This window comes from Burkholderia sp. Ac-20379 (assembly GCF_017104645.1).
Lineage (GTDB): Bacteria > Pseudomonadota > Gammaproteobacteria > Burkholderiales > Burkholderiaceae > Burkholderia.
In genome coordinates this window covers 1-51,502 of the sequence record NZ_JAAGPF010000011.1, presented here as the reverse complement: position 1 = coordinate 51,502, position 51,502 = coordinate 1, and the positions used below count along the sequence as shown (strand labels likewise).

At 66.9% G+C, this 51,502-nt stretch carries 53 protein-coding genes, 5 tRNA genes and 1 pseudogene; 36 read left to right on the top strand and 23 right to left on the bottom strand.

The features are described 5' to 3' along the window. From hfq to G3N92_RS02870, 5 genes are all read right to left on the bottom strand, one after another. A partial coding sequence (gene hfq, locus G3N92_RS02890) for an RNA chaperone Hfq (protein ID WP_206125924.1) occupies window positions 1-283 on the bottom strand: 283 nt, incomplete at its 3' end. A 346-nt stretch (window positions 284-629) separates the two neighbouring features. After that, window positions 630-1,478 (bottom strand): DUF1571 domain-containing protein, encoded by an 849-nt coding sequence (locus G3N92_RS02885; RefSeq protein WP_241014538.1) that lies wholly within the window; start codon window positions 1,476-1,478, stop codon window positions 630-632. 117 nt (window positions 1,479-1,595) lie between these two features. Further along, complete coding sequence (locus tag G3N92_RS02880) at window positions 1,596-3,350, bottom strand: AMP-binding protein (RefSeq protein WP_206125922.1); 1,755 nt, start codon at window positions 3,348-3,350, stop codon at window positions 1,596-1,598. 105 nt (window positions 3,351-3,455) lie between these two features. Further along, a complete protein-coding gene (locus G3N92_RS02875) occupies window positions 3,456-4,253 on the bottom strand; it encodes a TetR/AcrR family transcriptional regulator (RefSeq protein WP_206125928.1) in 798 nt (265 codons plus the stop codon). Between the two features lie 213 nt (window positions 4,254-4,466). Further along, the gene (locus tag G3N92_RS02870; protein WP_206125921.1) at window positions 4,467-5,687 is read right to left on the bottom strand and encodes an MFS transporter; all 1,221 of its coding nucleotides are present in this window, start codon (window positions 5,685-5,687) and stop codon (window positions 4,467-4,469) included. Between the two features lie 340 nt (window positions 5,688-6,027). Here G3N92_RS02870 and G3N92_RS02865 point away from each other — a divergent pair, with 340 nt between their 5' ends. Next, window positions 6,028-6,654: a ParB-like protein gene (locus tag G3N92_RS02865; protein ID WP_206125920.1), complete on the top strand. Its 627-nt coding sequence runs from the start codon at window positions 6,028-6,030 to the stop codon at window positions 6,652-6,654. A 1-nt stretch (window position 6,655) separates the two neighbouring features. Then, window positions 6,656-8,401 carry a SulP family inorganic anion transporter gene (locus G3N92_RS02860; protein WP_206125919.1) on the top strand — a complete coding sequence of 582 codons (1,746 nt, stop codon included), beginning with the start codon at window positions 6,656-6,658 and terminating at the stop codon, window positions 8,399-8,401. A 78-nt stretch (window positions 8,402-8,479) separates the two neighbouring features. Here the strand turns inward: G3N92_RS02860 and G3N92_RS02855 are convergent. Continuing rightward, a tRNA-Leu gene (locus G3N92_RS02855) sits at window positions 8,480-8,566 on the bottom strand. Between the two features lie 200 nt (window positions 8,567-8,766). Then, a tRNA-Leu gene (locus tag G3N92_RS02850) sits at window positions 8,767-8,853 on the bottom strand. Window positions 8,854-9,005: 152 nt separating this feature from the next. Here G3N92_RS02850 and G3N92_RS02845 point away from each other — a divergent pair. Together G3N92_RS02845 and G3N92_RS02840 are read left to right on the top strand one after the other, a co-directional pair. Beyond that, entirely contained in the window at window positions 9,006-10,073 is a 1,068-nt protein-coding gene (locus G3N92_RS02845) for a nitronate monooxygenase (protein ID WP_206125918.1), read from the top strand. Window positions 10,074-10,233: 160 nt separating this feature from the next. Then, window positions 10,234-10,605, top strand: a complete 372-nt coding sequence (locus tag G3N92_RS02840; RefSeq protein WP_206125917.1) for a hypothetical protein — start codon at window positions 10,234-10,236, stop codon at window positions 10,603-10,605. Between the two features lie 67 nt (window positions 10,606-10,672). Here G3N92_RS02840 and G3N92_RS02835 read toward each other — a convergent pair. Next, window positions 10,673-10,759 (bottom strand) — tRNA-Leu (locus G3N92_RS02835). Window positions 10,760-10,982: 223 nt separating this feature from the next. Between G3N92_RS02835 and rnr the strand changes: the two genes are divergently transcribed. The 6 genes from rnr to G3N92_RS02805 all read left to right on the top strand — a co-directional run bounded on the left by rnr (window position 10,983) and on the right by G3N92_RS02805 (window position 18,285). Continuing rightward, a complete protein-coding gene (rnr, locus tag G3N92_RS02830; RefSeq protein ID WP_206125916.1) occupies window positions 10,983-13,454 on the top strand; it encodes a ribonuclease R in 2,472 nt (823 codons plus the stop codon). Window positions 13,455-13,609: 155 nt separating this feature from the next. Beyond that, window positions 13,610-14,359 carry a 23S rRNA (guanosine(2251)-2'-O)-methyltransferase RlmB gene (rlmB, locus tag G3N92_RS02825; RefSeq protein WP_206125915.1) on the top strand — a complete coding sequence of 250 codons (750 nt, stop codon included), beginning with the start codon at window positions 13,610-13,612 and terminating at the stop codon, window positions 14,357-14,359. 5 nt (window positions 14,360-14,364) lie between these two features. Further along, window positions 14,365-15,288, top strand: a complete 924-nt coding sequence (locus G3N92_RS02820; protein ID WP_206125914.1) for an N-acetylmuramoyl-L-alanine amidase — start codon at window positions 14,365-14,367, stop codon at window positions 15,286-15,288. A 137-nt stretch (window positions 15,289-15,425) separates the two neighbouring features. Beyond that, window positions 15,426-16,121 carry a ribose-5-phosphate isomerase RpiA gene (gene rpiA / locus G3N92_RS02815; RefSeq protein ID WP_206125913.1) on the top strand — a complete coding sequence of 232 codons (696 nt, stop codon included), beginning with the start codon at window positions 15,426-15,428 and terminating at the stop codon, window positions 16,119-16,121. 341 nt (window positions 16,122-16,462) lie between these two features. Beyond that, entirely contained in the window at window positions 16,463-17,176 is a 714-nt protein-coding gene (locus G3N92_RS02810) for a FadR/GntR family transcriptional regulator (RefSeq protein ID WP_206125912.1), read from the top strand. Between the two features lie 119 nt (window positions 17,177-17,295). Then, window positions 17,296-18,285 (top strand): Gfo/Idh/MocA family oxidoreductase, encoded by a 990-nt coding sequence (locus G3N92_RS02805; RefSeq protein ID WP_206125911.1) that lies wholly within the window; start codon window positions 17,296-17,298, stop codon window positions 18,283-18,285. A 103-nt stretch (window positions 18,286-18,388) separates the two neighbouring features. Here G3N92_RS02805 and G3N92_RS02800 read toward each other — a convergent pair whose 3' ends face one another. From G3N92_RS02800 to G3N92_RS02770, 7 genes are all read right to left on the bottom strand, one after another. Further along, on the bottom strand, window positions 18,389-19,048 hold the full coding sequence (locus tag G3N92_RS02800) for an amino acid ABC transporter permease (protein ID WP_206125910.1): 660 nt from the start codon (window positions 19,046-19,048) through the stop codon (window positions 18,389-18,391). A 122-nt stretch (window positions 19,049-19,170) separates the two neighbouring features. Next, window positions 19,171-19,965: a cystine ABC transporter substrate-binding protein gene (locus G3N92_RS02795; protein WP_206125909.1), complete on the bottom strand. Its 795-nt coding sequence runs from the start codon at window positions 19,963-19,965 to the stop codon at window positions 19,171-19,173. 111 nt (window positions 19,966-20,076) lie between these two features. Then, window positions 20,077-21,105, bottom strand: coding sequence for a quinone-dependent dihydroorotate dehydrogenase (locus G3N92_RS02790; RefSeq protein ID WP_206125908.1), 1,029 nt, complete (start codon window positions 21,103-21,105; stop codon window positions 20,077-20,079). A 139-nt stretch (window positions 21,106-21,244) separates the two neighbouring features. After that, window positions 21,245-22,096, bottom strand: a complete 852-nt coding sequence (locus tag G3N92_RS02785) for an arginyltransferase (RefSeq protein ID WP_206125907.1) — start codon at window positions 22,094-22,096, stop codon at window positions 21,245-21,247. A 299-nt stretch (window positions 22,097-22,395) separates the two neighbouring features. Further along, window positions 22,396-23,139, bottom strand: a complete 744-nt coding sequence (gene aat / locus G3N92_RS02780; RefSeq protein WP_206125906.1) for a leucyl/phenylalanyl-tRNA--protein transferase — start codon at window positions 23,137-23,139, stop codon at window positions 22,396-22,398. A gap of 10 nt (window positions 23,140-23,149) precedes the next feature. After that, window positions 23,150-23,695, bottom strand: a complete 546-nt coding sequence (locus G3N92_RS02775) for an NUDIX hydrolase (RefSeq protein ID WP_206125905.1) — start codon at window positions 23,693-23,695, stop codon at window positions 23,150-23,152. 227 nt (window positions 23,696-23,922) lie between these two features. Continuing rightward, a tRNA-Met gene (locus G3N92_RS02770) sits at window positions 23,923-23,999 on the bottom strand. Window positions 24,000-24,148: 149 nt separating this feature from the next. Between G3N92_RS02770 and G3N92_RS02765 the strand changes: the two genes are divergently transcribed. Then, window positions 24,149-24,646, top strand: coding sequence for a heme-degrading domain-containing protein (locus G3N92_RS02765; protein ID WP_206125904.1), 498 nt, complete (start codon window positions 24,149-24,151; stop codon window positions 24,644-24,646). A gap of 6 nt (window positions 24,647-24,652) precedes the next feature. Next, entirely contained in the window at window positions 24,653-24,991 is a 339-nt protein-coding gene (locus G3N92_RS02760; RefSeq protein WP_206125903.1) for a multidrug efflux SMR transporter, read from the top strand. Window positions 24,992-25,044: 53 nt separating this feature from the next. Here the strand turns inward: G3N92_RS02760 and G3N92_RS02755 are convergent, their stop codons facing one another. Further along, the gene (locus G3N92_RS02755) at window positions 25,045-25,485 is read right to left on the bottom strand and encodes a hypothetical protein (RefSeq protein WP_206125902.1); all 441 of its coding nucleotides are present in this window, start codon (window positions 25,483-25,485) and stop codon (window positions 25,045-25,047) included. 358 nt (window positions 25,486-25,843) lie between these two features. On the opposite strand from G3N92_RS02755, the gene ssuD reads away from it, so the two are divergent. From ssuD to G3N92_RS02705, 10 genes are all read left to right on the top strand, one after another. Further along, on the top strand, window positions 25,844-27,001 hold the full coding sequence (gene ssuD / locus G3N92_RS02750) for an FMNH2-dependent alkanesulfonate monooxygenase (RefSeq protein ID WP_206125901.1): 1,158 nt from the start codon (window positions 25,844-25,846) through the stop codon (window positions 26,999-27,001). Window positions 27,002-27,017: 16 nt separating this feature from the next. Continuing rightward, window positions 27,018-27,833, top strand: coding sequence for an aliphatic sulfonate ABC transporter permease SsuC (gene ssuC, locus G3N92_RS02745; protein ID WP_206125900.1), 816 nt, complete (start codon window positions 27,018-27,020; stop codon window positions 27,831-27,833). After that, window positions 27,830-28,807 (top strand): ATP-binding cassette domain-containing protein, encoded by a 978-nt coding sequence (locus G3N92_RS02740; RefSeq protein WP_206125899.1) that lies wholly within the window; start codon window positions 27,830-27,832, stop codon window positions 28,805-28,807. Before ssuC ends, G3N92_RS02740 begins: the two co-directional genes overlap by 4 nt. Before the next feature lie 45 nt (window positions 28,808-28,852). Continuing rightward, entirely contained in the window at window positions 28,853-29,068 is a 216-nt protein-coding gene (locus G3N92_RS02735; RefSeq protein ID WP_013697841.1) for a molybdopterin-binding protein, read from the top strand. A 144-nt stretch (window positions 29,069-29,212) separates the two neighbouring features. Next, window positions 29,213-29,410 carry a hypothetical protein gene (locus tag G3N92_RS02730; protein ID WP_206125898.1) on the top strand — a complete coding sequence of 66 codons (198 nt, stop codon included), beginning with the start codon at window positions 29,213-29,215 and terminating at the stop codon, window positions 29,408-29,410. A gap of 38 nt (window positions 29,411-29,448) precedes the next feature. Further along, the gene (locus tag G3N92_RS02725; protein ID WP_206125927.1) at window positions 29,449-29,709 is read left to right on the top strand and encodes a hypothetical protein; all 261 of its coding nucleotides are present in this window, start codon (window positions 29,449-29,451) and stop codon (window positions 29,707-29,709) included. A 298-nt stretch (window positions 29,710-30,007) separates the two neighbouring features. Continuing rightward, complete coding sequence (gene dusA / locus G3N92_RS02720; RefSeq protein WP_206125926.1) at window positions 30,008-30,997, top strand: tRNA dihydrouridine(20/20a) synthase DusA; 990 nt, start codon at window positions 30,008-30,010, stop codon at window positions 30,995-30,997. Window positions 30,998-31,091: 94 nt separating this feature from the next. Further along, a tRNA-His gene (locus G3N92_RS02715) sits at window positions 31,092-31,167 on the top strand. Between the two features lie 127 nt (window positions 31,168-31,294). Further along, entirely contained in the window at window positions 31,295-31,567 is a 273-nt protein-coding gene (locus G3N92_RS02710) for a hypothetical protein (RefSeq protein WP_206125897.1), read from the top strand. A gap of 533 nt (window positions 31,568-32,100) precedes the next feature. Continuing rightward, window positions 32,101-32,301 (top strand): hypothetical protein, encoded by a 201-nt coding sequence (locus tag G3N92_RS02705; protein WP_206125896.1) that lies wholly within the window; start codon window positions 32,101-32,103, stop codon window positions 32,299-32,301. A 254-nt stretch (window positions 32,302-32,555) separates the two neighbouring features. On the opposite strand, the gene G3N92_RS02700 is transcribed toward G3N92_RS02705, so the two are convergent. Further along, window positions 32,556-33,530: an AraC family transcriptional regulator gene (locus G3N92_RS02700; RefSeq protein WP_206125895.1), complete on the bottom strand. Its 975-nt coding sequence runs from the start codon at window positions 33,528-33,530 to the stop codon at window positions 32,556-32,558. A gap of 93 nt (window positions 33,531-33,623) precedes the next feature. On the opposite strand from G3N92_RS02700, the gene G3N92_RS02695 reads away from it, so the two are divergent. Further along, on the top strand, window positions 33,624-34,457 hold the full coding sequence (locus G3N92_RS02695) for an oxidoreductase (RefSeq protein ID WP_206125894.1): 834 nt from the start codon (window positions 33,624-33,626) through the stop codon (window positions 34,455-34,457). 487 nt (window positions 34,458-34,944) lie between these two features. Here G3N92_RS02695 and G3N92_RS02690 read toward each other — a convergent pair whose 3' ends face one another. Continuing rightward, a complete protein-coding gene (locus G3N92_RS02690) occupies window positions 34,945-35,421 on the bottom strand; it encodes a helix-turn-helix domain-containing protein (RefSeq protein ID WP_206125893.1) in 477 nt (158 codons plus the stop codon). 166 nt (window positions 35,422-35,587) lie between these two features. On the opposite strand from G3N92_RS02690, the gene G3N92_RS02685 reads away from it, so the two are divergent. From G3N92_RS02685 to G3N92_RS02670, 4 genes are all read left to right on the top strand, one after another. Next, window positions 35,588-36,025: a PaaI family thioesterase gene (locus G3N92_RS02685; protein ID WP_206125892.1), complete on the top strand. Its 438-nt coding sequence runs from the start codon at window positions 35,588-35,590 to the stop codon at window positions 36,023-36,025. Window positions 36,026-36,145: 120 nt separating this feature from the next. After that, window positions 36,146-37,033 (top strand): neutral zinc metallopeptidase, encoded by an 888-nt coding sequence (locus G3N92_RS02680; RefSeq protein WP_206125891.1) that lies wholly within the window; start codon window positions 36,146-36,148, stop codon window positions 37,031-37,033. 224 nt (window positions 37,034-37,257) lie between these two features. Beyond that, window positions 37,258-38,325 carry a permease gene (locus tag G3N92_RS02675; protein WP_206125890.1) on the top strand — a complete coding sequence of 356 codons (1,068 nt, stop codon included), beginning with the start codon at window positions 37,258-37,260 and terminating at the stop codon, window positions 38,323-38,325. Window positions 38,326-38,405: 80 nt separating this feature from the next. Then, on the top strand, window positions 38,406-38,828 hold the full coding sequence (locus G3N92_RS02670) for a hypothetical protein (protein WP_206125889.1): 423 nt from the start codon (window positions 38,406-38,408) through the stop codon (window positions 38,826-38,828). A gap of 134 nt (window positions 38,829-38,962) precedes the next feature. On the opposite strand, the gene G3N92_RS02665 is transcribed toward G3N92_RS02670, so the two are convergent. Both G3N92_RS02665 and nodI read right to left on the bottom strand, forming a co-directional pair. Then, entirely contained in the window at window positions 38,963-39,796 is an 834-nt protein-coding gene (locus G3N92_RS02665; RefSeq protein WP_206125888.1) for an ABC transporter permease, read from the bottom strand. Between the two features lie 7 nt (window positions 39,797-39,803). After that, window positions 39,804-40,718, bottom strand: a complete 915-nt coding sequence (gene nodI / locus G3N92_RS02660; protein WP_206125887.1) for a nodulation factor ABC transporter ATP-binding protein NodI — start codon at window positions 40,716-40,718, stop codon at window positions 39,804-39,806. 218 nt (window positions 40,719-40,936) lie between these two features. On the opposite strand from nodI, the gene G3N92_RS02655 reads away from it, so the two are divergent. After that, window positions 40,937-41,434, top strand: coding sequence for a universal stress protein (locus tag G3N92_RS02655; RefSeq protein WP_206125925.1), 498 nt, complete (start codon window positions 40,937-40,939; stop codon window positions 41,432-41,434). Between the two features lie 94 nt (window positions 41,435-41,528). Here G3N92_RS02655 and G3N92_RS02650 read toward each other — a convergent pair whose 3' ends face one another. The 3 genes from G3N92_RS02650 to lexA are packed head-to-tail and all read right to left on the bottom strand — an operon-like array spanning window position 41,529 to window position 43,230. Next, a complete protein-coding gene (locus G3N92_RS02650) occupies window positions 41,529-42,176 on the bottom strand; it encodes a DUF2939 domain-containing protein (protein WP_206125886.1) in 648 nt (215 codons plus the stop codon). Window positions 42,177-42,216: 40 nt separating this feature from the next. Next, the gene (locus tag G3N92_RS02645) at window positions 42,217-42,540 is read right to left on the bottom strand and encodes a hypothetical protein (protein ID WP_206125885.1); all 324 of its coding nucleotides are present in this window, start codon (window positions 42,538-42,540) and stop codon (window positions 42,217-42,219) included. A gap of 42 nt (window positions 42,541-42,582) precedes the next feature. Continuing rightward, window positions 42,583-43,230 carry a transcriptional repressor LexA gene (gene lexA / locus G3N92_RS02640; protein WP_206125884.1) on the bottom strand — a complete coding sequence of 216 codons (648 nt, stop codon included), beginning with the start codon at window positions 43,228-43,230 and terminating at the stop codon, window positions 42,583-42,585. Between the two features lie 14 nt (window positions 43,231-43,244). Between lexA and G3N92_RS35450 the strand changes: the two are divergent. The 8 genes and pseudogenes from G3N92_RS35450 to G3N92_RS02605 all read left to right on the top strand — a co-directional run. Then, window positions 43,245-43,313, top strand: a pseudogene (locus G3N92_RS35450) (sodium:proton symporter); the annotation flags it as partial. A gap of 188 nt (window positions 43,314-43,501) precedes the next feature. Beyond that, window positions 43,502-44,536, top strand: a complete 1,035-nt coding sequence (locus G3N92_RS02635; RefSeq protein ID WP_206125883.1) for a sulfate ABC transporter substrate-binding protein — start codon at window positions 43,502-43,504, stop codon at window positions 44,534-44,536. 184 nt (window positions 44,537-44,720) lie between these two features. Continuing rightward, on the top strand, window positions 44,721-45,614 hold the full coding sequence (cysT, locus tag G3N92_RS02630) for a sulfate ABC transporter permease subunit CysT (protein ID WP_206125882.1): 894 nt from the start codon (window positions 44,721-44,723) through the stop codon (window positions 45,612-45,614). Next, window positions 45,611-46,534, top strand: coding sequence for a sulfate ABC transporter permease subunit CysW (gene cysW, locus G3N92_RS02625; protein ID WP_206125881.1), 924 nt, complete (start codon window positions 45,611-45,613; stop codon window positions 46,532-46,534). Before cysT ends, cysW begins: the two co-directional genes overlap by 4 nt. Window positions 46,535-46,547: 13 nt before the next feature. Further along, window positions 46,548-47,609: a sulfate ABC transporter ATP-binding protein gene (locus G3N92_RS02620; protein ID WP_206125880.1), complete on the top strand. Its 1,062-nt coding sequence runs from the start codon at window positions 46,548-46,550 to the stop codon at window positions 47,607-47,609. A gap of 94 nt (window positions 47,610-47,703) precedes the next feature. Continuing rightward, window positions 47,704-48,633: a CysB family HTH-type transcriptional regulator gene (locus tag G3N92_RS02615; protein ID WP_206125879.1), complete on the top strand. Its 930-nt coding sequence runs from the start codon at window positions 47,704-47,706 to the stop codon at window positions 48,631-48,633. 381 nt (window positions 48,634-49,014) lie between these two features. Further along, complete coding sequence (locus G3N92_RS02610; protein WP_206125878.1) at window positions 49,015-49,971, top strand: sugar ABC transporter substrate-binding protein; 957 nt, start codon at window positions 49,015-49,017, stop codon at window positions 49,969-49,971. Window positions 49,972-49,980: 9 nt separating this feature from the next. After that, a partial coding sequence (locus G3N92_RS02605; protein WP_206125877.1) for a sugar ABC transporter ATP-binding protein occupies window positions 49,981-51,502 on the top strand: 1,522 nt, incomplete at its 3' end.

Sequence of the window (51,502 nt, the reverse complement as noted above, 5' to 3'; positions counted from 1 at the left end):
GGCCGCCGCCGTGGCCGCCACCACCGCCGCCGGTGCGGGGGCCGCCGCGACCGCCGCCGCCGGGGCGCGAACCGCCCATGTCGAGCTGGATCGTCGAGATCGCGCGTTTGTAGATGCCTTGCAAACCGACGGGCGTGCGCAGCATCACCAGGTACTGGTCGAACGACTCGATGCAGCCCGTCAGGCGAATGCCGTTGACGAGATAAATTTCTACGCGCTTGCGTTCTTTGCGCGCTGCGTTGATGAAGTCGTTTTGCGGATGGGATTCTGCAGGATTGGCCATTGAGAAGCGGCTTGAGCCGGCGTCAGATGAGGGTTTTGCTTGGATGCACCGCGCTATCTGGCGAAGCGCTTGAGCGGGATTCTACCCTGTTCAATTGAGATACGTGCGGGCGCGTTTGTGTCTAACCGTTACCCACTATAGACCTTGCGCTCGTCAAGTGCGATTTGGCCGAACGGCTGCGGCATACCGCTCGGGCAGGATAATGGCGGGGCGTGCGATGGTGGGATGGGATCGCGAGACGGCCCGACGGGCGGGATATTGGCCGTTTTGGCAGGGTGGGCGCGTCCAACTGTCGCGCCCTGCGGCCCGGGCCGCAGGCGCGCAAGGGCTATGCCACGGGCCGGGCTCAGTACTTGTAGTCGGGATTCTTCGGGTCGAACGCGCTGTCGTCGAAGTTTTTCGGCGCGATTTTCTCGAAAACGATCCTCTCGAAGAGCGTTCCGTCGTTGTCGTAGGATTCGACGGTGCGGAAATAGGGATGACGCAGATCGAGGCCGAGCGTCTCCTTCTTCGCGTAGAACTGCGGCCGGCCGGTTGGCGTCTCGTAAGTCAGCGCGACCACGCGCACGCCGTCGATCGTCTTCGCCTCCACGCGGGTCGGTCGGCTCACGCCGGCCGCCTCGTATTTCCTGCCCTCGCTCAGATACAGCCCCGTGATGTATTCCGTGCCGAGATCGCGGATCGTGTGATTCGACTGCGCGCGCGCCAGCGTGCCCGTCAGCGACGTCCATAATGGAATCTTGCCGAACAGCCCGCCCAGGTGGCCGTACATCTCGTCCTTGCGCTTGGTTTCGTCGTAGATCGCCTCCTGGCCCGAATGCGCGCCGTCGGGCAGCCACTTCGCGTAGATCCGCAGCGGCTCGCGTGTCATCTTGACGATCATGTGATCGGGCTTGCTCGCCCACGAACTGCCGATCCGCTCCTGGCGCGTCATCGTGAATTCGTACGACGGATAGCCGTTCGGGCCGGCGGCGATATAGGCCGGCACCGTCATCGGGTCGAGCGCCGTGAACAGCGCGGTGAGCGTGGCGTCGTCGAGCTTGTCGAGCGCGCCGTCGCGGGCCGCCGTTTTCAGCCACGCGGCCTGCTGCGCCACGGGCTGCTGGACGACCCGCGCCAGTTCGGGTGGCAGTGCGGCGGCGGCGGCGGGCGCCGCCTCCGATGCGGTTTGCGCGCCGGCCGGCACGGTGGCCATCGCGAAGGCGGCGGCAAGGGCAACGGACAACACGCAGGGCAGTGCGGCGCGGCGAATGCGGCGCAGGGGCGGGCTCGACGGCATGCGAATCTCCTCTGGTGGATGCGGGGCGCCGGCTCAGGGCTGCGCGGTCTGCTTGCGCTTCGCGAGTTCCTCGTCGCGCAGCGCGCGGCGCAGGATCTTGCCGACGTTGGTTTGCGGCAGTGCGTCGCGGAACTCGATCGCCTTCGGCATCTTGTAGCCGGTCAGGTTCTTGCGGCAGTGCGCGAGCACCTCGTCGACGGTCAGCGACGCATCGCGGCGCACCACGAACGCCTTGATCCGCTCGCCGTGCGAGGCGTCCGGCACGCCGATCGCCGCGGCCTCGCTGATGCCCGGATGCATCACCAGCACTTCCTCGATCTCGTTCGGATAGACGTTGAAGCCCGACACCAGAATCATGTCCTTCTTGCGATCGATGAGCCGCACGAAGCCGCGCTCGTCCATCACGCCGATGTCGCCCGTCGCGAGCCAGCCGTCGGCATCGAGCACCTTGGCCGTTTCGTCGGGGCGCTGCCAGTAGCCGCGCATCACCTGCGGGCCGCGCACGCACAGTTCGCCGGCCTCGCCGATGCCGGCCCAGGTACCGTCCTCGAGACGCATGCGCACCAGCGTCGACGGCGCCGGAATGCCGATCGAGCCGCTGAAATCGTGCATGTCGTTCAGATCGACCGGGTTCATCGTCACGATCGGCGAGCATTCGGTCAGCCCATAGCCCTCGACGATCGGGCAGCCCGTCACCTCCTTGAAGCGATCGGCCACGGCGCGCTGCATCGCCATCCCGCCGGCCATCGCGAGCTTGAGTTGCGAAAAATCGCGCGCGCGGAACTCGGCGTTGTCGAGGAAGGCGTTGTACAGCGTGTTGATGCCGGTGATGCCGGTGAAGGTTTCCTTGCGCAGGATCTTCATCATCATGGTGGTGTCGCGCGGGTTCGCGATCAGGATGTTGCGCCCGCCGAGGCCCATGAAGATCAGCGCGTTCACCGTCAGCGAATAGATGTGATACAGCGGCAGCGGCGTCAGCACGGTTTCGATGTCGCCCGACACCTGGTCGGCGATCCAGGCCTTCGCCTGCAGCAGGTTCGCGATCAGGTTGCCGTGCGTGAGCATCGCGCCCTTCGCGACGCCGGTGGTGCCGCCCGTGTATTGCAGGAACGCGAGATCCTCGCGCGTGAGCGGCACCGGCCTGGACGGCGCGGCGGCCCCTTTCGCGAGCGCCGCGCGCAGCCGCACCGCCTGCGGCAGGCGATAGGCCGGCACCAGCTTCTTGACGCGCTTGAGCACGAAATTGACGAGCCTGCCCTTGGTGTTGAAGCCGTCGCCGAGCAGGTCGCCGAGCGCGGTCACCACCACGTTGCGCACGCGCGTTTCGGGCAGCGCCTCTTCGAGCGTGTGCGCGAAGTTCTCGAACACGACGATCGTTTCCGCGCCGCTGTCCTTGAGCTGATGCGCGAGTTCGCGCGCCGTGTAGAGCGGATTGACGTTGACGACGATCGCGCCGGCCTTCAGTACCCCGAACAACGTGACCGGATACTGAAACGAGTTCGGCAGCATGATCGCGACGCGGTCGCCGGGCTTCACGCCGAGATCGCGCTGCAGGTAGGCGGCGAACGCGTCGGCCTTGCGTGCGAGCGCCGCGTAGGTCAGGCGCGAACCGGCGCTGATGTAGGCGACGCGATCGGCGAAACGCGTGGTGCATTCGTCGAAGTAATCGACGAGCGAGGCGTATTGCGTGAGGTCGATCTCGTGCGGCACGCCGCGCGGATACGAAGGAAACCAGATGCCGTCGGTGTTCGGCGCCGGCGTGCCGAGGTGGGCCGCAAGGGCGTTCATCGCATGTCTCCAGAGTCGTTGTAATCGGTATCGGCCGGGCAGCCGCCGGCCCGCGCGGGGTCGCGCGTGCTGCTGATGAAACGGAGCGGCGCGCGGCGCCGCGCGTCAGCGCGGGTGCCGCGCGTGAAGCTGGGAGCCGGCCGAGGCGCCGAACGGCCCCGCGGACAATTCGCCGCCGCCCGGGCCGAGGCTCATGCCGCGCTGCGCGTCGTCGAGCACCGCCGCGAAAATCGACATCTGCGACGCATCGGGCATCGGCGCCTTCAGCGCCGCGACGATCAGCGACGACAGCCGCGCGATCATCTGCACGTCGTTCATCGTGCGGCCCTGCGAGAAATCGTCGAGCAGGCTGTCGGTTTCGGCGCCGGCGAGCGCGCCGGACAGCGCGCCGATCGCGTAGTGCAGCCGCCAGCCGAGTTCGCTGCGCGGCAGTTGCGGCAGCGCGCGCTGGAATGCGTCGAAGAAGCGGCCCGCGACGCTCGCGTAGTGCGCGGCCAGGAAGTTGCGCACGAACGTCGACGGGTCGGTGTAGGCGCGGCCGATCAGCCGCAGGAACGCGCGGCCGCCGCGCTGCGGATCGCGCGACGCCTGCAGGGCCGGAATGAACATCGCGCCGAGCACGTGTTCGCAGGTGATCGCGGCGCCGAGCTGGGCCTCGAAGCGATCGAGAATGCGCAGCCGTTCGTCGTTGAGCTGATCGAGCCGGCGCGACAGCATCGCGTGGATCAGGGCTTCCTTGCTGCCGAAGTGATAATTGACCGCCGCGAGATTGACCGCGGCGCGCGATGTGATCTGACGCATCGACATCGCTTCGAAACCATGTTCGACGAACAGATCCTCTGCCGCGTCGAGTATGCGCGCCTTCGTGCCGCCGGCTTGCCGGCTGGCCTGACGAACCGCCATGTACGCCTCCCTTGATCGCTGTTTCGCATTACGAACGAACGATTCAAATCTCCAATTGAAACAAGCGTTTTTTCGTAACGATAAAAAGCGCGGAGGGATGTCGGCAAGCGTTGTGTGTGGGCAGATTCCTCTAGAGGCGATGTGCGGGTGCAGCATCGCCGCGCGGGAAGCGCGGTGCGTCGCGCTTCCCGCGATGATGCGCTGCGGGTGGAGCTAGTGGCTTGCCGCGGCCTGGGCGGCGCTCTGCGTCATGTCGATGCCGCGCCGTTCGCGGCTGAACAGGATCAGCACGGCGATCACCACGGCCACGATGCCGCCCACCAGCGCCAGCGCGTGGCCGTAGTTGTTGCCGTTGTCGATCGCGATCTGCGCCTGCATCGCGGCGTTGCCCGACGCGAGCAGGTTGCCGAGCTGATAGATGAAGCCGGGGAACGTCGCGCGAATTTCGTCGGGCGAGATTTCGTTCAGATGCACGGGGATCACGCCCCACGCGCCCTGTACCGAGATCTGCATCAGGAACGCGCCGGCCGCGAGCGCGAGCGGGCCGCTCGAGAACGCCCACAGCGGCAGCACCGGCAGCGCGATCAGCGCGGCGATGAAGATCGCGCGGCGGCGGCCGATCTTTTCGGAGATCGAACCGAACGCGAGGCCGCCGACGATCGCGCCGATGTTCAGCACGATCGTGATCCACGACACCGTGTGCGGATCGAAGTGATGCTGTTCGCGCAGGAACGTCGGGTAGAGATCCTGCGTGCCGTGCGAGAAGAAGTTGAACGCCGTCATCAGCACCACGGCGTACACCGACAGCTTCCAGTTCTGCTTGAGCGTGGCCACGAGGCTCGGGCGCGGGCGCTTCTCCATCTGCTTCCAGGCCGGCGATTCCGGCACCTGCGCGCGCACGTAGACGACCAGCAGCGCCGGCAGCACGCCGATCATGAACATGCCGCGCCAGCCGATGTACTGGTAGAACAGGCCGAACACGATCGAGGCCAGCAGATAGCCGCTCGGGTAGCCGGCCTGCAGCAGCCCGGACACGATGCCGCGCGATTTCGCCGGCACGGTTTCCATCGTCAGCGCGGAGCCGACGCCCCATTCGCCGCCCATCGCGATGCCGAACAGGGCGCGCAGCACGATCAGGGCCATCAGGCTCGGCGCGAAGCCGGAGGCCAGTTCGAGAAACGAATAACAGGCGATATTGATCATCAGCGTCGGACGGCGGCCGAAGCGATCGGCGATCCGGCCGAAAATCAGTGCGCCGAGCGGGCGCATGGCGAGCGTCAGCGTGATGGCGACAGCGACAGCCGGGATTTTCGTATTGAATTCCGCCGCGATATCTTTCAATACGAATACCATCAGAAAGAAATCGAATGCGTCGAGAGTCCAGCCGAGATATGCGGCGATCGTTACGTTTCTTTGTTCCCGGGTCCAACTCATGGGGCAGGCCTCCTTGGTCGTCAGCGCCATGGCTGTCGCGGCCGCCCGGCTGGCGCGGCGCGCGGACGGCTATTCAGTGTACGCTGGGGAATTGCGATCGCGTTCCGTTTTATTCCGCGCTACGGATTAATCCCTAGATAAATGAACGACTGAAATCCGAAGATCGCGGAATTGGAATGCTGAATGAAAGAAACGTATTGAAATCGAATGGATGTGATTTCGGTATTTGCAATGATTATTCGAAATTTCCGGATGGCGATTCACGATTGCTCACAATGCCGCGCGCACAAACGGCGCGTGCGGCGGTATCGTGGCGAGAATTCGTTATTGGAGACCGATCATGGCGCTGGGTACCGACGTTCATCTGATTCCCGCCAAACTCGACGCGCTGAAGCCGACCCAGATGACCGTCGGGTTTCGCGAGGTCGAGGCGAAGCGCAAGCACTGGCAGTCGCTCGGCAAGAAGGCGCGGCGCGACTCGCTCGAGCTGCACTGGTTCCCGGCCGTGCTCGGGCCGGGCAACGCGCTGTACATCGTAGATCACCATCACCTGGGCCGCGCGCTGCTCGAGGAGGACGTGCGCGACGTGAAGGCGATGCTGCTGAAGGATCTGTCCTGGCTCGACGACACGATCTTCTGGCGGATGATGGAGCACAACCAGTGGGTGCATCCGTTCGGCCCCGATGGCGCGCGTCATGGCTACGACCGCCTGCCGGGCGTGCTGACCGGGCTCAGCGACGATCCGTATCGCAGCCTCGCCGGCGAATTGCGCACGGCAGGCGGCTATGCGAAGGACATCACGCCGTTCAGCGAATTCCTGTGGGCCGACTATCTGCGCCCGAAGATCCCGGTGCAGCGGATCCGCAAGCATTTCGCGAAGGCGCTCGACGAAGCGCTCAAGCATGCGCACGCGCAGGACGCGCGCTATCTGCCGGGCTGGTCCGGCGTGTACACGCCGCGGGCCTGAGATGAGCGACGAGCGTCAGGTACCGTCGTCCCGGCCCGAGGCCGCGGCGAACCTTCCGGCCAATACGCCGTCGCCTGCGGTGCCCGAGGCGGCGCCGGGCGATGCGTCGCATTTCGCCTCGCTCGGCGCGCCGGCCATGCCGCGCGGCGAGCGGAGCTGGCGCGATGCGCTGGCCGGGCTGTCGATCGCCGGGCTGCTGATTCCGGAGGCGGTGGCGTATGCCGGGCTCGCGAATCTGCCGCCGCAGGCCGGGTTGATCGCGTTGCTGGTGGGGCTGGTGGTGTACGCGGCGCTCGGCAGCAGCCGGTTCGCGATCGTGTCGTCCACGTCGTCGTCGGCCGCGGTGCTGGCGGCCACCGTGTTGTCCGAAACCGGCGTGGCGCCGGCCGCGCAACTGGCGCTGGCTGCCGCGATGGTCGCCGCCACCGGCGTGCTGTTCCTGATCGCCGGCGCGGCCCGGCTCGGCGGCATGTCGGATTTCATCGCGCGGCCCGTGCTGCGCGGCTTCACGTTCGGCCTGGCGCTGACGATCGTCATCAAACAGTTGCCGAAGATCCTCGTCGTGCCCGTGCATCACAGCGATACGCCGCATGTCTTCATCGATCTGCTGCGCGGCTTGCCGCATGCGAATTTCGCCAGCGTGGTGCTCGGGGCGGTGGCACTGGTCGTGTTGTTCGCGCTCGGCAGCCGTTCGCGCGCGCCGGCCACGCTGATCGTGATCGTGCTGGGCATCGCGGCCGGCTACGGAATCGATTGGTCGGCGCACGGTATCGCCGTGGTCGGCCGCATCGATCTCGCGAACGTGACGTTCGGCCTGCCCGTGCTCGATCGCGCCGCATGGAGTCAAACGGTTGAGTTGGGCGTCGCGCTGATGCTGATCCTGTACGCCGAGTCGTACGGCTCGATCCGCAGCTTCGCGCTCAAGCACGGCGACACCGTGTCGCCGAATCGCGATCTCATGGCGCTGGGTTGCGCGAACCTGATCTCGGGGTTGTTGCACGGCATGCCGGTTGGCGCCGGCTATTCGGCCAGCTCCGCCAACGAGGCGGCCGGTGCGCAAAGCCGGCTGGCGGGCGCCTGCGCGGCCGTCGTGATCGGGCTGATCGTCTGGCTGCTGCTGCCGCAACTGGCGCGCACGCCCGAGCCGGTGCTGGCCGCGATCGTGATCTTCGCGGTCAGCCACTCGCTGCACCCGGCCGTGTTCCGGCCATATTGGCGCTGGCATCGCGATCGCCTGCTCGTGATCGCGGCGATTCTCGCGGTGCTCGTGCTCGGCGTGCTGAACGGTTTGCTTGCGTCGATTGCCGCGAGCCTGCTGCTGACCGTGCGCCGCCTGTCCGAGCCGAAGCTCAGCGAGTTGGGGCGCCTGCGCGACAGCCGCGATTTCGTCGACGTGGCGATCCACCCGGACGCCACGCGCGTGCCGGGCATGCTGATCGTGCGGCCGGAGGGGCTGTTGTTCTTCGCGAATGCCGAGCGCGTGCTGGGGCGGGTTCGTCAGCTTGCCGTTGCCTCGGGTGCGAAGGTGGTGGTGTTGAGTCTGGAGGAATCGCCGAATCTGGACGGCACGGCCATCGAGGCGTTGAAGACGTTCGCCGCCGAATGCGATGCGCGCGGCTGGCGGCTCATGCTGGTGCGATTGAAGCCGGACGTGCTGACCGTGTTGCGGCGAGCATGCGACGACGGTTTGCGGGAAGCGGCGCTTTCGGAGCTGAGCGTGGACGATGCAGTGGCCCGGCTCGGGTGAGCGGGGCGTTGCGTGGGCCGGATGAAGTTGGCCCGGAAATGAAAAAAGCCGGCACGAGGCCGGCTTTTTTAAAACTTGTGGTGCCCAGGAGAGGACTCGAACCTCCACGATGTTGCCACCGCTAGGACCTGAACCTAGTGCGTCTACCAATTCCGCCACCTGGGCACAAGTTGCTTCTGCATCAAGCAAGACCGCAATTATAAAGGGTCCGGCCACCCTGTCAACTCTTTTTTCGGGACAGAACTCATTGCTGTCATCGAATCATGCTTCACGCTGTTGCAGCCATCGGCGAGGAGGAGAGGACATGCTGCGCCATCCCGACGACGATGAAAAAAGCCGGCGCGAGGCCGGCTTTTCAAAACTTGTGGTGCCCAGGAGAGGACTCGAACCTCCACGATGTTGCCACCGCTAGGACCTGAACCTAGTGCGTCTACCAATTCCGCCACCTGGGCACAAGCTGCTTCTGCATCAAGCAAGAACGTAATTATAGCGTGCCAGAGCAGCGTGTCAACAGTTTTGTGCTGCGGGTTGGGGTGCGCGCTGCGGTACGATGGCGCGCAGGCTGTTCGCGCCATTGATCGCACACCGAATGGAGGACCGAATCATGAGCAACGCCCCGGCGCAGGATCGCCGCATTCTCGACCTGTTCGGCATTGCGCTGCCGATCGTCCAGGCGCCGATGGCGGGCGCGACCACGCCCGAGATGGTGATCGCCGTGAGCGAGGCGGGCGGGCTCGGTTCGCTACCGTGCGCGATGCTGTCGGTCGAGCAGACGACGGCGGCGCTGGAGCAGATTCGCGGCGCCACGCGCAAGCCGATCAACGTCAATTTCTTCGTGCATGCGGATCCTGCGCCGGACCCGGCCGGGAAGGCTGCCTGGCGGGCGGCGCTCGCGCGTTACTACGTCGAGCTCGGGCTCGATCCGGCCGCGCCGGCGCCGTCGTCGAATCGCGCGCCGTTCAATGCGGCTTACTGCGAGGTGGTCGAGACATATCGCCCGGAAGTCGTCAGCTTCCATTTCGGGCTGCCCGAACCGGGGCTGCTCGATCGCGTGAAGCGCACCGGCGCGCGCGTGATCGCATCGGCCACCACCGTCAAGGAGGCGCGCTGGCTGGCCGAGCGCGGCGTGGATGCGGTGATCGCGATGGGCTACGAGGCGGGCGGCCATCGCGGCAATTTCCTGTCGAGCGAGATGAGCACGCAGGTGGGCACGCTGGCGCTGGTGCCGCAGATCGTCGACGCCGTGCCGGTGCCCGTGATTGCGGCCGGCGGCATTGCGGACCCGCGCGGCGTGCGGGCCGCGTTCGCGCTCGGCGCCTCGGCGGCGCAGGTCGGCACGGCCTATCTGCTGACGCCCGAGGCCAAGGTCAGCGCGTTCCACCGCGATGCGCTGCGCACGGCCGGCGAGGACGAAACGGCGCTGACCAACCTGTTCACGGGGCGCCCGGCGCGCGGCATCGTCAACCGGTTGATGCGCGAGATGGGGCCGTTGTCCGAGCTGGCGCCGGCGTTTCCGACCGCGGGCGGCGCGCTGATGCCGTTGCGCGCCGTGACGGAAAAAACCGGATGCGCCGATTTCAGCAATATGTGGGCGGGGCAGGCGGCGCGGCTGGCGCGCGATATGTCGTCGGCGGCGCTGACGCGTTATCTTGCGGGTTTGGCGCATGCATGAGCGTGCATGGGGCTGCGGCGAAGCGAACGCGGCCCCGTCATGCCGGGGCGACCCGGTGGCCGGGTTGACGGTCGGCATGTGCGTCACGTAAGTTTCGATGACGGTTCATCGAAGCGTCGGTCGCGCCGCCGTGTGCCCGGCGCCCTCTCCGGGAGCTTTCATGGAACAGGCTGTTGAGCGCCGTCCGTTCAGGATCGCGAGGCGGGTTGCCGCCGTTGCCGCGACGGTCGCCGCCGTGGTGATCGCGATGCAGCTCGCGTCGAATTTCTCGGATCGTCACCAATTGGCAGCCGGTGCGTGCCAGCCTGGCTCGGTCGATTCGCAGCGTCAGGTGCTGGTCAATTACTTCAAGTCGAGCGGGGACGTGGACAAGACGTTCGAACTGTTGCCCGGCGCGATCTGGGACGAGCACAGCCAGATCTGGACGATCCTGCTGCGGCACACGGACAACGACGGCATGCGTGCAACCTATGTGGCGCGCATCACATGCGACGGGCATGCGGACTTGTCGGTGCTGAACGGGGAGAGTTGAGACGCGATGGGGCGATGCGCGCGGAAATGAAAAAAGCCGGCACGAGGCCGGCTTTTTTTAAAACTTGTGGTGCCCAGGAGAGGACTCGAACCTCCACGATGTTGCCACCGCTAGGACCTGAACCTAGTGCGTCTACCAATTCCGCCACCTGGGCACAAGCTGCTTCTGCATCAAGCAAGACCGCAATCATAGCAGGTCGATGCATCGTGTCAACAGCTTTTTGCATCGACGCGCGCGACGGCCGGCACATGGCCGATGCGCGGCGCGTTGCGATTAATTGGTGCCGTGTCGGGTGATAGAATGGCCCGCAACCTGGCGTCCGATCGTTCGAACCGGACAGGTAAGTCCACGCAACGAGAACAACCATCGACAAGCCCTTGAGCAAGTATCCGTATCCCATTCCGAGCCGTGAAGAAATTCTCGGCGTGCTGCGCACGAGCGATGCGCCGCTGGTCGCGAACGACATCGCCGAGGCGCTGTCGATCAAGCGCCAGGAGCGCGAGGGCTTCTTCCGGCGCGTCGCCGCCATGGAACGCGACGGCCAGATCCGGCTCGACAAGCACGGGCATTACCAACTCACCCATCCGTCGAATTTCGTGGCCGGCCGTGTGCAGGGCCATCGCGACGGCTATGGCTTCCTGATTCGCGACGACGGCCAGGACGATCTGTTCCTGCCGAGCGGCGAGATGCAGAAGGTCATGCACGGCGATCGCGTGCTGGCGCGCATCGTCGGTTACGACCGCCGCGGCCGCCCGGAAGGGCACGTGGTGGAAGTCACCGATCGCGCCAACAAGCGCGTGATCGGCCGTCTGCTGAACGAGAACGGCGCATTGATCGTCGCGCCCGAAGACAAGCGCATCGGCCACGACATCCTGATCACGCAGAACACCAAGAAGGCCAAGGTCGGCCAGGTGGTGGTGGTCGAGCTGACCGATTTCCCGAGCCGCCATTCCCAGCCGCTCGGTCGCGTGACCGAAGTGCTCGGCGATATCGACGATCCGGGCATGGAAATCGAGATCGCGGTGCGCAAGTACGGCGTGCCGCACGAATTCAGCCCGGCCGCGATGGCGGCCGCTGCGGCGCTGCCCGACAAGGTGCGTCCGATCGACCTGCGTTATCGCGTGGATCTGCGCGACGTGCCGCTCGTCACGATCGACGGTGAGGATGCGCGCGACTTCGACGACGCGGTGTACTGCGAGCCGATGAAGGTCGGCCGCGGCGACGGCTACCGCCTGATCGTCGCGATCGCCGACGTCTCCCATTACGTGAAGCCGGGCGAAGCGCTCGACGTCGATGCGCTTCAGCGCAGCACGTCGGTGTACTTCCCGCGCCGCGTGATTCCGATGCTGCCCGAGAAGCTGTCGAACGGCCTGTGTTCGCTGAACCCGGCGGTCGATCGCTGCACGCTGGTGTGCGACATGGTCGTCACGGCGCGCGGCGAGGTGAAGGGCTATCAGTTCTACCCGGCCGTGATCCACTCGGCGGCGCGCCTGACCTACACCGAGGTCGCGGCCGTGCTCGGCAACACCAAGGGGCCGGAGGCGGCGCGCCGCGCCGATCTGCTGCCGCATCTGCAGGATCTGTACGGCGTGTTCAAGGCGCTGTTCGCGGCGCGCCAGAAGCGCGGCGCGATCGATTTCGACACCACCGAGACCTACATCGTCTGCAATGCGCAGGGCAAGATCGAACAGATCCTGCCGCGTCAGCGCAACGACGCGCACAAGCTGATCGAGGAATGCATGCTGGCCGCGAACGTCTGCGCGGCCGATTTCATGAAGCGCCACAAGCAGCCGGGCCTGTACCGCATTCACGCGGGCCCGACGCCGGAGAAGCTCGAGAACCTGCGCTCGTTCCTGCGCGGCATGGGCCTCACGCTCGGCGGCGGCGAGAAACCGCACGCGAGCGATTACGCGGCGCTGATGGCGAAGATCCGCGAGCGGCCCGATGCGCAGATGCTGCAGCCGATGCTGCTGCGCTCGATGCAGCAGGCCGTCTACAGCCCCGACAACATCGGTCACTTCGGTCTGGCCTACGATGCCTACGCGCACTTCACGAGCCCGATCCGCCGTTATCCCGATCTGCTCACGCACCGCGCGATCTACGCGATCCTGTCGGGCCAGAAGTACCTGCCGAAGGCGCCGGACAGCGTCACGCTGAACACCGCCATCTCGCCGCGCGCCCGCGCGATGCAGAAGGAAGACGACACCGCCCGCAATCGCACGCGCAACCACGACGCGATCTGGGAAGAACTCGGCCTGCACTGCTCGGCGAACGAGCGGCGCGCCGACGAAGCCTCGCGCGACGTCGAAGCCTGGCTCAAGTGCTATTTCATGCGCGACAAGCTCGGCGAGGAATACGGCGGCATGGTCAACGGCGTGACGCCGTTCGGCATCTTCGTGCAGCTCGACACGCTGTTCATCGAAGGTCTCGTGCACGTGACCGAGCTCGGCTCGGATTACTTCCAGTACGACGAGATCAAGAACGAACTGCGCGGCGAGCGCACCGGCATTCGCTATCGCCTGTCGGATCGCGTGCGCGTGCAGGTCAGCCGCGTCGATCTCGATGCGCGCAAGATCGACTTCCGTCTGGTGCGCGACACGCCGGTGAAAACCGTGCGTGGGGCCGGCCCTGCGCCGGCCGGCGAGCGAGGCGGCGCACGCGTGCGTGCCATGCCGGGCATCACGAGCGACGACGATGCACCGCCGCCGTCGCGCCGTCAGAAGTCGGAGGCCGCAGCATCGGCGCCGGCCGCGAAGGAAGCGCATGGCCCGCGTGCCGCCGCCAAGAAGAAGGGCGGCGCACCGGCCAAATCGGCCGCCAAGAAGGCGCGCCCGCGCAAGAAATATTGATGCCGCGGCCGGCGTCGCAAGGCGCCGGCCCGTGCGTTCGATGCATTGAAGACGCCGCGTTGTCAGGCCGCCAGGCCCGTCACGCGGCGCTTGCGTTTTACCATTCCCGCGATGCGCACCGCGCGCCTCGCGTTTAGACGAAGGTTGGTCCAGTCATGTCACGTTTGAAGGTTCTCTACGGTTTTCACGCCGTCACCGCGCGCCTGCGCCACGACGCGTCGACGGTCGCCGAGGTGTTGTACGACCAGACCCGGCGCGATCGCCGGATGATCGATTTCCTGGCGAGCGCGAAAGAGGCCGGCGTGCGGCTGATCGCGGCCGACGAAACGCGCTTGTGGGGCCTCGCGCATACCGAGCGCCATCAGGGCGTGGTCGCGCGCGTCGAGGATCTGCCGCTCGCGCAGAACCTGGCCGAACTGCTCGACGGCATCCAGGGCCCGGCGCTGCTGCTGGTGCTCGACGGCGTGACCGATCCGCACAATCTCGGCGCGTGCCTGCGCGTGGCCGATGCGGCCGGCGCGCACGCCATCATCGCGCCGCGCGATCGCGCGGTGGGCCTGAACGCCACGGCGGCCAAGGTCGCCAGCGGCGCGGCCGATACCGTGCCGTACATCACTGTGACGAACCTCGCCCGCGCGCTGCGCGAGCTGAAGGACGCCGGCGTGTGGGTGATCGGCACCTCCGACGACGCCACGGCCAGCCTCTACGAAACCAAGCTGGAAGGCCCGGTCGCGCTGGTGATGGGCGCCGAAGGCGAGGGCATGCGCCGCCTCACGCGCGACACCTGCGACGACGTGATGAACATCCCGATGGCCGGCAGCGTCGAAAGCCTGAACGTGTCGGTGGCGAGCGGCGTGGTGCTGTACGAAGCCGTGCGCCAGCGTCGCGCGGCAGTGGCGAAGTAAGCGCGATGGGCGCGCGCGTGGCGCACCGTTGGGCCGGGATTGCGCGATGGGCGCGGCCCGCGCGTGCGCTCGCGCTCGGCGGCGCGGTCGCGCTGCTGGCCGCCTGCGCGTCGCCCACGCTCGTCGAGCGCGGCACCTACGTGGCCGATACGAGCCATCCCGCGCAGGGCGCCGATTCGCGCGTGCGTTTTCTCGTGATGCACTACACCGAATCGGACGACCGGCGCGCGCTGTTCGTGCTGACCCACAACGAGGTCAGCGCGCATTACCTGATCCCGAGCCAGCCGGCGCGCCGCAACGGCGAGCCGGTCGTGCTGCAGCTCGTGCCCGAAAGCCAGCGCGCCTGGCACGCGGGCGTCAGCGACTGGCAGGGCACCACCGAGCTCAACGCCGCGTCGATCGGCATCGAGATTGTCAATGCCGGGCCGCTCGATGCACCCGCCGACCGCACCTGGCAGCCGTACGCGCCCGATCAGGTCGAGGCGGTCGTGAAGCTCGCGAAGGACATCGTCACGCGTTACGGCATTCCGCCGACGCGCGTGGTCGGCCACAGCGATATCGCGCCGCAGCGCAAGATCGATCCGGGCCCGGCGTTCCCGTGGCTTGCGTTGTACCGCGCCGGCATCGGCGCGTGGCCCGACGACGCAACGGTCGCCGCGCGCCTCGCGGGCCGGGCACCCGGCGATCCGGCCGATGTGCGCGGGCTGCAACTGAAGCTCGCGCGCTACGGCTACGACGTGGCCACCGACGGCGTGCTCGACGCGCGCACGCGACGCGTGTTCGCGGCGTTCCAGATGCATTTCCGGCCGGCCGATTATTCGGGCAACCCGGATGCGCAGACGGATGCGATCGCGCAGGCCCTGCTCGACAAGTATTTCCCGGCCGCCGCACCTTCGGCCGCGCCGGTATCGGTACCCGAAGCGCCCTGATTCCGGCACGGCCGCACCCTGCCGGTGCACCGTCCGCCGATTGTCGCGCCGATGCCTCGCATGCCCCCGAAAATCGACGCCGTGCCGGACGACTCCGGTAGACTCGCGGGTTTCGCAATCAGCGCTTCAACCTCACCATGACCCAAGACGAACTCAAACGCCTCGTCGGCCAGGCGGCCGCCGATTACGTGCTCGCCAACGTGCCGGAAGGCGCCGTGATCGGCGTCGGCACCGGCTCGACCGCGAACTGCTTCATCGACGCACTGGCGGCGATCAAGGGCCGTTATCGCGGCGCGGTGTCCAGCTCGATCGCGACCACCCAGCGGCTCGAATCGCACGGCATTCGCGTGTTCGACCTGAACGAGATCGAAGGCCTGCAGGTGTACGTCGACGGCGCGGACGAGATCGATGCGAGCGGCGCGATGATCAAGGGCGGCGGCGGCGCGCTGACGCGCGAGAAGATCGTCGCGTCGGTGTCGGGCACGTTCGTGTGCATCGCCGACGCCAGCAAGCGCGTGGCCACGCTCGGCGCGTTCCCGCTGCCGGTGGAAGTGGTGCCGATGGCGCGCACCGCGATCGGCCGTCAACTGACGGCGCTCGGCGGCGTGCCGGTGCTGCGCGTCGCGAAGGACGGCTCGCCGTACCTGACCGACAACGGCAACGAGATCCTCGACGTCAAGGGTTTGTCGATCACCGACCCGCGCGGGCTTGAAGCCACCATCAATGGCTGGCCCGGCGTGGTCACGGTCGGCCTGTTCGCGCAACGCGGCGCCGATCTCTGCCTGCTGGGCGGTGCGACCGGCGTGGAGTCGATCGATTACCGCGCGCATTAAATAGGGATTTAAAACATTAAGGCCAATCGCAATTCAAAAAACCAACGAATTGCATCGGCCTTAATCGCCGCAAACGTTTTTCGTTCCAGACACATCGTCCGACGCGCTTTTCCAGGCCTGTCGGGCTTTTTTTTGCGATACGATGCGTTAAAGAAATAGTAAGAGGGAATACCCTCTCAGGTGTTTTCCAGATAGCGTTGCGACCGCGAACTCAGCAACGTATCGAACATAAGAACAATCGTTTCGCGAGTCGTTTTCAATCGAGAGAGCTGTAAAAGGGGCCAGGCCGGACTGCGGGGGCAGCACGCCAACACAGATATGTAGTAACGGGGAGGTCTCCTATGGAACAAGCAAAAGACAAAGACAGGTCGCTCGTCAGCAAGGTCATGGACGGGTTGGTGACGGGTATCGTGGAAGACAAATACGGCGGCATCCTGCCGCCGCAGGACGTGCTTTCCAAGGATTTCGACGTCAGCCGGACCGTGATGCGCGAAGCACTCTCGATGCTGCTCGCACGCGACATGCTCGACGTGCGGCCGAAGGTCGGCACGCGGGTGCGGCCGATGCGCGACTGGCGCATGATCGACGAGGACGTCGTGAACTGGCGCTTCCGCGCCAAGCCCGATCCGCAATTCATGCGCGACGTGCTCGAATTCCGCATGCTGATCGAGCCGCGTGCGGCCGGGCAGGCGGCCGAGCGCGCGAACGGCGCGGACATCGCCGGCATCCGCGAGGCGTTCGAGGCGTTCCGGTCGCTCGAACCGGGCGAGGCGGGCTACGACGAAGCCGACGAACGCCTCCATGCGCGGATCGTCCAGGCGAGCGGCAATCAGTTCTTCCAGCAGATGAGCGCGATCATCAGCGGCGCGCTGCGGCTCGTGCGCGAGCAGACGGCCGGCCGCGAAGGCGCGCCCGAGCGGCTGATCGAACTGCACGAGCGCGTCGTCGAGGCGATCGAGCAGCGCAACGGGCACGCCGCCGAAGCGGCCGCACGCGAGCTGATCGATCTGACCGACGAAGCGTCGAGCACGGCGCCGGAGCGCGCGGCGGGCTGATTCCGGTGTTCCCGACTCGGGCGCGCGAGGGACGACGGCGATGCGCCGGCGGCGGGCCGTTATCATGACAGTCCGCCGCCGGTTCGCCCGGCGTTGATTTCCCGTCGACTCCGCTCCCGATGAACGCTCCTTCCTCTTTTCCGATTCGTTTCGGCATCGTCGGTGCCGGCGCGATCGCGCGCCGCTTCGCGCAATCGCTGCCGCACGTCGCCGATGCGGCGCTGGCGCATGTCTGGGCGCGCCGCGCCGAGGCCGCCGCCGCATTCTGCGCGGCGCACGGCGGCACGCCGATCGACAGCTTCGAGGCGCTGTGCGCGTCGGACGTCGACGCCATCTACATCGCCACGCTCAACGACAGCCACGCGCAATACGCCTGCGCCGCGCTCGCCGCCGGCAAGGCCGTGCTGTGCGAGAAACCGGCCACCGTCAACGCGCGCGAACTGGACACGGTGCTGGCCGCCGCGAAGGCTGCCGGCCGGCTGTTCATGGAGGCGATGAAGCCGCCGTTCTATCCGCTCTACCGGCGCCTGCGCGAACATCTGGCGCAGGATCCGGTCGGCCCGATCCGGCTCGTGCGGGCCGGCGGCGCGTTCTCGACGGTGCCGGCCGATCACACCAGCTTCAGCTTCGAGACCGCCGGCGGCGCGTTGCTCGATATCGGCATCTACGAGATGTTCCTGGCGGTGGACTGGCTCGGCGCGCCGCTCGACGTGCAGACGCTCGGCCGTGTCGGCGCGACCGGCGTGGACACCTTCGCGAGCCTGAACAGCCGCCACGAACACGGCATCGCGCAACTGTTCTGCGGGCTCGATGTGATGGGGCGCGGCGATGCGCTGCTCGGCGCCGAGGGCGGCACCGTGACGATTCACGAGAACTGGTGGAATCCGCAGAAGGCGACGATCCGCTATTCGGACGGGCGCGTCGTCGAGCTCGACGCACCGTTTTCGGGCGGCGGCCTCAACTACGAAACGGCACACTTCTGCGCGTTGCTGCGCGACGGGCTGACCGAAAGCCCGGTGCTCACGCATGCGCACTCGCGCGGCATGATCGCGATGACCGATGCCGCGCGCGCGGCGCTCGGCGTGCGCTTCGCGGCGGACGAACGCTGAAGGCGGGGCGGCGGCAAAATGAAACGGGCGCGCAAGTCGCGCGCCCGTTGCGGGATGCATCGGCGGTTCACGCGCCGCTCGGGTCGGTCAATTGGTCAATCGGTCAGAACCGTCCCGGCAGCGCGAGCCGGCGTTCCCACCAGCGCTGCACCCATTCGAGGATCTGGCACAGCACCCAGTAGACGCCGGCGGCGGCCAGATAGAGCGGCAGCGGCTGATAGGTCGAGGCAATGATCTCCTGCGCGCTGCGCAGCAGTTCGGTCACCGTGATGACCGACACCAGCGAGGTGTCCTTGATCAGGCTGATCAGGCTGTTCGACAGGCTCGGCACGGCGATCCGCAGCGCCTGCGGGCCGATCACGTAGCGCAGCGTCTGGCCCCACGACAGGCCGAGGCTGTACGACGCCAGCCACTGGCCGTTCTCGATGCCGTTGATCGCACCGCGCATGCTTTCCGACATGTAGGCGGCCACGTTGGCCGACAGCGCGATCACGCCGGCCGGCGTCGGGTCGAGCGAGATGCCGAGGCTCGGCAGCCCGTAATAGATGACGAAGATCTGCACGAGCAGCGGCGTGCCGCGCATCAGGCTCACGTAGACGCGTGCGATCGCATTCAATGCGCGGTTGTGGGCGATGCCCATCAGCGCGAGCACCACGGCGGCGGCGAGGCCGAACACCATCGACAGGACGGCGAACTTGACGGTCAGGAGCGCGCCCTGGGCGAGCACGGGCAGCGAATCGACGAGCAGGGAAGTGATCGACATGGTGGGAAGCAGGTGAGGCAGGCGCGCCCGGAAGCATGACAAGGCGCCATCATAAACCGACGAAAACAAAGCGAAGGGCGGCACCGTCGCCGATGCCGCCCTTCGTCATGCCGCGTTCCGACTTACTTGATCGGCTTCGACACGTCGATGCCGAACCACTTGTCCGAGATCTTCGCGAACGTGCCGTCGGCTTCGAGCTGCGTCATCGCATCGTCGATCGCCTTGGCGAACTTCGGGTTGCCCTTCTTGAACGGGATGCCCGACGGTTCGGCCGAGCCGACCGTGGCGCCCGTGCGCAGCGGCAGCGGCGATGCCTTCAACAGGTAGGCGAGCATCAGGCGGTCGTTCAGCGCCGCGTCGAGACGGCCGGCGGCCAGATCGCGCAGGTACTCGGGCGCGCCCGGGTAGGTCTTCACGTCGATGCCCGGCACCGATTTCGCCATGTCCATGTAGTTGGTGCCCAGGCCGACGCCGAGCTTCTTGCCCTTCAGGTCGTCGAGCGACTTGAATTCGCGCGTGTCGTCCTTGCGCTGGATCAGCTGCGCGGCCGAGTACGTGTAGGCCGGCGAGAAGTCGAGCGCTTCCTTGCGCTTGTCGGTGATGCCGACCTGGTTGACGATCACGTCGAATTTGCCTGCCTGCAGGCCAGCGATGATGCCGCTCCACTCGGTCGTGACGAATTCCGGCTTCAGGCCCAGCTTGGCGGCCACGGCCTTGGCGATGTCGACGTCATAGCCGACCAGCTCGCCCGACGGCGCCTTCGAATTGAACGGAGGGAACGTGCCTTCCAGGCCGATGCGCAGCGTACCGCGCTGCTTGGCCTGGTCGAGGATGTCGGCCGCATGGGCGGACGCGGCAACCAGCGAGGCGCCGATCAGGCCGGCGCTCAGGAGCTTCTTCAGCGACACAATCTTCATTCTGTTCCCTGTATTGCCCGCAACGGGCGTTGACGATAGCGGCCATCATAGTAAAAACACAATTACTGGCCAACTATCGTTTGTTTATTTCTATATAACGGCGCCGCGTGCTCAGCCGCGGGCGATGGCCTTCACGCAATCGGCGACGAGCGGCGGGCCGCGATAGATGAAGCCCGTGTAGAGCTGCACCAGCGACGCGCCGGCCGCGAGTTTCGCACGCGCGTCCTCGCCCGAAAAGATGCCGCCAACCCCAATGATCGGCACCGCGCTGCCCAGTTCGGCGTGCAGCTTGCGCACCACCTCGGTGGAGGCGTCGAACACCGGGCGGCCCGACAGGCCGCCGGTTTCGTCGGCGTGCGGCATGCCCTGCACGGCGGCGCGCGACAGCGTGGTGTTGGTGGCGATCACGGCTTCGATGCGGTGGCGCAGCAGCAGCGCGGCGATTTCCTTGACCTGTTCGTCGTCGAGATCGGGCGCGATCTTCAGTGCGAGCGGCACGAGCTTGCCGTGCAGGTCGGCCAGGCGCGCCTGCTTGTCCTTCAGCGCGGCGAGCAGTGCGTCGAGCTCGTTGGTGCCCTGCAATTGGCGCAGGTTCTTGGTGTTCGGCGACGAGATGTTGATCGTCACGTAGCTGGCGAACGGGTAGACGCGCTCGAGGCAGTACAGGTAATCCTCGGCGGCGCGCTCGATCGGCGTGTCGGCGTTCTTGCCGATGTTCAGGCCCAGCACGCCGCGATAGCGCGCGGCCTGCACGTTCTTCACGAATTGATCGACGCCGTGGTTGTTGAAGCCCATCCGGTTGATCACCGCGTTCGCTTCCGGCAAGCGGAAGATGCGCGGGCGCGGGTTGCCCGGCTGCGCGCGCGGCGTGACCGTGCCCACCTCGATGAAGCCGAAGCCGAGCGCGGCCAGGCCGTCGATGCAGGCGCCGTCCTTGTCCAGCCCTGCCGCCAGCCCGACCGGATTGCGGAAGGTCAGGCCCATCACGGTGCGCGGCACGTCCGGCACGTTCGGCGCGAGCAGGCTCGCGAGGCCGGTGCGGCCGGCGGCGCCGAGCATGCGCAGCGTCAGGTGGTGGGCATCTTCGGCGTCCATCTTGAAGAGGGACGCGCGGGCGAGCGGATAAAGGGAGCTGAACACGGCGGGACGGGCGGGGCCGGAAAATTGATAACCCGGCATTTTAACCGAACCGGGAGCCCGGCCGGTCAGGAATGCAGGGCAGTGGCAGGGCGCGGGGCGGGCCGCTCGAGCGCCTTTGTGCGCCGCGGCCGACGCCGCCTCAGCGCGTGCCGCCGTGGCCGCCCGGCAGCGGTGCGCGGGCCAGCGCCGCGTCGACCGGCGGCAGATCGACGGTGGCCGGGTCGAGCGGCTTCCAGCGGCCGTCGATCAGGCCTTCGAGCGGCCGGAAGTTCGCCTTGTAGGCCATCTTCTGGCTTTCGCGGATCCAGTAGCCGAGATACACGTAGGGCAGCCTCAAGCTGCGTGCCTGCTCGATCTGCCAGAGGATGTTGTAGGTGCCGTAGCTCTTGTGCGCATCCTCGGGTTCGAAGAACGTGTACACCGAGGAGAGCCCGTCGCCGAGGATGTCGATCATGCTGATCATGCGCAGCGCACCCGGCTCGGGGGCGGCGTCCGGCGCGTCGGGGTTGGCCCGCGGCGCGTCGCGGAATTCGACGAGCCGCGAATTGATCCGGCTTTGCAGCAGGAACTGCTCGTATTGGTCGCGGCTGTCGCGATCCATGCCGCCGCCCGCGTGGCGCGCCGACTGGTAGCGCATGTACAGCGCGTAATGCTCCTCGTCGTAATGCAGCGGCGAAACCGACGCCACCAGCCCGCGATGGCGGTTCCACATCTTGCGCTGCGTGCGGTTCGGCGCGAACGCGTCCACCGGCACGCGCACCGGCACGCAGGCGCGGCAGCCGTCGCAATAGGGCCGATACGTGAACACGCCCGAGCGCCGGAAGCCGGCCTTGACGAGTTCGGTGTAGATGTCGGAATTGATCAGATGGCTGGGCGTCGCAACTTGCGAACGCGCCACGCGGCCATCGAGATAACTGCACGGGTACGGCGCCGTTGCATAGAACTGCAGGGCCGAAAGCGGTGAAAGCGGCAACTCGGTGGGATGAGTCATGGGCAGCTCTCGAGGCGGGAGGGTCGCGTCAGCGGGCCGGGCGGAAGCCGCCGGGCCGCGTGGCACGCCGAGCCGGGCCCGAACGGATCCCGCACGCCGGGCCGGTGCGGCGGCACACGACGCGCGTGCTGCGCGCGACGGCCGACGCCGGCTGCGGCGCATGCGAAGGGGAGATCGTCAGGGTGGGCATCGGATGTCTTGTCGATAGGGCCGGCCTTGGCGAGCGCCGGCCGGTCGGATGACGACAAAGGTAACATGAAAATTATCGCGTTGAGGAGTGCCACGCGATGGGCCGCGCATCAGCCGGCGGGCGCCGTCTCGGTCAGCCGGGCCAGCGCGTGCTTGTCGAAGCGCCACGGAATCGCGGCCTCGGCGGTGGCGCGCCGCACATGCGCGACGAAATCGCGGCGGCCGATTTCGCGGCCGCCGAGCGAGGCGAGATGCGCGGTGTTCTGCTGGCAGTCGATCATCGTCACGCCGTGCGCGCGCAGGTGCGCCACCAGCGTGGCCAGCGCGATCTTCGAGGCGTCGGTGGCCTTCGCGAACATCGATTCGCCGAAGAACATCGTGCCGAACGCCACGCCGTACAGGCCGCCCACGCGTTCGCCGTCGAGCCAGGTTTCGATGCTGTGCGCGTGGCCCGCGCGATGCAGCGCCGTGTAGGCGGCCACGATGTCGTCGGTGATCCAGGTGCCGCGCTGGCCGTCGCGCGGCGCCTGCGCGCAGGCGCGCATCACGGCGGGGAAATCGTGGTCGACGCGCACGTCCCAGCGCGCTTCGCGTTGCACGCGGCGCAGCGTCTTGCGGAACGTGGCGGAGACGCGGAATTCGTCCGGCGCGAGGATCATGCGCGGATCGGGGCTCCACCACAGCACGGGCTGGCCGTCGGAATACCAGGGGAAGATGCCGCGGTGATACGCGTCGGCGACGCGCTCGGGCAGCAGGTCGGCGCTGGCCGCGAGCAGGCCGGGTGCGCCGCTGGCCGGGCCGAGCGCCTGCTCGACGGGCGGAAACGGCGCCTCGGGCGCGAGCCAGGGAACCATGCGCGCGCTGTCAGCCGTTGCGCAGCGAGCGGTGGATGTCGCCGGTATGCACGCCGAACGAACCGGCTTCGCGGTCGGCGAAGAACAGGCGCAAGGTCTGGCTGACGGTGGTGAACGCGATGTCGTCCCAGGGGATGTCCGCCTCGTCGAACAGGCGGACTTCGAGGCTTTCCTCGCCGGCCTCGAATTCCGGGCCGCTCATGCGCGCGAGATAGAACAGGTGGACCTGATGCACATGCGGCACGTTCAGCAGCGTGAACAGGTTCTGCACTTCGACGCGCGCGCCGGCTTCTTCCAGCGTTTCGCGCGCGGCCGCTTCGGCGGTGGTTTCGCCCATCTCCATGAAGCCGGCCGGCAAGGTCCAGTAGCCGTGGCGCGGTTCGATCGCGCGGCGGCACAGCAGCACCTGATCGCCCCAGACGGGCACGGTGCCCACCACGTTGCGCGGATTCTGATAATGGATCGTGCCGCACTGGTCGCAGACGAAGCGTTCGCGGTTGTCGCCGGGAGGGATGCGCGCGATGACTTCGTGGCCGCAGACTGAGCAGAATTTCATAGGGATGGGGAGCGAAAGGGTGATGCGAGTGTATCACCGCATACGGCGATTCCAGAAAGGCGCAGGCGCGCTTTTGCCGCGCATCGCGTGGCAGGCGGCAGCGAGGCCGGGCGCTGCAATGGCGCTTGTGACAACGATAGCGGAGGCGGTGCGCGCGAGCATTTCCGGCGCTGGAAATGAAAATGGGCCACAAGCTCGAAGCGCTGTGACCCATCATCGATACGACTTGGTTGCGGGGATAGGATTTGAACCTATGACCTTCGGGTTATGAGCCCGACGAGCTGCCAGACTGCTCCACCCCGCGTCCGTCAGAAGAATTAAATTATAGGATGTTCCTGGAAACAGTGCAAGCGTTTTATCTGTCCCCGTCACAGCGCCGTGTGCGCGAGCCGCTGGGCTAGAATCTGTCGGCGGTTCCCGCCCTTTCATTCAACGCCCGTTTCGACGATCTATATGGATATCGCTCACGATCTGCAGTCGATCCTCGTTCAGGAGCACACGCTCGTCTTTCCGCAGTTCGACACGGCTCGCGCGTGGGCGCTCGGCACGCGGCTGCGGGACATGGCGCTCGCGCGTGGTCATGCCGTCGCGATCGAGATCGGCAGCTTCGGCCTGCCCGTGTTCTTCGCCGCGCTCGAGGGCGCGACGCCCGACAACGTTGCCTGGGTCGCGCGCAAGCGCCGCGCGGTCGAGCATTTTCGACGCAGTTCGTACGCGGTCGGCCTGCGCCTGAAGCAGGCCGGCACCACGCTGGCGGCCAAGCACGGCCTGCCCGATACCGAGTACGCCTCGCATGGCGGCGCGTTTCCGCTGACGGTGGCCGGCGCCGGTGTGATCGGCACGATCACGGTGTCGGGCCTGCCGCAGCGCCGCGATCATGAACTGGTGGTGGAGGCGCTCGCCGCCGAACTCGGCCACGACTACGCCGCGCTCGCGCTGGCAGGGGAGTAAACGACGATGAAATTGCCTGCTTTCGCCTGGCTCGCCATGTCCATTGTGGCCGAAGTGATCGGTACGTCCGCCTTGCGCGCCTCGGATGGATTCACGCGGCTGCTGCCGACGCTGATCGTGATCGTCGGCTACGGCTTTGCGTTCTATGGGTTGTCGCTGACCTTGAAGACGATGCCGGTCGGGATCGTGTATGCGATCTGGTCCGGCGCCGGCATCGTGCTGATCACGCTCGTTGCGATCGCGCTGTACGGGCAGGTGCCGGACTTGCCGGCCGTCATCGGCCTCGCGCTGATCATCGCGGGCGTGGTGGTGTTGAACCTGTTCTCGAAGATGCAGGCGCACTGAGCGCCGGCTTGCCGCGGGAAGAGCAGGGCGCGCGCCCGGTGCGCGCGCCGCGATCAATCGTCGTAATCGTCGTCGGACATGAACGCGCGCATGAACACCAGCGCGCCCCAGCCCCAGATCGCATTGGCCGCGAAGCCGATCGCGAGCGGCGAGAGCATGTTGCCGGCAGGCCAGATGCCGCGCAGCGGATCGATCACGAACACGCGCGCCACGGTCGGCACGATGCCGCCGAACACCAGCGCCTGCACCCACGGCGCGCGCCGCTCGGGCGACACGCGCAGCAGCCACGCCATCAACATCGCCCAGAACGCGCTGATCAGCGCATTGACGATGAACGTCGGCATGCCCGCGGGTGCGAACGGTTCGACCGAGAAACCGCCGATGCCGATCAGGCCCGCCGCATGCAGCAGCGCCAGCGTCGATTCGCGGAAGAACAGGGCGGCTAGGAAACCGGACAGGAACGGCAGGATGACTTTCTGCATCGGATCAGGCATGAGCGCGCACGGCGTGCGGCCACGCGCGCAAGGTAGGTCGGACTCGGGCCCGCCATTATAGAGGGGTGCGTCCGGCTTCGACCGTCCCCACATCGCGATATTCGCTACAGCAGCGCGTAAATCACGAAAGCGGAAAACCTAAGCTCAAAAAAATCGTTCCTAAACGAAGTGCCCCTCCCTAGACTGATTTCCCAGAGACGGTAGAACCCGTCCTCCCGCGCAATCGCGAGCTCGCCCGCCGCGCGGAGCGATCCGGCGAGCCTCATTCCCGGCAGACGATCCTGTTCGGCGCCCCGCATGCGCCGAGGGCCTCGCTTTGCCCGAAATTTTCGCAAGAACAGTCAGGCAGGAGCAGCAAATGAATGTGTTCTGGTTTATTCCGACGCACGGCGACAGCCGCTATCTCGGCACGTCCGACGGCGCGCGTGCGGCCGACTACGATTACTTCCGTCAGATCGCCACGTCGGCCGACACGCTCGGCTACGACGGCGTGCTGCTGCCGACCGGCCGCTCCTGCGAGGACGCCTGGGTGGTCGCATCGAGCCTGATTCCGGCCACCAAGCGCCTGAAGTTCCTGGTCGCGGTGCGCCCGGGCCTGTCGTCGCCGGCGCTGTCGGCGCGCATGGCCGCCACGTTCGACCGGATGTCGGAAGGGCGGCTGCTGATCAACGTGGTGACGGGCGGCGACATCGCCGAGCTCGAAGGCGACGGCGTGTTCGTCGACCACGACACGCGCTACGAAATCACCGACGAATTCCTGCACATCTGGCGCGACCTGCTCGCCAAATCGCACGACGGCAAGACGATCGATTTCGACGGCAAGCATCTGCAATCGAAGGGCGGCAAGCTGCTCTATCCGCCGGTGCAGACGCCGCACCCGCCGCTGTGGTTCGGCGGCTCGTCGCCGGCCGCGCACGCGATCGCGGCCGAGCATATCGACACCTACCTGACCTGGGGCGAACCGCCCGAGGCCGTCGCGAAGAAGATCGCGGACATCCGCGCCCGCGCCGAGGCGCGCGGCCGCAAGATCAAGTTCGGGATCCGCCTGCACGTGATCGTGCGCGAAACCGAGGAAGAGGCCTGGGCCGATGCCGACAAGCTGATCAGCCGCCTCGACGACGCCACGGTGGCGCGTGCGCAGCAGTCGTTCGCGAAGATGGATTCCGAAGGGCAGCGCCGGATGGCCGCGCTGCACGGCGGCAAGCGCGGCTCGCGCAAGGAGCTGGAGGTCTATCCGAACCTGTGGGCGGGCGTGGGCCTCGTGCGCGGCGGCGCAGGCACCGCGCTGGTCGGCAGCGCCGAGCAGGTGGCCGAACGGATGCGCGAATACGCCGCGCTCGGCATCGAAACCTTCATCCTGTCGGGCTATCCGCACCTGGAGGAGTCGTACCGCTTCGCCGAGCTGGTGTTCCCGCTGATCAAGGGCACCACCAACACGCGCCGCGCCGGCCCGTTGTCCGGCCCGTTCGGCGAGGTGATCGGCAATCACTACACGCCGCAGGCGAGCCAGAGCTGAGCGCGGAGGAATCGAGATGGCAACCCCGACTCTTCAGCGCGCAGGACGCGGCGTCGCACGCCGCGGCTGGCGCGCCATCGCGCCCTGGCTCGTGCCGCTCGGCCTCGTGATCGCATGGGAGCTGGCCGCGCGCGCCGGCGCGTTGTCCACGCGCGTGCTGCCCGAGCCGCTCGCCGTGGTGCGCGCGGCGTGGTCCCTGATCCAATCCGGCGACATGTGGGCGAACGTCAAGGTCAGCACCTGGCGCGCGCTGGTGGGCTTCGCGATCGGCGGCGGCGTGGGCCTCGTGCTCGGCCTGGCCACCGGCATCTCGAAGGCCGCCGAGGTGGCGCTCGATTCGACCATCCAGATGATCCGCAACATCCCCGCGCTGGCGATGATTCCGCTCGTGATCCTCTGGTTCGGCATCGACGAGAAGGCCAAGCTGTTCCTCGTATCGCTCGGCGTGTTCTTCCCGATCTACATCAACACCTATCACGGCATCCGCTCGGTCGACGCGAACCTGATCGAGATGGCCAAGAGCTACGGCGTGAAGGGCTTCGCGCTGTATCGCGACGTGATCCTGCCCGGCGCGCTGCCGTCGATCCTGGTGGGCGTGCGTTTCGCGCTCGGCCTGATGTGGGTGATGCTGATCGTGGCCGAGACGATCTCCGCGCAATCGGGCATCGGCTACATGACGATGAACGCCCGCGAATTCCTGCAAACCGACGTGGTGGTGGTCGGCATCCTGCTGTACGCGGTGCTCGGCAAGCTGGCCGACGTGCTCGCGAAGTGGCTCGAACGCGCGACGCTGCGCTGGCACCCCGCGTATCAACCGGGAGCGAAATCATGAATGCGTCCACGCTCAACAATCCTTACGGCCCGATCGCCGGCGCCGACATCGACGCCGAGCTCGCGCAGTCGCGCACCGAGGACGCCGCCCGCCAGGACGCGGCCGTGCTCGATCGCGACTCGGGCGGCCACGTCGTGCCGCTGACGCGGCGGCGCGAGGCCGGCGGGGCAGGCCACGGCGCGCCGCTCGCGCGCAGCGGCGATCACTCGGTCGAGCTGCGCAAGGTTGGCAAGCGCTACGGCGAGCGCGCCGTGCTCAGCGATTTCGATCTGTCGATCGAGCGCGGCAGCTTCGTGGCGATCGTCGGGCGCAGCGGTTGCGGCAAGTCCACGCTGCTGCGGCTGATCGCCGGGCTCGAGAAGCCGACCGACGGCACGCTGCTCAAGCGCAGCGAAACCGGCGAGGCGCTCGACACGCGGATCATGTATCAGGACGCGCGGCTGCTGCCGTGGAAGACCGTGCTGCAGAACGTGATGCTCGGCCTCGGCCGCCGCTCGCGCGAGGACGCGCGCGCCGTGCTCGACGAGGTTGGCCTGCTCGAGCGCGCCAACGACTGGCCCGCGCAACTGTCGGGCGGACAGCGTCAGCGCGTGGCGCTGGCCCGCGCGCTCGTGCATCGGCCGCAGCTGCTGCTGCTCGACGAGCCGCTCGGCGCGCTCGACGCGCTGACGCGTATCGAGATGCATGCGTTGATCGAACGCCTTTGGCGCGAGCATCGCTTTACCGCGCTGCTCGTGACGCACGACGTGCAGGAGGCGGTGGCGCTCGGCGACCGGATCCTGCTGATCGAATCCGGGAAGATCGCGCTCGACCAGACCGTGCCGCTCGACCGGCCGCGCGCACGCGCCTCGTCGTCGTTTGCCGCGCTCGAGGACCGCGTGCTGCAACGCGTGCTGAAGGGCGGCCCGGTGGTCGACGCGCCCGACGCGTTCGAGCAGCCTGCCCCCGCAACCCGTATCCGCTGGGCCGTCTGACGCTGCCCAGCCACCATCGACTGATATTTTCGGAGCCATACCAACATGAGCATCATCGCCATCAACGTACGCAACCAGTTCAAGGGCAAGGTCAAGGAAATCATCCGCGGGCCGGTGGTGTCGGAGGTCGACGTCGATACGCCGTTCGGCATCGTCACGTCGGTCATCACGACGCGCTCGGTCGACGAGCTGGAGCTGAAGGTTGGCGCGGAAGTGGTCGCGCTGGTGAAATCCACCGAGGTGTCGATCGCGCGTCTCTGATGCCCGACCGGCGGGCCGCAACGGTGTGCGAAAAGGCGGGCAACGCGACAGCGTTGCCCGCCTTTTACGTTCTGAAGCAATCAATGACATTGGTTTTCATTTTTCAGTGCTAGGATCGGATTTCCTTCACCGCGGAGAGAGTCGATGGTCCCCGCACTCAGTCCCGATGCAATAGAAGCATTGAAGTGGGTCGACCGGTTCGGCGCCGGGCATCCGGTGCCGGCGCAGTTCGGAGCGCTGGTCGACGCGCTGCAGAATGACGGCTACGTGTATCAGAGCCGCCCGGGGCGCGCAGAACTGACCGAAGACGGCAGAACGGCGTTGCCTGAAGAGTTTGATTGATCGATTTGATCGGATTGCTTAGGGTCGGGAGGATGAAAATGGATACGATTTCGATTGGACACAGCCTCGATGCATATGTCGAGGAGTACAACGCTTATCGGCTCGAAGTGAAGACCGAGCAAGTAGGCGCCGGCGAAAAGGCCCATTACCGCGTGTTGTTCGGCGATGCCGAGGTGATCGGCTGGCGGCTCGTGCATGTCGACGGCGTGTGGCTCAGCGAGCGCAACGTGGTCGATCAGGTGATGTCGATGGCGCGCGGGGCGGTGGATCGCGAACTGCGGGGGGCCAGGGCGGCTTGATGGCGTTGCCCGCTTGCTGAGTTGAAACCGGGCCGGCTCGTTGGCGGGGCTGGTGTGGGAATGAAAGCCGTCGGGGCTGGCTCCGGCGGCTTTTGTGTTTGTGGGGCTCGGGCGGTACAGCGCAGGCCGCCTTATAATGTCGCCCTTGACCGATGTGCGGGCTCGAAACGCTTCGACCCTCCGCCGCATCCGTTCCGGCTGCACCGTGCCGCCGGCCCGCGCCCACATAACCATCAGAACGACGGTGCCGGCTGGGGCGCAACCCGAACTCACGATATTGATTCAGCAGGAAGATTCGATGAAAGCAACGCCCCGGCGCGTCACCGTCGCGCCGATGATGGACTGGACCGACCGCCATTGCCGGTCGCTGCACCGGTCGATTTCGCGCCACACCTGGCTCTACACGGAGATGGTCACGACCGGCGCGCTGATTCACGGCGACGTCGCGCGCCATCTCGCGTTCACGCCCGATGAGGCGCCCGTCGCGCTGCAACTGGGCGGCAGCGAACGCGACGATCTCGCGAAGTCGGCCAAGCTCGGCGAAACCTGGGGCTACGACGAAATCAACTTGAATTGCGGCTGCCCGTCCGAGCGCGTGCAGCGCGGTGCGTTCGGCGCCTGCCTGATGAACGAGCCGGCGCTCGTGGCCGACTGCGTGAAGGCGATGCGCGATGCGGTGTCGGTGCCGGTGACGGTCAAGCACCGGATCGGCGTCGACGCCGTGGAAGATTACGCGTTCGTGCGCGATTTCGTCGGCACGATCGCCGAGGCCGGCTGCGAGGTATTCATCGTGCACGCGCGCAACGCGATCCTGAAGGGCCTCTCGCCGAAGGAAAACCGCGAGATTCCGCCGCTCAAATACGATTACGCCTACCAGCTCAAGCGCGATTTCCCCGAGCTCGAAATCATCATCAATGGCGGCATCACGACGCTCGACGAAGTCGAAGCGCATCTTCAGCACGTCGATGGCGTGATGCTCGGCCGCGAGGCGTATCACAACCCGTATGTGCTGGCGGAGGTCGATGCGCGCTTCTATGGCGGCGCCGGCCCCGCGCCGACGCGCGAGGAGATCGAGGATCGGCTGATCGCCTATTGCGCCGACGAAATCGCGCGCGGCACCTACCTTGGCGCGATCGTGCGCCATGCGCTCGGGCTGTATCGCGGCGTGCACGGTGCGCGCGGCTGGCGGCGCGTGCTGTCGGACAGCAAGCGCCTCGCGCGCGGCGACGTCGCGACGATTTTTGCCGAGGCGCGCACCCATCTGACAGCCCCGGTCGAAAATTTTTAAAAAGGGGCTGGACAAGACGAAATCCTGTCCATATAATCTCGTTCTTCGCTGCTGAAACACAACGGCAACGAAGCAGGTGTAGGCAGTAACAACGGTGGCTGTAGCTCAGTTGGTAGAGTCCAGGATTGTGATTCCTGTTGTCGCGGGTTCGAGTCCCGTCAGCCACCCCAAGAATTCTGAGTAGTATCTAGCAGTTAAAAACGGCGCTGCCCCAAAAAGGCAGCGCCGTTTTTGCTTTTGAATTCCCAAATTGGGAATCACATGCCTTGCCGCTTTCCGTCGACGAAAGCCATCATCATGGTGACGCTCACGGCTGCATCGAGTCGCGTATCTCCGGCCACCATTACGCTGTCTAACGGCGCCGGCCTGCTTCATCCTCCACGGTGCGTCGACGGCGTGGTGCTCGCCGTACTGAACGTATGCCTGTCAAGGCGCTTCGAAGTTGGCGATGGCCTCTGCATCGCAGACAATGTGCGCGAGATTCCGGTGTGCAGGAATCATCAACAGCGCGTTGGCGTGAGCGGCAGCCACGTGACCGACCAAGGCAGAAATTGGCAAGGAGCATTTTGAAGCGGACAACCATACTCGCCGGTTTTGCGATCGCATCGGCATCTGTCGCCGCGCATGCTGAAAGTCTCGACACTATTTCAGGCCTTCACGACTACTATGCGCGGTATGCGGGCAGCATTCGCGGCGCGTATCCCATCCCCGTCATGGTTCGTCCACCGTGCCGTTTCGTTGGGATGGGCGCTGCCGACGATATGAACGAGAAAACTTTTTTCTCACTAGGGGGAGGCGATGCTTTCGGCGTCAAAACTGCGCCGTTTGATCGCGCGCGGATCCGGTTACCCGCCTGTTGATTCGGTGCGCCAGTTGTCTGGTCAAGCGGCCTTATGAATGATTGGCTGCCGAGGCCTGCAGCACCTCGAGTACCAGCAGGTGCATGTCGGCGTGGGGGCATGAGCGCCAGTAGCAGGGGAGGTCCGCCTGCCTCGGCGTATCGAAAAACGGCTGAATCATTTCTATCTCGAAATGCGCTGTACTTTTGAACAGCATATTTCGAGATGGGATTGAGGCATCAAGAAACAAAAGAAGGGTGGCGAATGAAAGCGAAGATCGATGAAATTGATGCCTGCCTCTTCGGAGGTGGTGTCTCGCTTGAGCGCTATTCGATCCAAGCCGACGTTATCAGCTACGTATCTAACGGACGAGCGTTTGACCTGCATTTTGGCGACGAAGCGCTCTACCGCGCCTGCCTTTCTCGTTTGGTGGAGCTAGGGGTGAGGGTGATCCCGGAGCCGTGATGCCGATTAAGGCTTGGGTCACGATCGATTTGGTATTTTCTCGGTGCGCTGGTTTTGACGACGTTTGCCGCGTCGTAATAAAAAGCCATGAGCGATTCCCTTTCAAATGGAGCAGGTGCGCAGCGCCAAACATCGAGACACAAGGCAACCCGCACCCGTCATTGAATGAACGTCGAGATAGTGCTCGACGATTCCAATATTCGTGCAAACGCACAAAAGACGGCCGGTTGCCGCATGCGCCAGCCAGCCGCATCTCAATGCGACGACACGAACATCGCATCCTCGAACGCCGCCGGAATCGCGAAACTCTCCCGCATTCGCCGCACCTCGGCCGCCGGCGTCAAACCGAACAGCCGCTTGAACTCCCGGCTGAACTGCGACGCGCTCGTATAGCCCACCGCATGGCTGGCCGCCTCGGCGGTCAGATCCTGGCGCACCATCAGCAACCGCGCCTGATGCAGGCGCGTCGATTTCAGATACTGCATCGGCGAAGCCTGCGTGATCGTCTTGAAGTGGCTGTGGAAGCTCGGCACGCTCATGCCGGCCGCGTCGGCGAGTTGCGTCACGTCGAGCGGCTGCGCGTAGCCGGCGTGGATCAGCCGCAGCGACCGGCCGATGCGGCCGAACTGCCCGCGCATCGCCAGCGCCTCGCGCATCGCGCCGCCTTGCGCGCCGGTCAGCACGCGGAAATACAGCTCGCGCAGCAGGCCCTGGCCGAGCACGGCCGCTTCGAGCGGCCGGTCGAGCGCTTCGAGCAGGCGCAGCACGGAGCCGGCCATGGCGTCGTCCATCGGCGTCGACATCATGCTTTGCGGCGCTTGCGCCGGGCTCGCGGTGCTTTCGCGGTCGATCTGCATGGCCAGTTCGGCGGCCAGCGTGAAATCGAGATGCAGATACAGCGCAAGCAGCGGCTGCGATGCGCTCGCCTCGGTCTCCATCGTGAACGGCACCGGCACCGACACGGCCAGGTAGTGATTCGCGTCGTACAGGTAGAGCTGGCCGCCGAAATAGCCGCGCTTGCTGCCCTGGCACACGATCACGATGCCCGGATCGTAGAGCACGGGCGTGCGCGACAGGGGCCGGTTCGAGCGCAGGATCCGTACGCTCGGCAGGGCGGTGAGGTTGTAGCCCTCGTCGGGCGCCAGCGCGTGGAGCAGGTCGAGCGTGCGCCGGCTTGCCGGCGGGGCCGCGGCCGCGTCATCGATACGTACGCTCCGCTTTGGATTCATAGTTTTAGGCAAGAAAATTACTGAAATTCGGCTTATTGAATCGAATTGCGGATACTACCATGCAGTCTCCAGTCACGATTCAGGAGTCCAGCAATGGCTAACGGAAAGATCCTGCTCATTACGGGCGTCAGCAGCGGTTTTGGTCGTGCGCTCGCGCAAGAGGCGCTGGCGGCGGGGCACACGGTGGTCGGCACGGTCCGCAGCGCCGAAGCGAAGCGCGATTTCGAGGCGCTGGCCGCGCACGGCGCGGTGGCGCGCCTGCTGGACGTGACCGATTTCGACGCGATCGGCGGCGTGGTGGCCGACATCGAAGCGACGGTCGGCCCGATCGACGTGCTCGTCAACAACGCCGGCTACGGCCACGAAGGCATCATGGAAGAGTCGCCGCTGTCGGATCTGCGCCGCCAGTTCGACGTCAACGTGTTCGGCGCGGTGGCGATGATGAAGGCGGTGCTGCCGTTCATGCGCGAACGCCGGCGCGGCCACATCCTGAACATCACGTCGATGGGCGGCTACATCACGATGCCGGGCATCACTTATTACTGCGGCAGCAAGTTCGCGCTGGAGGGTATTTCCGAGGCGCTCGGCAAGGAGGTCGAGCCGTTCGGCATCGCGGTGACGGCGGTGGCGCCGGGCTCGTTCCGCACCGATTGGGCGGGCCGCTCGATGGTGCGCACGCCGCGCTCGATCGCCGATTACGATGCGATCTTCGATCCGATCCGCGAGGCGCGCGAGCAGAAGAGCGGCAAGCAACTGGGCGATCCGCGCAAGGCGGCGCGCGCGATGCTCGAGGCGATCGCGTCCGCCGAGCCGCCGGCCCACCTGCTGCTTGGCAGCGATGCGCTGGGCCTGGTGCGCGGCAAGCTGGCGAGCCTGGAAAAGGAAATCGGCGCCTGGGAGGCCGTGACCGTCTCGACGGACGGCTGACGCCGGGCCGGCGCGCGGCGGCGGAGGTGTTGTTGCGCAAGTGTTGCTGCCGCCAGTGCAACGGTTGCCGGAATCGTGCCGCTTGTCGTACAATCGCGGGCGTTTTCCAGCACGTCGTCAGCAGTTGCCCAGCGCGGTCCCCATATTCAAATCTGCGGCGGCGAGCATTCAGGAAACCAGGTGAAGAACGGCCTTCCGTGTCTCACCGTCAAGAATTCAGAAGTGGGGTCTAGTTGCAGGCGGCGCCAACCGAAAGGTTGGCGCCGTTTTTGTTTTGGCGCCCATCATCGCTCGCAAGCCGAGGTGCCTAAATATTTTTTGGAAAAAGCCGAAAGTATTGGGGTTCGGTGCCGTTATTATTATCGGGACAGCTGACTTGCCTCGGCTGCCTTGAGTTTTGCCCGCTTCGCTGCCTGCGAAGCGGGCTTTTTTATTGCCGTGGCGAAACATGCCGAGCGATGCGGCGGTGGCGCGATGCGCCAGTGCCTCAGTGCGTCTCGCCCTGCGCCGCGGCCGGCCAGCCGGGGCCGGGCAGGGCTTCGATGTCGCGCGGATCGAGCGGCTCGCCGCATTCGGAGCACACCATCACCGGCCGCATCAACTTGCCGCAGCGCTTGTGCCGCAGCAGCACGGGCGGCCCGGCGCCGTCGTCCTTCCAGCGATCGCCCCAGGCGGTCAGGGCCAGCAGGATCGGGTGCAGGTCGCGGCCCTTGTCGGTCAGCCGGTATTCATGGCGCGGCGGATTCGCCTGATACGGCCGCTTCTCGAAGATACCGTCGTCCACCAGCCGCGCGAGCCGGTCCGCCAGCACATGGCGCGTCACGCCCAACTGCGCCTGGAACGCATCGAAGCGCCGGATGCCGAGAAACGCATTGCGCAGGATCAGCAGGGTCCAGCGGTCGCCGAGCACGGCGGCCGTGCGCGCGACCGAGCACGGCATCTCGCCCACGTCGTCCCATTTCATCGTCGGCCTCGCTGTTCAAAAAGTGGGTTCGATTATAGAACGCACATTCAAAACCACAATCCTCACGTTGACAGGCTCAAAATCGGTAAAGAATAATGCGTTCTGTTTTGGAACTAACAGAGTCGACCCGACGTTGTCCCGATCGCCAACCACGAGGAGCTTCCCGATGAACCCGCTCGATTTTTCCGGAATCGACCTGCTGCGCGCGGCCGCGGCGGGCGACGTACCCGCGCCTTCGATCACCGAAACCATGCCGATGCGGCTCGACGCCGTGGAGCTGGGCTACGTGCGGATGACGGCGCGTGCCGACGAGCGCCACCTGAACCCGCTGGGCGGCGTGCACGGCGGCTTCGCGGCGACGGTGCTCGATTCCGTGACGGGCTGCGCGGTGCATTCGATGCTCGATCGCGGCGTGGGCTACGGCACGGTGGATCTGCACGTGAAGATGCTGCGCCCGGTGCCGCGCGACGTCGAGCTGATCGCGGAAGGGCGCGTCACGCACCTGTCGCGCACGCTCGGCGTGGCCGAAGGCACGCTGAAGACGCCCGACGACAAGATCGTCGCGCAAGGCTCGGCCACCTGCTTCATCCAGCGGCCCGAGTAAGCGCCGCACCGCCGCGCCACGCGTGTGGCGCGGCGAGCCGTCGCGGCGCATTCCATTGGCTATACTTCGTGCGTCCCGCGGCGCTTCGTACCGGCCGCGTCCCCAGCGAACGGAGCCGCGATGCGCCTCGATGACGAAGCCGAAAGCCGGAATGTCGAAGACCGCCGCGGCGGGTTCGGCGGCGGCGGGCGCGGTGCGACGATCGGTATCGGCACGATCGTCGTCGCGCTGGCCGCCTCCTACTTTTTCGGTATCGATCCGCGCGTGATCCTGCAGGGCGCGGCCGTGCTGCAGGGCCAATCTGCGGGGCAGGACCGGACGGCGCCCGCGCCGGCCGCGAATGCACCCTCGCAGGCCAGCCAGAACGACCCGCGCGCCGTGTTCACGCGCCGGGTGCTCGGCAATATCGAGCGCACCTGGTCTCACATCTTCCCGACCCAGCTCAATCGCGACTATTCGCCGCCGACGCTCGTCATGTTCGAGCGTGCGACGCCCACCGCCTGCGGCACCGGCCAGACGGCCATGGGGCCGTTCTACTGCCCGGCCGACCGGAAGGTCTACATCGATCTCGCGTTCTACGACGAGTTGCGCCGCAAATTCGGCGCGGGCGGCGATTTCGCCCAGGCCTACGTGATCGCGCACGAGGTCGGTCACCACGTGCAGAAGCTGCTCGGCATTTCGGACAAAGTCGACGCGGCGCGCCAGCGCATGTCGGAGACGCAGGCGAACCGGCTGTCGGTGCGGCTCGAGCTGCAGGCCGATTGCTTCGCCGGCGTGTGGGCCTACAACGCGCAGCAGGCGAACCGGCAACTGATCGAGCCGGGCGAATTCGAGCAGGGCCTGAAGACGGCCGCCGCGATCGGCGACGACACGTTGCAGCGGCGCAGCCAAGGCTACGTGGTGCCCGATGCGTTCACGCACGGCACCAGCGAGCAGCGCGTCGCGTGGCTGCGGCGCGGCATGCAGCGCGGCGACGTGCGCGATTGCGATACGTTCGCGTCGCGCTGAACCGGCATGCGCCGCCCGCACGCATCCACCGGCGCCGCGCATCGTGCGCCGCCGCGGATCGCGGGATGCGAGGCTTGCGACACAGGCACGCCGTGCCGCCGAGCGTGTCTCGCATGCGATAATCCGGGCTTCGCCGCGCATCGGTTCACCGCGCGGCGGCCCCAAACAGGGCGCGCCGACCGAGCCCGCCTCCGAGGACTGCCAGCCCGCACGCCACGCTCGACATGAACACGACCCGTTCGACTTCTTCGTCTTCTTCGCCCGTGCTCGGCTGGGCGATATTCGCCGTGATCGCGATCGCCGGCCTGTTCTACGTGAAGTGGTCGCCGTATTACCATCGCGTGTTCGTCGCGGCCGAGCATCATTCGATCGGCCAGTCGATCCTGATGGGCACGGCGGCGCAGGCGCCGGGGCCGTCGTGGCAGGCGGCGCTCGATTACGCATGGGCGTACGGCAAGGCGATCTGGCAGGCGATGGTGCTCGGCCTGCTGCTCGGTTCGGCGCTTCAGGCGCTGCTGCCGGCCAGGACGATCGCGCGCGTGCTGGGCCGCACCGGCTTCGGCAGCGTCGTGGCCGGCGGCCTGCTGTCGCTGCCGGGCATGATGTGCACGTGCTGCGCGGCGCCGGTGGTGTCGGGCCTGCGTGCCCGTCAGGCGTCGCCGGGCGGCGCGGTGGCGTTCTGGCTCGGCAACACGGTGCTGAACCCGGCCACGCTGGTGTTCATGGGCTTCGTGCTCGGCTGGCAATGGACGGCGCTGCGCGTCGTGCTCGGCGTGGCGATGGTGTTCGGGATCGGCTACTGGCTGAACCGGATCGCCTCGGCCGGCGCCAGCCCCGTGGACGACGCCGCGCTGGCGCGGATCGCCGCCGGCCAGATGGCCGAAGGCAATCCGTTCGTGCGCTGGATGACGCTGCTGGCGCGCATGACGCTGCGGCTGATTCCCGAGTACATCGTGCTCGTGCTGCTGCTCGGCGCGGCGCGTGCGTGGCTGTTTCCGCACGTCGGTCCCGAGGTCGGTAACGCCGCGCTGTGGATCGTCGCCTTCGCCATCGCCGGGATGCTGTTCGTGATCCCGACCGCCGGCGAGGTGCCGATCGTGCAGGCGATGCTGGCGCTCGGCGTGGGCGTCGGGCCGGCGGCGGCGCTGCTGATGACGCTGCCGCCCGTGAGCGTGCCGTCGCTGGCGATGCTGTGGCGCTCGTTTCCGGCCCGCATGTTGGTGCTGATCGCCGCGCTGGTGGTCGGTTTCGGCATCGTGGCCGGCATCGCGGCGGTGGCGCTCGGTTTCTGAGCCCCCGCAGGGATTCACCCGAAGATTCGACCGCCGCCGCGACCTCGCGGCGGCATTCCCCGAAGCAATCAGGATTACGCATGAAGCAACAGAAGATTCATCCGAAACTCGAACAGGCGCTGACGCGCGGCGATCTGGCCATCCGTCAGGCGAACTCGGCACGTGCCACGGCGGTGCTCAATGCGCTCGGCAAGATGATCATCGAAGCATCGTCGACGATCGGCGTCGAGGCCAGCATCGATATCCCCCAGGGCGACCGCATTTACGATCCGGCCAACGGCCTGTGGCCGCAGCGCATGCGCGTGTCGTTCGATGGCCCGGTCGAGGACGCCGACGAGGAAGAACTGCGCTCGGTGTATCTGCTGGCCGACGATCCCGGCACGATGTTCCGCGTGGAATGGCACCGCGCCGACGGCAAGCAGGGGCGCCAGGAAGGCGGCCCGATCGCCACGGTGGCGTTCCTGACCGACGTGGAAATGCCGTGGGGCGACGACGACGCGTAAGCGTCGCCGGCGTGTCGCGCGACACGTTGTAACCGAACCGGCGCCTTGCCGGTTTCACGCCGTGCCGGCCCCGGCGCGGCGCATCGGCGCATGCCCGAGCTCGAACCCGAAGCCCGGCATGCGCCGCGTTGCGTTCAGCGCATCATGCGCCGGCGGAACAGCCAGGCCGACACCACGAACCCGCCCAGCGCATAGGCCGCCAGCACGCCGGCATGCATCGCGATGTCGGTGGCGGGCCGGCCGAGCATGGCCGGCCGGATCAGGTCGACGGCGTTGGCCAGCGGCAGCGCATAGGCCGCGTATTGCGCGACGGCCGGCAACTGCGTGACCGGGAAGAACACGCCCGAAAGCAGCAGCATCGGCGTGAGCGCCAGCGTCTGATAGAACATGAAGAAATCGTAGGACGGCGCGATCGCCGTGATCACCATCGCCAGGCTCGCGAACGCCAGCCCGGCCAGCGCGATCACCGGCAGCGCCGTCAGCAGCGACGGAAACGACGCATAGCCGAGCCCGCTCGCCACCACCACGATCGCGGTGCCCGACAGCATCGCCTTGCTGGCGGCCCAGATGATTTCCCCGAGCACGATGTCGCCGAGCGAGAGCGGCGTGTGCATGATCGCTTCCCAGGTGCGTTGCACCTGCATGCGCGAAAAGCCCGAATACATGGCCTCGAAGCTGGCCGACATCATCACGCTCGAACCGACCGTGCCGGCCGCCAGAAACGCGATGTACGACACACCGTCGACGTGCCCGAGCATCACGCCGAGGCCCAGGCCGAGCCCGAACAGATAGATCATCGGGTCGGCCAGGTTGCCGATCATCGAGGCGAGCGCGAGCTTCCTCCAGACCAGATAGTTGCGGCGCCAGACGGCGATCCAGTTGCGCCCGTTGGCGGGCAGGGCGATCGCGAAGCGGGCCGGCGCCGGGGCGTGCGCGTCGCGGGCGGGGGACGAGTGGCCGGTATCCATCGTTGGGTCAATCCTGCATGTCGCGGCCGGTCAGCCGCAGGAATACGTCTTCGAGGTTCGCGGGCCGGTGCAGATAGCGCAGTTCGGCGCGGCCCTTGAGCATGCGTGTCAGTGGCGCGGGATCGTCGGCATAGCAGAACAGCGTTTCGCCGCTGATTTCCGCGCGCGCGACATGGGGCGCGAGCTCGTCGCGCAGCGCGGCCGGATCGGGGCCGTAGATTTCCACGACGTCGCAGCCGATCTCGCTCTCGATCAGCGCCTGCGGCGCGCCCTCGGCGATCTTGCGGCCCGATTCCACTACGCAGAGCCGATCGCACAAGCGTTCGGCCTCTTCCATGAAGTGCGTGGTCAGCAGGATCGTCTTGCCGCGCGCGAGCAGCGAGCGCAGCCGCTCCCAGATCAGGTGGCGCGCCTGCGGATCGAGCCCGGTGGTGGGCTCGTCGAGCACCAGCACGTCGGGATCGTTGACGAGCGCGCGGGCCAGCGTGAGCCGCCGTTTCATGCCGCCCGACAGCTCGCCGACCTTCGCGTCGGCCTTGCTTTCGAGCTTGGCGAACTCGAGCAGCGACGGCGCCAGCTCGCGCGCCGCGCGCGCCGACAGCCCGAAGTAGCGGCTGAACACGAGCAGGTTCTCGCGCACGCTGAAATCGGGATCGAGATTGTCGAACTGCGGCACGACGCCGACGCGCAGCCGCGCATGCCGCGCCCGTGCGGGCACCGGCTCGTCGCACAGCCGGATCGCGCCGGAATCGGGGTAGGTCATGCCGAGCAGCATCCGCAGCGTGGTGGTCTTGCCCGCGCCGTTCGGCCCGAGCAGGCCGAAGCATTCGCCGCGCCGCACGTGAAACGACAGGCCGTCGACGACGCGTTTGTCGCCGAAGCTTTTTTTGACATCGTGAAATTCGATCGGAGCGGCGGACATGAGCGCGGAGGCGGGAGGTCGACGGAGGGACGGCACGAAGCGGCCATTCTAGTGCATCGCGTCCCGCTTTCGGTTCGCCGCGCGCGACCGGATCGTGCAAGCCTGCACCGCAATCCGGCATCGGTGGACGATTTTCATCTCCGCGTTTTCATCCCTTGCATCCGGAATTGCGGCGCACCATGATCGAAGCGTCGATCGATTCAGAGAAGGAGGCCATCATGTCGAGCTACCAGAAAATCCTGCTGTGTTACGACGGCACGCTGGAGGGCCGCAAAGCCCTGCGATGCGGTGCGGATCTTGCGCTTCAGTTGAAGGCGCAGACGCATCTGCTGTCGGTTGTCGACATGCGTTCGAGCATCGCGCAGAGCGCCGGCCTGCTGACCGACGTGGCCTGCGGGCGCTTCGAGGAAACGGCGCGCGAGATCCTCCAGGAAGGCGTGGACTGGCTGACCGAGCGCGGCGTGCAGGCCGAAGGCCATTTTGCGTTCGGTTACCCGATCGACGAAATCGCCAACCTCGCGAAGTCGCTCAATGTCGATCTCGTGGTGGTGGGGCATCGCTGCCGCAGCGGCCTGTCGCGTTGGTGGATGGGCGCGGGCAACACGCAACTGCTCGACCGCGTGTCGTGCAGCATTCTCGTGGCCTGCTCGTCGACCGACGAGCAGCGCGAGGAACGTGCGAAGGAACGCGAGGCCGCCGCCAGCCAGGCGGCGTGACACGGCGAACTTGCGGAAGTGAAGCCCGAGGCGGCGCGGTTGGCCGCCTCGACCCTGCCGTGTGGGCGGCGGCAGCCATCGATGCGCGGGGCGATCAGCGATGCAGATCGATCGCGCTCAGTTTCCATCCGAACAGGCCGCTACGACGGAAGATCGCCGCGTAGCGCGCATCGCCGACATCGCGCTGATATACCACCACGAATTCATTGACGCCCTGATAGGCGGCGCTCGTCGACGGCGCGGCATTGGCAACCGACGTGCCGCTGGACGGCGCCGCCGATGACGCCGGCGGTGCGGCCGACGGGGCGGGCACGGCGGACGAGGCAGGCGCTGGCGCCGCTTGATCGAGCGTGGGCGGATGCTCGCCCGGATCGCCACGCGGCGGCAGCCCGCTCAACAGCGCGGCCACGCCCTCCGGCGTGGCGTAGGCATCGACGAGCGGCCCGACCAAGGCCGAACCGATCATCGCGCCGAGCATGGCAAGCGGATTGTTGTGGCGCTGCGGATCGACGCGGCGCATCAGCTCGTCGGTCAGTTGCTGCTTGAGGCTCACGCGCAGCGCCGGGTAATCGACGTAGCGGCTGATTGTCTGCGCATCGCGCGTATCGACGGCCTTTTTCAGGCCGAGCAGCGCGACGTAGGGTGAGACGTACGCATACAGAACCGCGGGCAGGATCACCAAGCCGACCACGAGCCCGACGAGCGGCTTGACCCGGCCGCGGCGGGTTGAAGAAACGGGCACCTGGCCTCCATCGGGGCGTCGCACTGTATCCAGAGACGCCTCAAGCGGCCGAACGTTCCTCGGCGATGCAATCGTCGATCATGCGGCACACGGCATCGATCGAGCCGACCATGATCGTGCGCGACGCCCCGTGATAGACGCGCACCGGCGCACGCCGTGCCGGTTCCGCGTGATGCAGCCCCGCGTTCAGCGAAACGCGGGCGAAGGCCGGCAGGGCCGAGGGCAGCAGGGAAGCCGTCTCGCCCGCCCCGGAGGCGGCCGGTGCGCCGACGTCGGCCGCGAGCGGCGCACAGGGCGTGCGGCCGCGCAGATGACGCAGACGACCGAATTGACGGAAAGGCAGCAGACGAGCGAGGCGTTCCATGGCGTTTCTCCAGATCGGGGCAGCGTGGCGGGGCGGCGGGTATCAGAGTTCGCCGGACCGGATCAGGCCGACGGCAATCCCTTCGAGCGCAAACTCCGCGCTGCCGGCCTTCACGAAGATGTTTTCGTAATCGGGGTTCTCGGCGATCAGTTCGAGGCCCGTGGAATGGCGCTTCAGGCGCTTGACCGTGACGTCGTCGCCGAGCCGCGCGACGATGATCTGGCCGTCCTTCGCCTCGGTGCGCTTCTGCACGGCGAGCAGGTCGCCGTCGAGGATGCCGGCGTCGCGCATCGACAGGCCGCGCACCTTCAGCAGGTAATCGGGCTTGCTCGTGAACAGCGACGGATCGCACGCGTAGTGCTGCGAGATGTGTTCCTGCGCGAGGATCGGGCTACCTGCCGCGACGCGGCCGACCAGCGGCAGCGAAAGCTGCATGAGCGCCGCGTGGGGCAGCGTGAACTGATGGGGCGCATCGTCGAGGCCGAGCAGGCGGATGCCGCGCGACGCGCCGGCGGCCAGCTCGATCACGCCCTTGCGGGCCAGTGCCCGGAGGTGCTCCTCGGCTGCGTTCGGCGAGCTGAAGCCCAGCTCGGCCGCGATCTCCGCACGGGTGGGCGGGAAGCCGGAGCGCTCGATCGCGCGGCGGACCAGATCGAATACTTGCTGCTGACGTGCGGTGAGTTTGGTCATGATCAACTGTATGGATAGACAGTGATCTGTATTTTTATACAGTAGTTCGGGAATTTCAAGCGTTACTTGAAGTTCGTCGCTATGACGCCGGTTCCGACGCGATCGAAGGACGTTCGAACGCCGGTTTCCATGCCTCAACCGTCCGCCGGGCGGTCTTTACCACTTTTGCTTCTTAAAAAATGAAGAACGATTATTTTTAATGATGAAAGCTGTTCGCTAGACTGGCCCGACATTGCAAAAAACGATCCACGAACCTTTGGAGATCACCGGGATGGTCAAGCGCAACACGGGGCTGGCAGGCGGCGTCCGCCGTCTTATCGCAACACTGGCGGTCGGCGCGGCGGCGCTGGGCGGGGCCACCCACGCACTGGCGGACACGACGTTGCTGAACGTCTCGTACGATCCGACCCGCGAGCTGTATCAGGACATCAACCAGGCCTTCGGCAAGGAATGGAAGGCCAAGACGGGCGAAACCGTCACGTTCAAGCAGTCGCACGGCGGCTCGGGCGCGCAGGCGCGCTCGGTGCTCGACGGCCTGCAGGCCGACGTGGTCACGCTGGCGCTGGCCTGGGACATCGACGCGCTGGCCAACAAGGGGATCGTCGCGAAGGATTGGCAGAAGCGCCTGCCCGACAACGCCTCGCCGTACACCTCGACCATCGTGTTCCTGGTTCGCAAGGGCAACCCGAAGGGCATCAAGGATTGGGACGACCTGGTCAAGCCGGGCGTGTCGATCATCACGCCGAACCCGAAGACCTCGGGCGGCGCGCGCTGGAACTACCTGGCGGCCTGGGCCTACGCGCTGCACAAGCCGGGCGGCAACGAGCAGACGGCCAAGGAATTCGTCTCGAAGCTCTACAAGAATGCGGGCGTGCTCGATTCGGGCGCGCGCGGCGCGACCACCAGCTTCGTGCAGCGCGACATCGGCGACGTGCTGATCGCCTGGGAAAACGAGGCGTTCCTGTCGCTGAAGGAATTCGGTCCGGACAAGTTCCAGATCGTCGTGCCGTCGGTCAGCATCCTGGCCGAGCCGCCGGTGGCGGTGGTGGACAAGGTCGTCGACAAGAAGGGCGACCGCAAGCTGGCCGAGGCCTACCTGAACTTCCTGTACAGCAAGGAAGGCCAGGAAATCGCGGCGCGCAACTTCTACCGCCCGCGTTCGAAGGACGTGCCGGCCGAGCTGACCAAGCAGTTTCCGAAGCTGAAGCTGTACACGGTGGACGACACGTTCGGCGGCTGGACCAACGCGCAGAAGACGCACTTCGCCGACGGCGGCGTGTTCGACTCGATCTACAAACCGCAGTAACGCTTCCGGCGCGCAGCCGGACGCCGGCGGCGCGCTCCCGAGGGGGGCGCCGCCAGGCAGCAGGACACGAGGCGGCGCGGCAACCTACCGCACGCACCGCCCGATATAACGCAGCACCCAGCGCGGCCGCCCGGAAACCTCCCGGCGGCCGCGTCTCCCAAGTCAACCTAGGAAGCGCTTTCGCATGACGACGTACACCTTCCGCAAGCCGAGCGCATTGCCCGGCTTCGGCGTGACGCTCGGGATCACGGTGGCCTATTTGAGCCTCGTGGTGCTGATACCGCTCGCCTCCACGTTTCTGAAAACCGCCACGCTGACCTGGGACCAGTTCGTCGCGGCGACCACCTCGGCCCGCGTCGTGGCGTCCTACCGCCTGACGTTCCTCGCGGCGCTCGGCGGCGCGCTCATCAATGCCGTGTTCGGCTTCCTGGTGGCGTGGGTGCTGGTGCGCTATTCATTCCCGTTGAAACGGCTGGTGGACGCCATCGTCGACCTGCCGTTCGCGTTGCCCACCTCGGTGGCCGGCATCTCGCTGGCCGCCGTTTACGCGCAGAACGGCTGGGTCGGGCAATACCTGGTGCCGCTCGGCATCAAGGTGGCGTTCACGCCGCTCGGCGTGCTGGTCGCGCTGACCTTTATCGGCCTGCCGTTCGTGGTGCGCACGGTGCAGCCGGTGCTCGAGGATTTCGAGCGCGAGCAGGAAGAGGCCGCCGCCTGCCTTGGCGCGTCGCGCTGGCTGACGTTCCGTCGCGTGGTGCTGCCGGCCGTGCTGCCGGCGCTCCTGACCGGCTTCGCGCTCGCGTTCGCGCGCGCGCTCGGCGAATACGGCTCGGTGATCTTCATCGCCGGCAACGTGCCGATGAAGTCGGAAATCACCTCGCTGCTGATCATCACCAAGCTCGAACAGTACGACTACGCCGGCGCGACCGCGCTGGCCGTGGTGATGCTGGTGGTGTCGTTCGTGATGCTGTTCCTGATCAACACGCTGCAATGGGTTCTGCAACGCCGCACCAGCCGCGGCGCCAGCGGCCCGGCGCCGGCCGCGGCCACGGCCGCCACGGCGGGAGGTGCGCAATGAGCCGCCAGACCAATCCGGGTTCCGCGCTGGCCGCGGGCAACGTCGCGCCGCGCGCCGCCGCGCGCCGCCACGATCCGGTCAGCGAATCGCGCGTCACGCGCTGGGTGCTGACCGGCATCGCGCTGCTGTTCCTGGCCGGCTTCCTGGTGGTGCCGCTCGCCGCGGTGTTCGCGCAGGCGCTGGCCAAGGGCATCGGCTTCTACTTCGAATCGCTGGCCGATCCCGACGCATGGTCGGCGATCGTGCTGACCGTGACGGTGGCCGCGATCGCGGTGCCGCTGAACCTCGTGTTCGGGGTGTGCGCGTCGTGGGCGATCGCCAAGTTCGAGTTCCGCGGCAAGGCGTTCCTGACCACGCTGATCGACCTGCCGTTCTCGGTGTCGCCGGTGATCTCGGGCCTCGTGTACGTGCTGATGTTCGGCGCGCAGGGGTGGCTCGGGCCGTGGCTCGAGGCGCACGACGTGCAGATCATCTTCGCGGTGCCGGGCATCGTGATGGCGACCATCTTCGTGACGTTCCCGTTCGTCGCGCGCGAGCTGATTCCGCTGATGCAGGCGCAGGGCAACGACGAGGAAGAGGCCGCCCGCGTGCTGGGCGCGTCGGGCTGGCAGATCTTCCGCCGCGTGACGCTGCCGAACGTGCGCTGGGGCCTGCTGTACGGCGTGATTCTGTGCAACGCGCGGGCGATGGGCGAATTCGGTGCCGTTTCGGTGGTGTCGGGCCATATCCGCGGCCAGACCGACACGATGCCGCTGCACGTCGAGATTCTCTACAACGAATACAACTTTTCGGCCGCGTTCGCGGTGGCATCGGTGCTGGCGCTGCTCGCGCTCGTGACGCTGGCGCTCAAGCTGCTCGCCGAACGCCGGATGTCGGCCGAACTCGCGAATGCGCGCGCCGCCGCCGCATCGCACTCCTGAAGGGGCACACGAAATGGGTATCACCGTACGCAATCTGCACAAGCAATTCGGCGACTTCAAGGCGCTCGACGACGTTTCGCTCGATTTCCCGCCCGGCGAACTGGTGGCGCTGCTCGGGCCGTCGGGCTGCGGCAAGACCACGCTGCTGCGCGTGATCGCGGGCCTCGAGCACGCGGACGCGGGCCAGGTCGTGCTGCAGGGCCAGGACGTGGCCGACGTGGGGGCGCGCGAGCGCCAGGTCGGCTTCGTGTTCCAGCATTACGCGCTGTTCCGCCACATGACGGTGTTCGAGAACGTGGCGTTCGGCCTGCGCGTGAAGCCGCGCAACGAGCGCCCGTCGGAGGCCGTGATCCGCGAGAAGGTGCATGAGCTGCTCAAGCTCGTGCAGCTCGACTGGCTCGCGCCGCGTTACCCGTCCGAGCTGTCGGGCGGCCAGCGCCAGCGCATCGCGCTGGCCCGCGCGCTGGCCGTGGAGCCGAAGGTGCTGCTGCTCGACGAGCCGTTCGGCGCGCTCGACGCGAAGGTCCGCAAGGAGCTGCGCAGCTGGCTGCGCCGCCTGCACGACGATCTGCACATCTCGACGATCTTCGTCACGCACGATCAGGAAGAGGCGCTCGAAGTGGCCGACCGGATCGTGGTGCTGAACCGCGGCCATGTCGAACAGGTCGGCAGCCCGCAGGATGTGTACGATCATCCGCAAAGCGCGTTCGTCTACGAATTCCTCGGCGCGGCCAACAAGCTCGACGGCACGGTGCACGGCGACGGCTTCGTGGCCGACGGCGCGGCCGGCCCGATCGCGGTGGATGCCGATTTCGCCGGCCGTGCGCACGCCTACGTGCGTCCGCACGATCTGCAGATCGTCGGGCGCACCGATGCGCGCTCGGACGGCATCGCCGTGGACGTGCGGCGCGTCGTGCCGCTCGGCGGCGCGGTGCGCATCGAGCTCGAACCGCGCTCGGGCGGCACGCTGCTCGAGGCCGAACTCGATCGCGACACCTGGCGCGCGCTGGCGCTCGGCGTCGGCGACGGCGCGCTGGCGGTGCCGCGCCACGCGCGCGTGTTTCCGGCTCGCTGAGCCGGCAGGCAGCATCAATAGCGGCAAGGCGGCCGTGTTCGGGCCGCCGCTCGGCTTTTCATCGATAACGACAACGCCCACGAGAGGCTGACCCATGAATTTCCAGCAATTGCGCTTCGTCCGTGAAGCGGTACGCCAGAACATGAACCTGACCGAGGTGGCGAACGTGCTGTACACGTCGCAATCGGGCGTCTCCAAGCAGATCAAGGATCTCGAGGACGAACTCGGCGTGGACATCTTCATTCGCCGCGGCAAGCGCCTGACCGGCCTCACCGAGCCGGGCAAGGCCGTGCATCAGCTGATCGAGCGCATGCTGCTCGACGCCGAGAACCTGCGCCGCGTGGCGCGCCAGTACGCCGATCAGGACAGCGGCCACCTGGTGGTGGCGACCACCCACACGCAGGCGCGCTACGCGCTGCCGAAGGTGATCCGCCAGTTCACCGACGTGTTCCCGAAGGTGCATCTGGCGCTGCGCCAGGGCAGCCCGCAGCAGATCGCGCAGATGATCCTGAGCGGCGAGGCCGACATCGGCATCTCGACCGAGGCGCTCGATCGCTATCCGGACATCGTGACGTTCCCGTGCTATTCGTGGCACCACATCGTGGTCGTGCCGAAGGATCACCCGCTGGTGGGCCGCGCGAACCTCACGCTGGAAGAGATCGCCGAATATCCGATCATCACCTACGACCAGGATTTCACGGGCCGCTCGCATATCGACCAGGCGTTCGCGAAGGCCGGCGCGGTGCCCGACGTGGTGCTGACCGCGATCGACGCGGACGTGATCAAGACCTACGTCGAACTGGGCATGGGCATCGGCGTGGTGGCGGCGATGGCCTACGATGCGCAGCGCGACATCAACCTCGTCGCGCTCGACACCGAGCACCTGTTCGAGGCCAGCACCACGCGCGTGGGCCTGCGCAAGGGCGCGTTCCTGCGCTCGTACGCCTACAAGCTGCTGGAAATGTTCGCGCCGCACCTGACCGAAGCCGAGGTCGCCGCGCAACTGAAGGAAACCGCCGTCTGATCGCCGGCGCCGGGCGGCCCCGCAAGGGGGCTGCCGCCTCGTGCATCGCCCACACCGCCGCGCCGTCGTCACGACCGCGCGGCGGTGTGTTTTTGCGGCGCGGCATACGATCCGCGCTTCCCGGAATCAGGGCAACACCTTGTTGCGCGACGTCCGGCGAACGTCCAGCATAGGCGCTTCCCGGTACCAACAAAAAAGGAACGGGAGGCGCGCACCGCATGTTTCGGGTCAGGCAATCGAACGACCCGGCGGTACCGATGTCCTCGTTCCCGTCGCTGCAGGCTCCGTTTTCGATCGCAGTCCGTATCGACTCGGCAAACGTTTGCTCAACATGAAAACCACACCTTGGGCGCCGGGCCCAGACCTGTGAGGAGAGTTCGCATGGATTTCCAGATTCGCCGCCGTGTCCTGGTCGCCGCGCTTGCCGGCGCCGCCGTTGCCGTCGCGCCGCTCGGCGCCTACGCGCAGTCGGCCCACAAGCCGAAGGTCGCGCTCGTCATGAAGTCGCTCGCCAACGAGTTCTTCCTGACCATGGAAACCGGCGCGAAGGCGTACCAGCAGCACAACCCGGCGATGTTCGACCTCGTCACCAACGGCATCAAGGACGAAACCGACACCGCGAACCAGATCCGCATCGTCGAGCAGATGATCGTCTCGAAGGTCGACGCGATCGTGCTCGCGCCGGCCGATTCGAAGGCGCTGGTGCCGGTCGTCAAGAAGGCGGTGGACGCCGGCATCATCGTCATCAACATCGACAACCGGCTCGATCCGGACGTGCTGAAGTCGAAGAACCTCAACGTGCCGTTCGTCGGCCCGGACAACCGCAAGGGCGCGCGCAAGATCGGCGACTTCCTGGCCAAGCGGCTGAAGGCCGGCGACGAGGTGGGCATCCTCGAAGGCGTGTCGACCACCACCAACGCGCAGCAGCGCACGGCCGGCTTCCAGGACGCGATGAAGGCGGTGGGCGCCAAGGTGGTGTCGGTGCAGTCGGGCGAATGGGAAATCGACAAGGGCAACGCGGTGGCCTCGGCCATGCTCAACGAATATCCGAACCTGAAGGCGCTGCTGTGCGGCAACGACAGCATGGCGATCGGCGCCGTGTCGGCCGTGCGCGCGGCCGGCAAGGCGGGCAAGGTGCTGGTGGTCGGCTACGACAACATCAATGCGATCAAGCCGATGCTGCAGGACGGCCGCGTGCTCGCCACGGCCGATCAATACGCCGCCAAGCAGGCCGTGTTCGGCATCGACACCGCGCTGAAGGCGATCGCCGAGCACAAGAAGCAGGCGGACTTGTCGGGCGTGGTCGAAACCCCGGTCGACCTGATCGTCAAGAAGTAAGGGCCGCGCATGGCGACGATTCCCTCCGCCGCGTCCGCGCGGGGCGGGCCGGTGCTCGCAGTCTCGGGCGTCGGCAAGACCTACGCGGAGCCGGTGCTGGCCGACGTCTCGCTCACGCTGAACGCCGGCGAGGCGCTGGCGCTGACGGGCGAGAACGGCGCGGGCAAGAGCACGCTGTCGAAGATCGTCGGCGGGCTGGTGACGCCGACGGCCGGCACGCTGCGGCTGGCCGGTGCGGCGTTCGCGCCCGCCAGCCGGTCGGAGGCCGAGGCGGCCGGCGTGCGCATGGTGATGCAGGAGCTGAACCTGCTGCCCACGCTCACGGTGGCCGAAAACCTGTTCCTGAACCGTCTGCCGCGCCGCTTCGGCGTGATCGACCGGCGCCGGCTGCGTGCCGACGCGCACGAGGCGATGGCGCGCGTCGGGCTCGACGCGATCGATCCCGACACGCCCGTCGGCGCGCTCGGCATCGGCCATCAGCAGATGGTCGAGATCGCGCGCAATCTGATCGGCGATTGCCGCGTGCTGATTCTCGACGAACCCACCGCCATGCTGACCGCGCGCGAGGTCGAGCTGCTGTTCGCGCAGATCGACCGGCTCAAGGCGCAGGGCGTGGCGCTCGTCTACATCTCGCATCGGCTGGAAGAGCTGGCGCGCGTGGCCGAACGCGTGGCGGTGCTGCGCGACGGCCGGCTCGTGCATGCCGGGCCGATGGGCGAGGTGTCGACCGAGCGGCTCGTTGCGCTGATGGCCGGGCGCGAGGTGGGCGAGCACATCGATCTCGGCGAGCGCCGGATCGGTGCACCGCGCCTGGCCGTTCGCGGGATGGCGCGCGGCAATGCGGTGCGCGACGTGTCGTTCGAGGTGCGCGCCGGCGAGATTTTCGGCATCTCGGGGCTGATCGGCGCGGGGCGCACCGAGCTGCTGCGGCTGATTTACGGCGCGGACCGCGCCGACGCCGGCACGGTGTCGCTCGCCGCGGCGGACGGCAGCCTGCAAGCGGTGCGGATCGCCTCGCCGTCGGACGCGGTGCGCCACGGCATCGCGCTGATCACCGAGGATCGCAAGGGCGAGGGGCTGCTGCTGTCGCAGCCGATCGCGGCCAACGTGTCGCTCGGCCAGCTTGGCCGGCTCGCGCGCGGCGGGGTGGTCGACACCGCGCGCGAACACGCGCTCGCGCAGCGCCAGATCGACGCGATGCGGATCCGCACGCGCGGCCCGGCGCAGGCCGTGGGCGAGCTGTCGGGCGGCAACCAGCAGAAGGTCGTGATCGGCCGCTGGCTCGCGCACGACATGGCGGTGCTGCTGTTCGACGAGCCGACGCGCGGCATCGACGTCGGCGCCAAATTCGAGATCTACGCATTGATGGGCGCGCTGGCGCGCGAGGGCCGCGCGCTGGTGGTGGTGTCGAGCGACCTGCGCGAACTGATGCTGATCTGCGACCGGATCGGCGTGATGTCGGCGGGCCGCATGACGGCCGTGTTCGAGCGCGACGGCTGGACGCAGGACGCCTTGCTTGCCGCCGCGTTCA

Excerpts from the sequence above, each read along its gene's own strand:
- G3N92_RS02885 (WP_241014538.1), bottom strand. The coding sequence starts at position 1,478 with ATGGCCACCGTGCCGGCCGGCGCGCAAACCGCATCGGAGGCGGCGCCC.
- G3N92_RS02880 (WP_206125922.1), bottom strand. The coding sequence starts at position 3,350 with ATGAACGCCCTTGCGGCCCACCTCGGCACGCCGGCGCCGAACACCGAC.
- G3N92_RS02875 (WP_206125928.1), bottom strand. The coding sequence starts at position 4,253 with ATGGCGGTTCGTCAGGCCAGCCGGCAAGCCGGCGGCACGAAGGCGCGC.
- G3N92_RS02870 (WP_206125921.1), bottom strand. The coding sequence starts at position 5,687 with ATGAGTTGGACCCGGGAACAAAGAAACGTAACGATCGCCGCATATCTC.
- G3N92_RS02865 (WP_206125920.1), top strand. The coding sequence starts at position 6,028 with ATGGCGCTGGGTACCGACGTTCATCTGATTCCCGCCAAACTCGACGCG.
- G3N92_RS02860 (WP_206125919.1), top strand. The coding sequence starts at position 6,656 with ATGAGCGACGAGCGTCAGGTACCGTCGTCCCGGCCCGAGGCCGCGGCG.
- G3N92_RS02845 (WP_206125918.1), top strand. The coding sequence starts at position 9,006 with ATGAGCAACGCCCCGGCGCAGGATCGCCGCATTCTCGACCTGTTCGGC.
- G3N92_RS02840 (WP_206125917.1), top strand. The coding sequence starts at position 10,234 with ATGGAACAGGCTGTTGAGCGCCGTCCGTTCAGGATCGCGAGGCGGGTT.
- rlmB (WP_206125915.1), top strand. The coding sequence starts at position 13,610 with ATGTCACGTTTGAAGGTTCTCTACGGTTTTCACGCCGTCACCGCGCGC.
- G3N92_RS02820 (WP_206125914.1), top strand. The coding sequence starts at position 14,365 with ATGGGCGCGCGCGTGGCGCACCGTTGGGCCGGGATTGCGCGATGGGCG.
- rpiA (WP_206125913.1), top strand. The coding sequence starts at position 15,426 with ATGACCCAAGACGAACTCAAACGCCTCGTCGGCCAGGCGGCCGCCGAT.
- G3N92_RS02810 (WP_206125912.1), top strand. The coding sequence starts at position 16,463 with ATGGAACAAGCAAAAGACAAAGACAGGTCGCTCGTCAGCAAGGTCATG.
- G3N92_RS02805 (WP_206125911.1), top strand. The coding sequence starts at position 17,296 with ATGAACGCTCCTTCCTCTTTTCCGATTCGTTTCGGCATCGTCGGTGCC.
- G3N92_RS02800 (WP_206125910.1), bottom strand. The coding sequence starts at position 19,048 with ATGTCGATCACTTCCCTGCTCGTCGATTCGCTGCCCGTGCTCGCCCAG.
- G3N92_RS02795 (WP_206125909.1), bottom strand. The coding sequence starts at position 19,965 with ATGAAGATTGTGTCGCTGAAGAAGCTCCTGAGCGCCGGCCTGATCGGC.
- G3N92_RS02785 (WP_206125907.1), bottom strand. The coding sequence starts at position 22,096 with ATGACTCATCCCACCGAGTTGCCGCTTTCACCGCTTTCGGCCCTGCAG.
- aat (WP_206125906.1), bottom strand. The coding sequence starts at position 23,139 with ATGGTTCCCTGGCTCGCGCCCGAGGCGCCGTTTCCGCCCGTCGAGCAG.
- G3N92_RS02775 (WP_206125905.1), bottom strand. The coding sequence starts at position 23,695 with ATGAAATTCTGCTCAGTCTGCGGCCACGAAGTCATCGCGCGCATCCCT.
- G3N92_RS02765 (WP_206125904.1), top strand. The coding sequence starts at position 24,149 with ATGGATATCGCTCACGATCTGCAGTCGATCCTCGTTCAGGAGCACACG.
- G3N92_RS02760 (WP_206125903.1), top strand. The coding sequence starts at position 24,653 with ATGAAATTGCCTGCTTTCGCCTGGCTCGCCATGTCCATTGTGGCCGAA.
- G3N92_RS02755 (WP_206125902.1), bottom strand. The coding sequence starts at position 25,485 with ATGCCTGATCCGATGCAGAAAGTCATCCTGCCGTTCCTGTCCGGTTTC.
- ssuD (WP_206125901.1), top strand. The coding sequence starts at position 25,844 with ATGAATGTGTTCTGGTTTATTCCGACGCACGGCGACAGCCGCTATCTC.
- ssuC (WP_206125900.1), top strand. The coding sequence starts at position 27,018 with ATGGCAACCCCGACTCTTCAGCGCGCAGGACGCGGCGTCGCACGCCGC.
- G3N92_RS02740 (WP_206125899.1), top strand. The coding sequence starts at position 27,830 with ATGAATGCGTCCACGCTCAACAATCCTTACGGCCCGATCGCCGGCGCC.
- G3N92_RS02735 (WP_013697841.1), top strand. The coding sequence starts at position 28,853 with ATGAGCATCATCGCCATCAACGTACGCAACCAGTTCAAGGGCAAGGTC.
- G3N92_RS02730 (WP_206125898.1), top strand. The coding sequence starts at position 29,213 with ATGGTCCCCGCACTCAGTCCCGATGCAATAGAAGCATTGAAGTGGGTC.
- G3N92_RS02725 (WP_206125927.1), top strand. The coding sequence starts at position 29,449 with ATGGATACGATTTCGATTGGACACAGCCTCGATGCATATGTCGAGGAG.
- dusA (WP_206125926.1), top strand. The coding sequence starts at position 30,008 with ATGAAAGCAACGCCCCGGCGCGTCACCGTCGCGCCGATGATGGACTGG.
- G3N92_RS02710 (WP_206125897.1), top strand. The coding sequence starts at position 31,295 with ATGGTGACGCTCACGGCTGCATCGAGTCGCGTATCTCCGGCCACCATT.
- G3N92_RS02705 (WP_206125896.1), top strand. The coding sequence starts at position 32,101 with ATGAAAGCGAAGATCGATGAAATTGATGCCTGCCTCTTCGGAGGTGGT.
- G3N92_RS02700 (WP_206125895.1), bottom strand. The coding sequence starts at position 33,530 with ATGAATCCAAAGCGGAGCGTACGTATCGATGACGCGGCCGCGGCCCCG.
- G3N92_RS02695 (WP_206125894.1), top strand. The coding sequence starts at position 33,624 with ATGGCTAACGGAAAGATCCTGCTCATTACGGGCGTCAGCAGCGGTTTT.
- G3N92_RS02690 (WP_206125893.1), bottom strand. The coding sequence starts at position 35,421 with ATGAAATGGGACGACGTGGGCGAGATGCCGTGCTCGGTCGCGCGCACG.
- G3N92_RS02685 (WP_206125892.1), top strand. The coding sequence starts at position 35,588 with ATGAACCCGCTCGATTTTTCCGGAATCGACCTGCTGCGCGCGGCCGCG.
- G3N92_RS02680 (WP_206125891.1), top strand. The coding sequence starts at position 36,146 with ATGCGCCTCGATGACGAAGCCGAAAGCCGGAATGTCGAAGACCGCCGC.
- G3N92_RS02675 (WP_206125890.1), top strand. The coding sequence starts at position 37,258 with ATGAACACGACCCGTTCGACTTCTTCGTCTTCTTCGCCCGTGCTCGGC.
- G3N92_RS02670 (WP_206125889.1), top strand. The coding sequence starts at position 38,406 with ATGAAGCAACAGAAGATTCATCCGAAACTCGAACAGGCGCTGACGCGC.
- G3N92_RS02665 (WP_206125888.1), bottom strand. The coding sequence starts at position 39,796 with ATGGATACCGGCCACTCGTCCCCCGCCCGCGACGCGCACGCCCCGGCG.
- nodI (WP_206125887.1), bottom strand. The coding sequence starts at position 40,718 with ATGTCCGCCGCTCCGATCGAATTTCACGATGTCAAAAAAAGCTTCGGC.
- G3N92_RS02655 (WP_206125925.1), top strand. The coding sequence starts at position 40,937 with ATGTCGAGCTACCAGAAAATCCTGCTGTGTTACGACGGCACGCTGGAG.
- G3N92_RS02645 (WP_206125885.1), bottom strand. The coding sequence starts at position 42,540 with ATGGAACGCCTCGCTCGTCTGCTGCCTTTCCGTCAATTCGGTCGTCTG.
- lexA (WP_206125884.1), bottom strand. The coding sequence starts at position 43,230 with ATGACCAAACTCACCGCACGTCAGCAGCAAGTATTCGATCTGGTCCGC.
- G3N92_RS02635 (WP_206125883.1), top strand. The coding sequence starts at position 43,502 with ATGGTCAAGCGCAACACGGGGCTGGCAGGCGGCGTCCGCCGTCTTATC.
- cysT (WP_206125882.1), top strand. The coding sequence starts at position 44,721 with ATGACGACGTACACCTTCCGCAAGCCGAGCGCATTGCCCGGCTTCGGC.
- cysW (WP_206125881.1), top strand. The coding sequence starts at position 45,611 with ATGAGCCGCCAGACCAATCCGGGTTCCGCGCTGGCCGCGGGCAACGTC.
- G3N92_RS02620 (WP_206125880.1), top strand. The coding sequence starts at position 46,548 with ATGGGTATCACCGTACGCAATCTGCACAAGCAATTCGGCGACTTCAAG.
- G3N92_RS02615 (WP_206125879.1), top strand. The coding sequence starts at position 47,704 with ATGAATTTCCAGCAATTGCGCTTCGTCCGTGAAGCGGTACGCCAGAAC.
- G3N92_RS02610 (WP_206125878.1), top strand. The coding sequence starts at position 49,015 with ATGGATTTCCAGATTCGCCGCCGTGTCCTGGTCGCCGCGCTTGCCGGC.